This is a genomic window from Cognataquiflexum rubidum, assembly GCF_022538115.1.
Classification (GTDB): Bacteria; Bacteroidota; Bacteroidia; order Cytophagales; family Cyclobacteriaceae; genus Cognataquiflexum; species Cognataquiflexum rubidum.
Genome location: NZ_JAKZAL010000002.1, coordinates 346,028 through 403,698, shown reverse-complemented (window position 1 = coordinate 403,698; position 57,671 = coordinate 346,028). Strand labels below are relative to the sequence as shown.

General features: G+C 40.3%; 53 protein-coding genes and 1 other RNA gene (2 of these 54 running past the window's edge). 24 read left to right on the top strand and 30 right to left on the bottom strand.

The features are described 5' to 3' along the window. From MMU05_RS03970 to MMU05_RS03905, 14 genes are all read right to left on the bottom strand, one after another. Nucleotides 1–482, bottom strand: the 5' end (the start) of a protein-coding gene (locus MMU05_RS03970) for a sugar transferase (protein WP_241140371.1). Its footprint begins 565 nt before the window's first position; the window shows 482 of its 1,047 coding nt (coding positions 1–482); it begins with the start codon at nucleotides 480–482; the stop codon falls past the left edge of the window. A gap of 78 nt (nucleotides 483–560) precedes the next feature. After that, nucleotides 561–2,597, bottom strand: coding sequence for a hypothetical protein (locus MMU05_RS03965; RefSeq protein ID WP_241140370.1), 2,037 nt, complete (start codon nucleotides 2,595–2,597; stop codon nucleotides 561–563). Nucleotides 2,598–2,603: 6 nt separating this feature from the next. Continuing rightward, nucleotides 2,604–3,638 (bottom strand): non-hydrolyzing UDP-N-acetylglucosamine 2-epimerase, encoded by a 1,035-nt coding sequence (gene wecB, locus MMU05_RS03960; RefSeq protein WP_241140369.1) that lies wholly within the window; start codon nucleotides 3,636–3,638, stop codon nucleotides 2,604–2,606. Continuing rightward, entirely contained in the window at nucleotides 3,635–4,732 is a 1,098-nt protein-coding gene (locus MMU05_RS03955) for a DUF354 domain-containing protein (RefSeq protein ID WP_241140368.1), read from the bottom strand. The genes wecB and MMU05_RS03955 overlap by 4 nt, the downstream gene beginning before the upstream one ends. A gap of 63 nt (nucleotides 4,733–4,795) precedes the next feature. Further along, the gene (locus MMU05_RS03950; RefSeq protein WP_241140367.1) at nucleotides 4,796–5,788 is read right to left on the bottom strand and encodes an O-antigen ligase family protein; all 993 of its coding nucleotides are present in this window, start codon (nucleotides 5,786–5,788) and stop codon (nucleotides 4,796–4,798) included. Between the two features lie 271 nt (nucleotides 5,789–6,059). Next, nucleotides 6,060–6,854: a hypothetical protein gene (locus MMU05_RS03945; RefSeq protein WP_241140366.1), complete on the bottom strand. Its 795-nt coding sequence runs from the start codon at nucleotides 6,852–6,854 to the stop codon at nucleotides 6,060–6,062. Nucleotides 6,855–7,200: 346 nt separating this feature from the next. Beyond that, on the bottom strand, nucleotides 7,201–8,466 hold the full coding sequence (locus MMU05_RS03940) for an oligosaccharide flippase family protein (protein ID WP_241140365.1): 1,266 nt from the start codon (nucleotides 8,464–8,466) through the stop codon (nucleotides 7,201–7,203). Further along, nucleotides 8,463–9,110, bottom strand: coding sequence for an acetyltransferase (locus MMU05_RS03935; RefSeq protein WP_241140364.1), 648 nt, complete (start codon nucleotides 9,108–9,110; stop codon nucleotides 8,463–8,465). Before MMU05_RS03935 ends, MMU05_RS03940 begins: the two co-directional genes overlap by 4 nt. A gap of 599 nt (nucleotides 9,111–9,709) precedes the next feature. After that, nucleotides 9,710–10,672 (bottom strand): Gfo/Idh/MocA family oxidoreductase, encoded by a 963-nt coding sequence (locus tag MMU05_RS03930; protein ID WP_241140363.1) that lies wholly within the window; start codon nucleotides 10,670–10,672, stop codon nucleotides 9,710–9,712. Continuing rightward, nucleotides 10,669–11,253, bottom strand: a complete 585-nt coding sequence (locus MMU05_RS03925; protein ID WP_241140362.1) for an acyltransferase — start codon at nucleotides 11,251–11,253, stop codon at nucleotides 10,669–10,671. The genes MMU05_RS03930 and MMU05_RS03925 overlap by 4 nt, the downstream gene beginning before the upstream one ends. Further along, nucleotides 11,250–12,377: a DegT/DnrJ/EryC1/StrS family aminotransferase gene (locus MMU05_RS03920; RefSeq protein WP_241140361.1), complete on the bottom strand. Its 1,128-nt coding sequence runs from the start codon at nucleotides 12,375–12,377 to the stop codon at nucleotides 11,250–11,252. The genes MMU05_RS03925 and MMU05_RS03920 overlap by 4 nt, the downstream gene beginning before the upstream one ends. 675 nt (nucleotides 12,378–13,052) lie before the next feature. Then, complete coding sequence (locus tag MMU05_RS03915; protein WP_241140360.1) at nucleotides 13,053–15,482, bottom strand: GumC family protein; 2,430 nt, start codon at nucleotides 15,480–15,482, stop codon at nucleotides 13,053–13,055. After that, the gene (locus tag MMU05_RS03910; protein ID WP_418884460.1) at nucleotides 15,482–16,270 is read right to left on the bottom strand and encodes a polysaccharide biosynthesis/export family protein; all 789 of its coding nucleotides are present in this window, start codon (nucleotides 16,268–16,270) and stop codon (nucleotides 15,482–15,484) included. Before MMU05_RS03910 ends, MMU05_RS03915 begins: the two co-directional genes overlap by 1 nt. A 479-nt stretch (nucleotides 16,271–16,749) precedes the next feature. Further along, entirely contained in the window at nucleotides 16,750–17,031 is a 282-nt protein-coding gene (locus MMU05_RS03905) for a hypothetical protein (RefSeq protein ID WP_241140358.1), read from the bottom strand. 141 nt (nucleotides 17,032–17,172) lie between these two features. Between MMU05_RS03905 and ffs the strand changes: the two genes are divergently transcribed. The 10 genes from ffs (at nucleotide 17,173) to secG (ending at nucleotide 25,287) form a co-directional block, all read left to right on the top strand. Further along, nucleotides 17,173–17,259, top strand: an RNA gene (gene ffs / locus MMU05_RS03900) — signal recognition particle sRNA small type. Nucleotides 17,260–17,396: 137 nt separating this feature from the next. Continuing rightward, a complete protein-coding gene (fsa, locus tag MMU05_RS03895) occupies nucleotides 17,397–18,056 on the top strand; it encodes a fructose-6-phosphate aldolase (RefSeq protein ID WP_241140357.1) in 660 nt (219 codons plus the stop codon). A gap of 145 nt (nucleotides 18,057–18,201) precedes the next feature. Beyond that, nucleotides 18,202–18,405 (top strand): fructose-6-phosphate aldolase, encoded by a 204-nt coding sequence (locus MMU05_RS03890; RefSeq protein ID WP_241140356.1) that lies wholly within the window; start codon nucleotides 18,202–18,204, stop codon nucleotides 18,403–18,405. Further along, nucleotides 18,405–19,115, top strand: a complete 711-nt coding sequence (locus MMU05_RS03885) for a cell division ATP-binding protein FtsE (RefSeq protein ID WP_241140355.1) — start codon at nucleotides 18,405–18,407, stop codon at nucleotides 19,113–19,115. The genes MMU05_RS03890 and MMU05_RS03885 overlap by 1 nt, the downstream gene beginning before the upstream one ends. A gap of 107 nt (nucleotides 19,116–19,222) precedes the next feature. After that, nucleotides 19,223–20,632: a S41 family peptidase gene (locus MMU05_RS03880; RefSeq protein ID WP_241140354.1), complete on the top strand. Its 1,410-nt coding sequence runs from the start codon at nucleotides 19,223–19,225 to the stop codon at nucleotides 20,630–20,632. Between the two features lie 130 nt (nucleotides 20,633–20,762). Continuing rightward, a complete protein-coding gene (miaB, locus tag MMU05_RS03875; protein WP_241140353.1) occupies nucleotides 20,763–22,223 on the top strand; it encodes a tRNA (N6-isopentenyl adenosine(37)-C2)-methylthiotransferase MiaB in 1,461 nt (486 codons plus the stop codon). Nucleotides 22,224–22,239: 16 nt separating this feature from the next. Further along, nucleotides 22,240–23,526: a sigma-54 interaction domain-containing protein gene (locus MMU05_RS03870; protein WP_241140352.1), complete on the top strand. Its 1,287-nt coding sequence runs from the start codon at nucleotides 22,240–22,242 to the stop codon at nucleotides 23,524–23,526. Next, a complete protein-coding gene (gene lptE, locus MMU05_RS03865; RefSeq protein ID WP_241140351.1) occupies nucleotides 23,513–24,058 on the top strand; it encodes an LPS assembly lipoprotein LptE in 546 nt (181 codons plus the stop codon). The genes MMU05_RS03870 and lptE overlap by 14 nt, the downstream gene beginning before the upstream one ends. 37 nt (nucleotides 24,059–24,095) lie before the next feature. Beyond that, the gene (locus MMU05_RS03860) at nucleotides 24,096–24,920 is read left to right on the top strand and encodes a hypothetical protein (RefSeq protein ID WP_241140350.1); all 825 of its coding nucleotides are present in this window, start codon (nucleotides 24,096–24,098) and stop codon (nucleotides 24,918–24,920) included. Nucleotides 24,921–24,927: 7 nt separating this feature from the next. Continuing rightward, nucleotides 24,928–25,287, top strand: coding sequence for a preprotein translocase subunit SecG (secG, locus tag MMU05_RS03855; RefSeq protein ID WP_241140349.1), 360 nt, complete (start codon nucleotides 24,928–24,930; stop codon nucleotides 25,285–25,287). 37 nt (nucleotides 25,288–25,324) lie between these two features. On the opposite strand, the gene MMU05_RS03850 is transcribed toward secG, so the two are convergent. Then, nucleotides 25,325–26,032, bottom strand: coding sequence for a hypothetical protein (locus MMU05_RS03850; protein WP_241140348.1), 708 nt, complete (start codon nucleotides 26,030–26,032; stop codon nucleotides 25,325–25,327). Between the two features lie 217 nt (nucleotides 26,033–26,249). On the opposite strand from MMU05_RS03850, the gene MMU05_RS03845 reads away from it, so the two are divergent. From MMU05_RS03845 to MMU05_RS03815, 7 genes are all read left to right on the top strand, one after another. After that, complete coding sequence (locus tag MMU05_RS03845; RefSeq protein ID WP_241140347.1) at nucleotides 26,250–26,528, top strand: co-chaperone GroES; 279 nt, start codon at nucleotides 26,250–26,252, stop codon at nucleotides 26,526–26,528. A 43-nt stretch (nucleotides 26,529–26,571) separates the two neighbouring features. Continuing rightward, entirely contained in the window at nucleotides 26,572–28,200 is a 1,629-nt protein-coding gene (gene groL / locus MMU05_RS03840; RefSeq protein WP_241140346.1) for a chaperonin GroEL, read from the top strand. 177 nt (nucleotides 28,201–28,377) lie between these two features. Further along, complete coding sequence (locus MMU05_RS03835; RefSeq protein WP_241140345.1) at nucleotides 28,378–28,752, top strand: response regulator; 375 nt, start codon at nucleotides 28,378–28,380, stop codon at nucleotides 28,750–28,752. Continuing rightward, nucleotides 28,749–29,759 (top strand): magnesium/cobalt transporter CorA, encoded by a 1,011-nt coding sequence (gene corA, locus MMU05_RS03830; protein ID WP_241140344.1) that lies wholly within the window; start codon nucleotides 28,749–28,751, stop codon nucleotides 29,757–29,759. The genes MMU05_RS03835 and corA overlap by 4 nt, the downstream gene beginning before the upstream one ends. 376 nt (nucleotides 29,760–30,135) lie before the next feature. Then, on the top strand, nucleotides 30,136–35,187 hold the full coding sequence (locus MMU05_RS03825) for a T9SS type A sorting domain-containing protein (RefSeq protein WP_241140343.1): 5,052 nt from the start codon (nucleotides 30,136–30,138) through the stop codon (nucleotides 35,185–35,187). Nucleotides 35,188–35,328: 141 nt separating this feature from the next. Beyond that, nucleotides 35,329–36,414, top strand: a complete 1,086-nt coding sequence (gene proB / locus MMU05_RS03820) for a glutamate 5-kinase (protein WP_241140342.1) — start codon at nucleotides 35,329–35,331, stop codon at nucleotides 36,412–36,414. Further along, nucleotides 36,407–37,648: a glutamate-5-semialdehyde dehydrogenase gene (locus MMU05_RS03815; RefSeq protein ID WP_241140341.1), complete on the top strand. Its 1,242-nt coding sequence runs from the start codon at nucleotides 36,407–36,409 to the stop codon at nucleotides 37,646–37,648. The genes proB and MMU05_RS03815 overlap by 8 nt, the downstream gene beginning before the upstream one ends. Before the next feature lie 30 nt (nucleotides 37,649–37,678). On the opposite strand, the gene MMU05_RS03810 is transcribed toward MMU05_RS03815, so the two are convergent. The 3 genes from MMU05_RS03810 to MMU05_RS03800 form a co-directional block, all read right to left on the bottom strand. Beyond that, on the bottom strand, nucleotides 37,679–38,188 hold the full coding sequence (locus MMU05_RS03810; RefSeq protein ID WP_241140340.1) for a hypothetical protein: 510 nt from the start codon (nucleotides 38,186–38,188) through the stop codon (nucleotides 37,679–37,681). Nucleotides 38,189–38,260: 72 nt separating this feature from the next. Next, nucleotides 38,261–38,620, bottom strand: coding sequence for a DUF2237 family protein (locus tag MMU05_RS03805; protein ID WP_241140339.1), 360 nt, complete (start codon nucleotides 38,618–38,620; stop codon nucleotides 38,261–38,263). Next, entirely contained in the window at nucleotides 38,610–38,996 is a 387-nt protein-coding gene (locus MMU05_RS03800) for a DoxX family protein (protein ID WP_241140338.1), read from the bottom strand. Before MMU05_RS03800 ends, MMU05_RS03805 begins: the two co-directional genes overlap by 11 nt. 198 nt (nucleotides 38,997–39,194) lie before the next feature. Here MMU05_RS03800 and MMU05_RS03795 point away from each other — a divergent pair, with 198 nt between their 5' ends. Beyond that, nucleotides 39,195–40,598 (top strand): alkaline phosphatase, encoded by a 1,404-nt coding sequence (locus MMU05_RS03795; protein ID WP_241140337.1) that lies wholly within the window; start codon nucleotides 39,195–39,197, stop codon nucleotides 40,596–40,598. 60 nt (nucleotides 40,599–40,658) lie between these two features. Here the strand turns inward: MMU05_RS03795 and MMU05_RS03790 are convergent, their stop codons facing one another. Beyond that, nucleotides 40,659–41,045, bottom strand: a complete 387-nt coding sequence (locus MMU05_RS03790) for a DUF983 domain-containing protein (RefSeq protein ID WP_241140336.1) — start codon at nucleotides 41,043–41,045, stop codon at nucleotides 40,659–40,661. A 128-nt stretch (nucleotides 41,046–41,173) separates the two neighbouring features. Between MMU05_RS03790 and MMU05_RS03785 the strand changes: the two genes are divergently transcribed. Both MMU05_RS03785 and MMU05_RS03780 read left to right on the top strand, forming a co-directional pair. After that, nucleotides 41,174–41,557, top strand: a complete 384-nt coding sequence (locus MMU05_RS03785) for a hypothetical protein (protein WP_241140335.1) — start codon at nucleotides 41,174–41,176, stop codon at nucleotides 41,555–41,557. An 88-nt stretch (nucleotides 41,558–41,645) separates the two neighbouring features. Beyond that, a complete protein-coding gene (locus MMU05_RS03780; RefSeq protein ID WP_241140334.1) occupies nucleotides 41,646–42,539 on the top strand; it encodes an HAEPLYID family protein in 894 nt (297 codons plus the stop codon). A gap of 132 nt (nucleotides 42,540–42,671) precedes the next feature. On the opposite strand, the gene MMU05_RS03775 is transcribed toward MMU05_RS03780, so the two are convergent. The 6 genes from MMU05_RS03775 to MMU05_RS03750 all read right to left on the bottom strand — a co-directional run bounded on the left by MMU05_RS03775 (nucleotide 42,672) and on the right by MMU05_RS03750 (nucleotide 45,574). Continuing rightward, nucleotides 42,672–42,881: a hypothetical protein gene (locus MMU05_RS03775; RefSeq protein ID WP_241140333.1), complete on the bottom strand. Its 210-nt coding sequence runs from the start codon at nucleotides 42,879–42,881 to the stop codon at nucleotides 42,672–42,674. 5 nt (nucleotides 42,882–42,886) lie between these two features. Beyond that, on the bottom strand, nucleotides 42,887–43,318 hold the full coding sequence (locus tag MMU05_RS03770) for a hypothetical protein (RefSeq protein WP_241140332.1): 432 nt from the start codon (nucleotides 43,316–43,318) through the stop codon (nucleotides 42,887–42,889). Then, nucleotides 43,311–43,820 carry a DUF4920 domain-containing protein gene (locus MMU05_RS03765; protein ID WP_241140331.1) on the bottom strand — a complete coding sequence of 170 codons (510 nt, stop codon included), beginning with the start codon at nucleotides 43,818–43,820 and terminating at the stop codon, nucleotides 43,311–43,313. Before MMU05_RS03765 ends, MMU05_RS03770 begins: the two co-directional genes overlap by 8 nt. A 65-nt stretch (nucleotides 43,821–43,885) precedes the next feature. Then, complete coding sequence (gene msrA / locus MMU05_RS03760; protein WP_241140330.1) at nucleotides 43,886–44,539, bottom strand: peptide-methionine (S)-S-oxide reductase MsrA; 654 nt, start codon at nucleotides 44,537–44,539, stop codon at nucleotides 43,886–43,888. A 44-nt stretch (nucleotides 44,540–44,583) separates the two neighbouring features. Then, entirely contained in the window at nucleotides 44,584–44,850 is a 267-nt protein-coding gene (locus MMU05_RS03755; protein ID WP_241140329.1) for a DUF3253 domain-containing protein, read from the bottom strand. A 175-nt stretch (nucleotides 44,851–45,025) separates the two neighbouring features. After that, nucleotides 45,026–45,574: a class I SAM-dependent methyltransferase gene (locus MMU05_RS03750; protein WP_241140328.1), complete on the bottom strand. Its 549-nt coding sequence runs from the start codon at nucleotides 45,572–45,574 to the stop codon at nucleotides 45,026–45,028. Nucleotides 45,575–45,737: 163 nt separating this feature from the next. Between MMU05_RS03750 and MMU05_RS03745 the strand changes: the two genes are divergently transcribed. Next, nucleotides 45,738–47,690, top strand: coding sequence for an LTA synthase family protein (locus MMU05_RS03745; protein WP_241140327.1), 1,953 nt, complete (start codon nucleotides 45,738–45,740; stop codon nucleotides 47,688–47,690). Here the strand turns inward: MMU05_RS03745 and MMU05_RS03740 are convergent. Genes MMU05_RS03740 through MMU05_RS03720 form a run of 5 tightly spaced genes read right to left on the bottom strand, consistent with a single transcriptional unit; the run spans nucleotide 47,687 to nucleotide 53,567 of the window. Beyond that, nucleotides 47,687–48,901 carry a hypothetical protein gene (locus tag MMU05_RS03740; protein ID WP_241140326.1) on the bottom strand — a complete coding sequence of 405 codons (1,215 nt, stop codon included), beginning with the start codon at nucleotides 48,899–48,901 and terminating at the stop codon, nucleotides 47,687–47,689. The genes MMU05_RS03745 and MMU05_RS03740 overlap by 4 nt on opposite strands. Next, nucleotides 48,901–50,142: a YaiO family outer membrane beta-barrel protein gene (locus MMU05_RS03735; protein ID WP_241140325.1), complete on the bottom strand. Its 1,242-nt coding sequence runs from the start codon at nucleotides 50,140–50,142 to the stop codon at nucleotides 48,901–48,903. Before MMU05_RS03735 ends, MMU05_RS03740 begins: the two co-directional genes overlap by 1 nt. 7 nt (nucleotides 50,143–50,149) lie before the next feature. Beyond that, a complete protein-coding gene (locus MMU05_RS03730) occupies nucleotides 50,150–51,613 on the bottom strand; it encodes a glycosyltransferase family 2 protein (protein ID WP_241140324.1) in 1,464 nt (487 codons plus the stop codon). Further along, nucleotides 51,606–53,198: a hypothetical protein gene (locus MMU05_RS03725; protein ID WP_241140323.1), complete on the bottom strand. Its 1,593-nt coding sequence runs from the start codon at nucleotides 53,196–53,198 to the stop codon at nucleotides 51,606–51,608. Before MMU05_RS03725 ends, MMU05_RS03730 begins: the two co-directional genes overlap by 8 nt. Nucleotides 53,199–53,207: 9 nt before the next feature. Further along, nucleotides 53,208–53,567, bottom strand: coding sequence for a response regulator transcription factor (locus tag MMU05_RS03720; RefSeq protein ID WP_113922910.1), 360 nt, complete (start codon nucleotides 53,565–53,567; stop codon nucleotides 53,208–53,210). 253 nt (nucleotides 53,568–53,820) lie between these two features. Here MMU05_RS03720 and MMU05_RS03715 point away from each other — a divergent pair, with 253 nt between their 5' ends. The 3 genes in view from MMU05_RS03715 to MMU05_RS03705 are tightly spaced (at most 31 nt apart) and all read left to right on the top strand, a layout consistent with a single transcriptional unit that may run on beyond the window. Beyond that, a complete protein-coding gene (locus tag MMU05_RS03715; protein ID WP_241140322.1) occupies nucleotides 53,821–55,518 on the top strand; it encodes an amidohydrolase family protein in 1,698 nt (565 codons plus the stop codon). A 19-nt stretch (nucleotides 55,519–55,537) separates the two neighbouring features. Continuing rightward, the gene (locus MMU05_RS03710) at nucleotides 55,538–56,920 is read left to right on the top strand and encodes an amidohydrolase family protein (protein ID WP_241140321.1); all 1,383 of its coding nucleotides are present in this window, start codon (nucleotides 55,538–55,540) and stop codon (nucleotides 56,918–56,920) included. A gap of 31 nt (nucleotides 56,921–56,951) precedes the next feature. Continuing rightward, nucleotides 56,952–57,671 carry the 5' portion of an amidohydrolase family protein gene (locus MMU05_RS03705; protein ID WP_241140320.1) on the top strand. Its footprint extends 582 nt past the window's final position, so the window shows 720 of its 1,302 coding nt (coding positions 1–720); it begins with the start codon at nucleotides 56,952–56,954; its stop codon lies off the right edge, out of view.

Genomic DNA, 57,671 nt, shown 5'->3' with positions numbered 1-57,671 from the left:
TTCTCCTCAATCAACTCAAAACCGGCTGCGTAAAGCCTACCGGTTGCCTCCACACCCGACATCATTTTTCCCTTTCCGTTTGTGATTTTATGGTAGATTTTTTCGGTAAATGGTATCTTGGGGATGACTCTATAGATCAAAGAATCCCAAGCATAGCGAACCTTTCCTTGAATGCCGGAATGTTGTCGGGAAATCCTGTTCTTTCTGTTTTCATACGTTTCTACAAAACCTATCAACAAACCCCCAAAGGAAAGTTTCATGTTTGCATCTGCAAGAAAGAGGTTAGCGTTTTGGAGGTCATTTAATCTATCCTGCCTTTCTAAAAATACCTTCATCATTTGTCCGACTTCTTGTGAATCATTTTGAAAGTGCTTTTTCAAAAAAAAGTAAACCTCCGCAGGAATGCCATGCGGGATTTTTTCATCCGAATAATGCCCGGTAACCTCAAATAAATCGACTTCTGCTAAACTAACTAAACTCATACAACTTAAATAAAATTGGAATGACCAACCTCCAATTGTTTAAAAATGGAAAACAGCTTTCAATTTATCGATAATTCATTAATATAATTTTGGAATGGCATTGATTTTTTTGATGGCTTCCTGAAAATCTATGCCGATGATTTCGAGGTACCAACGGATGGTTTCAAAACGGGGGACGTTCTCGGCCTTTACTAAATTTAAGCCAATTTCCCTGCTAATCATTCCTTCTCTGATTTGGTTGCTGCGAAAAGTGTCAACCTCAGAAAACCCTGCAACCGTATAGTAGATATAATTATAAAATCCAGCCGTCCCATCTCCTATTCTCCAAGTTGAATCGGTGTCCGGGGATTTTTCCCAATTGTATTCAGATAAAATCAAATTATTGACCTCGTCTTCATTCCAAGGATAATAATCAAATAGCTGAAAATAATCTCTCTTGGGGGTTACATACCTGACTGCAAATGAACCCAAGCTATCCAACACAGATTGATTAAAGTAAGCAGGGTTTGACAGCATTTCTTTTCCTATAAACCCAAAGAGTTTTAATTGGTTAGTGACAGAAAGAGAAAAAATCCTCTCTTTTTCGAATTCAGGTTTCAATCCTGCAAAACCTGTTTTGAAATCAGTGTTTTCCAGGTGGTTGACTCCCCAAATATTCAAGTCGATGCCTGTTTGTTTTTTGAGCCTGTCGGTATAATAGAAAAAATATTTGTCCCCTGCCATAAAAAGTGGGATCATCCCTAAAGCCGGTTTTCGCAACCAAGCTTCGACATTTTTCCTGATATTTCGGCGCTTCCATTGGATATCCGCAGCGACGACCACATTCTCCACTCCGAGTTTACCGCATACTCTTGAGATATTCCTTCTAGCCAAGTCCGTGACCATTCCCCAATCGTAAGTGAAAGCAATTGGATTTAGCCCAAGCTCCTTCTTGACAAGGTGCAGTGCAAATGTACTGTCTCTTCCGCCACTAAAAGGCACAATACAATCAGATTTAGACGAGTTTTTACGATAGGGTTCAATAAGTTGCCTCAAACCATCAAGGTTCTTTTTCCGGGATTTTGGTTTGTAATTTCTACAATAGTTACATACCCCTTCATGGTCAAATGAGATAAATGGGAAGGTTTCAGGCAGGATACATTTCGTACATCTTTTCAGGTTTTCAATCCTTTCCGACTGATTTTCCAAAAGATCAAAAAGATGCTTTTCTTTATTTCGGTTAAAATTTATCTCAGGCTCAATGACGATTTCACTTCCAGGCCCAGGGTTTTTGATGGGAGAAACATGAACTGAATACGAATGGCTATTTTCTGATTTCGCTTCATTTAGCTGACTTCTCTCCACTCCAATTTCCTTTAATTCCATTGTAAAAGGATCAAACCAAAACGCTTGATTTGGATTCACTTTTGAAATCAAAACCATATCATCCAATTTTCCTTTTCGGAATATTGCCGACAATTCCTGCATGTAATGTATTTCCGACCCAAAAAATAGATAATTTCTATTGTCACTCAGGAAATATAAGGATCCGTTATTGGTGGCAAAAAGGAATTTATCAATTCCAGGAAAAAATGCCATGATGGAATAAGTCCCTTCCAATTGTGATAAGGATTCTTTTATTGCCTTTCCCAAATCAACCGGGTTTTGAGAGATGGTACTATCCAAAAGACTTAGAATGACCTCTGAGTCTATTTTGAATTCCCGTTTCATGTCTGGAAATTTTTCCCAAAGTGAATCAGCATTGACAACGATGCCATTGTGGATCAAAAGATTACCGTTTTTGATCACAGGTTGGTTGTTTTCAGTTTGCAACTGCGAGCCATTGGTTACCAGTCTCGCATGCCCAAAAACCGAAAAAGAGCATTTATTGCTCTTATACCGCTCCAAAGAATCTGAGATAGAGGATTTGACTTCGGAAGTGGTTAGCAGTTTTCTAATTCTTATGTCTCCTTTTGTCACCTCCACTTTCTTATCCAAGTGGTCCACAAAAGCCATTCCTGAAGAATCCTTTCCGCGCGACTCACTCATCAATGCAAGTTTTGAAGTCAGTTTCCTGATATCCCTATCCGCAATTCCGGATTCAGGTTTAACAAAAAGTCCAAAGATGCCGCACATATGGTATTAGAATCCTTTAATTAGCGATACCATTTTCTCTGCAACATTCTCTCCAAATAGATTTTCATATTTTAATGGGGTCTTAAAGGAAATGATTTTTTCCCAAAAGTTATCTTCTTCAGGATTGATTAGAATATTCCAACCCGAATTTACAGTTTCTTTCCACTCAGTTTCAGTGCGGAGTGTGACACAAGGTTTCTTAAGCATATATGCTTCTTTTTGAATTCCACCGGAATCCGTTATTATCATGGAGGAGGATTGCATAAGGTTAACAAAATCCAGATATCCTAGGGGATCAACAAATTCAATTTTATTTGAAAATTCATCTATTGAATCCTCCAACATTTTTCTAGTTCTTGGATGGATAGGGAAAATGATTTTAATTTCCATCTTTTCAAGGTCTTTCAATATTCCTATAATTTTGGAAGGTGTATCGACATTGGAAGGTCTGTGCAATGTCAATAAAAAAAAACCTGAAGAAGCATTTTCCTCAATTCTTCGCATTTTCATGGCATTTTTAAGCGAATCCACCATAATGTCACCTGTAAGATAACTTTTTGACCTAAGCCCTTCCCTATCTAGATTATCCATGCTTGTTTCTGTCGGAGCAAATAAATACCCCGAAATATGGTCTGTGATCTTTCTGTTAATCTCTTCAGGCATTTCATTGTTAAAACTTCTCAAACCAGCTTCAATATGGATTAAGGGCATATTTAATTTTGATGCTGCTAAAGCTCCGGCAAGCGTTGAATTAGTATCTCCAAAAACGACAACGAAATCCGGCTTTTCTTTCAATAATGATTTTTCAATCTCTACCAGCATTTTTGAAGTTTGTTCTGCGTGGGTTCCGCCTCCTATACCTAATTCATATTCAGGCTTAGGAATATTCAGTTCATCGAAAAATAGTTTTGACATATTCCGGTCAAAATGTTGTCCGGTATGGAAAATCACCTCTTTAAATTCTTTTCTAACTTCTTTAGAAAAAGGTTGAAGTTTGATGAATTGGGGTCTTGCGCCAACGATACTTACAATTTTTTTCATGTTATTTTAAATCTTTCGAAATCAAATGGTGAATTAAAATCCAATTCCGGATAATTCTCAAATAACCAGATCATAAAGGCGCTAAGATCGATTTTATCTTTTAGCATGGCGTCTCTTCTTTTTTGGAATTTGACTTTATATGTTTCATCTTCCAATATCTCTTTTACTTTTTCTATCAACTTTTCATAATCTGAAGGCAAAAAGTTAAAAGACAATCCATATTTGACTTCTTTTTCTTCCATCACGTTGATCTTTCCAACAAAATCATTACATCTAATTGTAGGTGTTCCAAGCACGGCGGCTTCCGATGTCATGGTTTGACTATCCCCGATAAAAATTTCTGCAAAAGCCAAAGCATGTAAAATATGCTTCGGATCAATTTTGATTCTGTATTTTTCAAGGTTTTTTGGCAAAGGCCGTTCAGTTGAGATGAATACTTTACCCTTTGGTTTAAGGATTGAAATCAACCCACTTACCTGAACGTCAGATATCCCTTTTTTCCCTACATCGTGGTATGATCTTAGGGAAACCAGTCTTATAATGAAGAATTTTTTGTCAGGAGAATCTAAAAAAGTAAGATGTTTTCTATCAGGATGAAAAACATTGGGATGCAGGTAGGCAAGTTCTTTATACCCAGGAAATTCGATTTTCTTTGAATTATATTTTTGTAAATCGGTAATATCAGGTGCTAATATGTTAGTGGCAGGTGAAAGTATCAAAGCAAATTGTTTGGTAATTGACAGGTCATCATCGGTAAACACGATTGTGGGAATCCCAAAAAGCCAACCCAGATAAACCAAAAGGTCATCAGTTATGAATAAGTCGAATTTCCTTTTCTTGGTGTACTTATAAAGCCTGTGGACTGTCCTGAAAGTGTTTATTCCTGAACTTATGTAAGGAGGCAAGCCATCAATTTTTCTTCCTTCAGGAAATATGTTGGAATAATCCCATCCTTCTGATTTCACCAAATCTTCTAAAACATCCTTGGAAGTGATCAATACTTCAACATGGTGACCCCTCCTTTTCAATTCATTGATGGTAATGCGAAAAACATGGAATTTTGAGGGGTGGACAAAGAAAAATAGGAATCTCATTTGATCATTTTTTATCGTCAGTCTATTTCTAAAAACACCTAAAGCTAATTTCTCATCAAACTCTTAAAAAACAACAAGTTTAGGATTTGTCCTTGTTCTATGTTTGTATTTAAAAGAATTGGTTTTGTATTTTGAAAGATTAAAAAGATATCCAATGATGAAATAGGAAAAAGCATTAAAGCCCAAATAAGTGATCCCCGAACTAAAATCACTTATAAATCTTAATAAAACCAAAATGAATCCAAAAAAAAACAGTAGTTCAATATTCCTAGATTTCTTTTTGAAAAAATTTAAAGATAAATACAGTGTTTTGATCTGGACCCAATAAAAGAATAAAAACAATCCCAATCCCAAAAATCCACCATTCCAAAAAATCCTAGCGTATGAGTTATGTAATTCTCTATCATCATATATCGTGTGTGAAATAAATTTTCTATCATTAAATACCTCTCGTGATCCAAAAATCAGTTTCTCTGGATTTTTTTTCAATATTGTATATGCATGAAAATTTTCTGTAAATCTTCCTTCTTGGGTAATATCGTATTCTTTGTTAAACCTACTTTCACGAGATTCTAGGGATTTAAGAAAATCAGAATAGAAGTAATTGAAAAATAATAAACCTGAAAAAAGGACTACTAATGCTATTCTCGATAAAAATCTCCAATTAAAATTATAAAAAATCAAGGCAATAAGTCCTAAAAATAAAATCAACAACAGCGTCCGTTTCAGAATTGCGAAAGAAATTGCGATGGTTAAAACAGCTAAAATAAAGGTGAATATCTTTACTTTTCTATTCAAAATCTTTTGATAGAAAAATAAAACAAAAATAAGGGAAAAAACAGGAACATATAATCCATTGAGAGAATAAAAACCAGTTTTCACCCCTCCAATGTACATTTCGTAGCCTATTCCAAAATAGTTGACAATCAAAAAGTAAAAAACAAAATAGGCTAGAAAAACCCATACATAGTTCACGATGAAGTAACTTAAATAAAATGAATTCAAAGAATAGCCGATAAAAAGGAAGGCAAAAGGAATTGAAAACTTCAAAAGCATATTTAGCGACAGCAACAAGTCAGAGCTAAAAATGCTCATTACCAAAAAAAGAATAATTAATAAAAAAGGTGCAAGAAAATCTTTGGTGTACCTAAGCTTGAATTTTTTAAAAAGGAGGTAAATAAAAAATCCGAAGTTTAATAACAACTGAAAAAGAATGATTGTAAACCTGTCTTCAAAATAAAGTAAAAATGACTCAATTACAGTATTGCCAAACAATACCCAAAAGGCAGCTCTGACAACTTTTTTTTCTAGACTATTTGCGAATTGGTTATTCATAAAGTTTCATCCAATCCTCGATAACGCTGTAATGGTAATCTTTCAAAACTACCTGTCTGTTGTGATTCAGTTTTTCAATAAGTTTCTCATCTGAAAGGATTTTTTCAATACATAGGTTGATTTGGTGAAATTCAGAAATCACTTCCACCTTGACTTTTTCCAAATAATATTGGTAAGGAAGCCAATCACCTGTAATGATTTGACAGTAAGCCATATTGCTCTCAAACATGGATGCAGCCATCATGTCGATCTTTCTTAAATGGAGGAAAATATCACTTGACATCCGAAGTGCTGCAATTTCCTCATGGGAAACAAAATCGGGAATCAATTTATAGTTCCTTTCTCCCAATTTTATCTTTGCGAGACTTGTTACTTTTTTTAATCTTTCTCCAGAGGTATCTAGGCGATTTGAAAAAGGAATAATAAAAAAATAATTTTCCAGATTTTTGAGGTTTTGAAGTTGATCAATCATTTTTTCGTGTTGCTCATTTTCGGTCCCATTATTCCCAACCATAATCACAATCTTGTTTTCAGGAATTCCCAACTGTTTTTTAAAGCTTACTTTATCTGAAAAATTTAATGGTTCATACAGTTTGAAATGTTCCTGAGGCAAGAAGATGACCGTCTTTTTATCATCAATCCTTTTCTTTTCAAGATACTTGTCAAGTATTTTATAGATTGATCTATTGGTTGCAATCAGCTTATCTGAAATATAAAATAGCTTTTTGAAATTGTTTTTAACAAAACTTCGATCATTCAAATCAGAGCCATAAAAGAAGATATACAATTTTTTACCTAACCCCTTGATTAACTGAGGTATTAACTGAAACTCTTCCCTGCAATAATTGATTTGGACAAAGTCGTATTTTCCTTGATTCTTCAAACAAAAGTAAATCAGAACGAAAAAGTTTAATCCCAAATAGGCTTTCCCTACAAATAACCACTTCATCCAAAAATTATAATCTGTTTCAATTTTATCATTTACAGAAATGTGGAGCTTTCTCTTAGTATCATATATATCTACGTGATTCCCCTTTGCGATCAGACTAAAAATAATATCATCGATATCCTTCCTATTGGAATAAAAGGGAGGAACTGAACGTACTAAGAACAAAATGTTTTTCATAGAAATATCAAACCAACCTTATACCAGTCTCTCTTTTTACTAAACCAAACAATAATAAAAAAGCGAAAATCCCATTCGCCACTACCGCCCAAATAGCTCCTGTAAAGCCAAAAAAGAAAGTAAATATAAATGTCGTCAATACTGTAAATAGGAGAAGGATGAGCGTCCTGAGGATATTCTCTTTTAGCTTTCCTGTCATCACCAAGATGGACCCTCCCCATGATATCAGCGCAAACGGAATAATCCCTAACATCGACAAAGCCAAATATCCCCATGAACCTGCAAACTCAGGCTTGTAGAATGCTATCAATATTTTGTAAAAAATCAAAATGGCAACAGCCTGAACCAAAACAACTGCAATGTTGACATTTCTTATGTTTTTCAGGGTTTTGTTCAATTCCTCCATGGTATTTGAAAACCAATGCTTCCCAATAAGCGGGTTGATATTTTGTTGAAGTGTTCCCGGAATAATATACATCGATTTGGCAAAGAAAATCAGGAAGCTATAAATCCCAACTTCTGTACTGCTGATCAGATAGCCGATGATGATGAGGTCTAGTTTGTCATTCAAGATGGAAAATGCCTCGGCAAAGAAGCTTTTCAAGCCGAAGGACAGATTGCTTTTGATATCCCTTATAGCAAAATTAATGGTCAGCAGGTTTGAAAATTTTGCAAAACAAAATACAAACAGGATTACTTCTGCTGCCAAAAACGAATAATAAATCCATATGGGATCCGCTGACACCAGGGTAACTGCAGCAACAAATCCTATGATAATCAGCCACCGGAACGATCGGACGTTAGAAAAGAGTTTTTGGTTTCTGGTACCTGTAGCAAACGCCATGAAATTTTTGTTCCAGTTGAAAAATGGCAATGACAAAGTTGCAATAAACAATGCCTTGGCAAGTTCCGGAGAACTGAAAACAGAAGGAAAAGAGTATGAAATAAGGAGGATTGCTGCTGAAAAAAGGATGGCGCTGACTGTGGTAATGGCGAAATTTGATGAAAAAATTCCTTTGTACTGTTGTGGCAATCCTGATGATATTTTTTGGATCAGGCAATTATTGATGCCCAAAGAAATAAAAGTGGAAAGAATAAGGTAAAATCCGAGTACCTGGTTGAATACTCCTAAAGTCGCAGCGCCAAATTGGTATCCGATAATCAGATTCACCAAAAATCCTGAAATAATCAGAATGCCTTGTGAGGAAACCAACCACAAGGTATCGACAGTAAATTTTCTGTCCTTGAGAATGCCTAAAATATTATTTCTCAACCTCCAAGATTATTCCCCCTAATCTTCCTTGCCGGATTCCCCACCCATACCTCATTGGCAGGAATGTCGGAGATGACCACCGAACCCGCCCCGACGATGCTGTTATCACCGATGCTGATTCCCTGCTTGGCTACGGCCCCCACTCCGAAAAAAACTTTGCTTCCCAAGGTGACATTTCCCGCCAAAGTGGCATTAGGAGAAACATGGGAAAAATCTCCGATGACGCATTCATGCTCGATAATCGCGCCGGTGTTGATGATGACTCCCTCGCCGATCTTTGCAAGGGAGTTGATGACTGTGTTTTTTCCTACAAAGGTGGAAAGACCAATTGTTGCCTTTGACGACACCAAGGCGGTTTTATCTATCACCGCCAATTGGTTGAAACTTTTGCTCTTAATAAAATTGACAACTTTTGCCCTAATGGCATTGTCTCCGATGCAGGGAAATATCAAATTTCCATCTATTACCAGACCCACATCATCAGCCCTTTCATCGCCAAAAAACTCCAGGTTGTAGGGATCCTCCACATTGTAATCTTTGGCAAAATATCCTCCAAGAGGCAATCCCAAATCAAGGATACTGTCCAAAACAACGTAGGCATGTCCTGAGTAGCCGATGAGGAAGACTTTATTTTGTTGTATCATTTTAATTTAAGAGGTTAATTTCTTATCTAAATTGAAGAATTGAATTTCAATGTTTTTGGGGCAAGGCTAATTTTTGACTTGGGATTATTTCGGCCAAAAACCGGATTGCTTTTCCTTTCCTTTTCTACCAAGATTTGACCCCGTCCGAATGGCTTCAGCCGGGCAGGCACTACGCGGCAAATCGTCGCTATCGGCTGTACCCTCAATTTATAAATCCCGCTTCTGGAGAAGCAGGATAGCGACGCCTCCTCTTACCTCTCACCTTTTACAATCCTTCATTCCTCTACCCTCCTCCTTCATCCTTTCTCTGCGTCCTCTGCGTGGATTCTGTGTCCCCTGTGGTGATTTATTTTATATAAATTGAAGAATTGAATTTCATTGTTTTTGGCGCAAGGCTATTTTTTGACTTGGGATTATTTCGGCCAAAAATCGGACTCATTCTCCATTTTGTTGCTACGAAGATTAGACCACTACGTGGCCTTTTCTCATCAAGTTAACAGCGGCTATTTTTCTTCTTACCTCTCACCTTTTACAATCCTTCATCCCTTTACCCTCCTCCTTCATCCTTTCTCTGTGTGGTTAAAAATTTTATTGATCTTTCAAAGAAACGGATGGTCGGCCAATGGTTTTTTGGAAAATGGATGGTAATCACCAATCAATCCTATGCCTTTTTGTTGTCTGATGTCATGGACAAGTTCGACCGAACTTCTAGCTTCCTGCAAACCAAACCCTTTTCCCAATAAAATCCCAGCATAACTCTCTGTATGCAAATCCACAAAACCCTCGCTAAACTCAATTTCCTGTCCTTCCAAAGCCAAAGACCGGTAAATAGTTTTTCCTTTTGCCAAGATGGATTCAGGCAAGGTTTCCTGATTGATACTCAAAAACCACCTGACCCGCGCCCTCTCCAATTCAAGGTATCCTGATGCCCTGTCATGGGTCTGCAGGTGGACGATATTGCTTTTTACTTTTCCAAAAATCCAGACCAACATGTCAAAAAAATGAATTCCTATATTGGTGGCAATGCCTCCTGATTTACTTTCATCCCCTTTCCAAGATGTATAGTACCAATTGCCCCGGGAGGAAATATAAGTAAGGTCTATGTCATGGGTTTTTCCAACAGGTTCGGCCAATACTTTTTCCCTAAGTTTTATTATCACAGGATGAAGGCGCAGCTGAAGGATGTTGAAAACCCTCGAACCGGTTTCTTTTTCTACCATTTCAAGTCCATCCATATTCCACGGATTGAGGACCAAAGGCTTTTCGCAGACCACATCTGCACCAAGCCGCAATCCAAACCTGATATGGGAATCATGGAGGTAATTGGGTGAGCATACACTGACGAAATCCACCCCCTTAGACTCCCTTTTCAACTTTTCGAGATGCCTGTCAAATCTTTCAAATTCATTAAAAAATGATGCTTGGGGAAAATAACCGTCCATTACGCCCACAGAATCAAACTTATCAAATGCAGCCACCAAATCGTTTCCGGTCTCTTTGATGGCTTTCATGTGTTTAGGCGCGATATATCCTGCCGCCCCGATCAGCGCAAAGTCCTTCATGGTTGACCTACAGATTTATGGATTTTCCCATTTTCCAATACATACACTTCGCCGCTTTCAGGACATATGGCTTTTCCTTCTTTGTCAAAATCAAGCTTATGGCCAAATTCCGACATCCATCCTGTCTGTCGGGAAGGATTACCGATCACTAAAGCATAATCAGGGACATCCTTTGTCACGACCGCCCCTGCGCCGATAAAGGAATAAGTCCCAATTGCATTGCCACAAATAATTGTCGCATTGGCACCTATTGTAGCACCTTTTCCAACTTTGGTGGATAAATATTCATTCTTCCTGCTGATGGCAGAACGTGGATTGAAGACATTGGTAAATACCATAGAGGGTCCCAGGAAAACATCGTCTTCGCAGGTAACTCCGGTATAGATAGAAACATTGTTTTGGACTTTGACATTATTTCCAAGGACAACTTCTGGAGACACTACCACATTTTGGCCGATGTTACAGTTTTTCCCGATTTTGCAATTGGCCATAATATGGGAAAAATGCCAGATTTTGGTCCCCTCTCCTATTTCGCAGCCTTGATCGATATAGGCTGATTCGTGTGCAAAATATGGTTTCATAGGAAATAGCTTTGGATAGAATCAATGATCAATTCTAATTGTTCAGGTTCCATTTCTGTATGCATGGGAAGTGAGATGACTTCCTGACAGAGTTTTTCAGCAATAGGAAAATCACCCTGTTGGTAGCCATAGCTTTGATAAGCTACCTGAAGGTGAACCGGAACAGGATAATAAACCATGGTAGGAATTCCGTTAAATGCCAGGGATTTGGCAAAAGCTTCCCTGTCGACTTCCTTCAATTTGATGGTATATTGGTGGAAAACATGGGAGGATGCTAGCACCCTTTTTGGAATGGAAATATGTGGATGCTTGTCAAAGGCTTTGTCATAAGCGGCTGCTACCTCTTTTCTTGCTTTGATATATCCGTCCAAATACCTGAGTTTTACCCGAAGCATGGCAGCCTGAATGGTATCCAGGCGAGAATTAACTCCAATGGTATGGTGATGGTATTTCTTTTTTTGTCCGTGTGTGGAGATCATCCGCATTTTTTCAGCCAGGTCATGGTCATTTGTAAACAATGCACCGCCATCGCCAAAACAACCCAAGTTTTTGGAAGGAAAAAATGAAGTTACCCCAATGTCTCCCATGGTACCCGATTGGGCCACAGTCCCATCCCCAAACCTATACACCGACCCGATGGATTGGGCGGCATCTTCTATCACTTTTAACCCATGTTGCTTTGCTATTTCCAAAATGGATTCCATGTCAGAACATTGTCCAAAAAGATGCACAGGAACAATTGCCACAGTTCTGTCTGAAATCATAGGCGCAATCTTTGCCATATCAATTTGAAAAGTATCGGGATCGACATCCACAAAAACAGGTTTCAGTCCCAAAAGTGCAATTACTTCCACCGCTGCGACATAGGTAAATGCCGGAACTATCACTTCATCCCCGGGTTTGAAATCAAGCGCCATCATCGCTATCTGCAAGCCGTCAGTGCCGTTGCCGCAGGGAATGACGTATTTACAATTGAGGTATTGCTTCAACTCATCAGCAAACAGCCTGACATGGGGTCCGTTGATAAAAGCAGTCTGATCAATGACTTCCTGCATGGCAGTATCGATTTCTTCTTTTATTTTTTCATATTGGGACCTTAGGTCCACCATCTGGATTTTTTTCATTTGTTCATTATGCTTTCCAAAGGCAATGGCACAGCTTCGCCACCTGGGTCACAGTAATTATCGGGATTTTGGAATTAAATCAAATTTTAAATTCTTACTTACTAATTCTTGGGAATTGACTAAGGATAAAGAAATTCTTCTCCTGTATGGCTATTGGGATTCGAAGGCTGCAGTTACCAATGACATCATCTAGCCGTGGACATCTTAATTTTGTCTTAATGTTTTGGCTAAAGCCGATTTTTTACTAGGCTTTTATTTGTGAATGGGCTAAAGCCACATTCCTATTGATCCTCACCAACATGTCAATACCCATTGTGAACATTTTTAAAATTGTTAAAAACTACCAATGACGTGAATCTCTTGGTCGTCACCCTGAGTGAAGCGAAGGGTCTCTTTCTTCTGAGATCTTTCATCCTCGTACCTCGGATTCAAGATGACGCAATACCAACCGTCATTCCTTATCTGAACATTTTAAAATGTTAAGGACTCAGAATGACGAGTAACCCAATGTTATTTTCAATTAGGGTTAGTTGGACCCCATTCTGAATTTATCATTCAATTTTCTCCTTCCCTACTCCCCTACTTCCTCTCCTTCCACCTCTTACCTTCCACTTTTCACCACCCCACTTCCAAACTTCCATTCTTCCAGCTTCCCTCCTTCCAACTTCCTCCCTTCTACCCCCTTCTCATCGCCCGCTTCCACCATGGCAACTGAACCTCATCATGGTAACCGTAGTGGCTTGAATAGCCGTAGCCATACCCGTAGCCGTAACCGAATCCATAACCTTTATCAATGTGAACATCATTGAGGATGGCGTAAATTTTGGATACACCGCCTTTTTCGATCAAATTGTTCAATATCTGGATATTGCTTTTGTTGGAAAATCCCTGCCTGAAAATGAAAAAGTTGACATCCGAATGCTTGAAGAGTTCTTTGGTCTCAGATACCAGGCCTGCGGGAGGACAATCCAACACGATCACATCGTACTCCTGCTTGATTTCCAACATGATTTTGGAGAATTTATTCTGAAGGAGCAACTCAGCAGGATTGGGAGGAATTGGGCCTGAGAGGATAATGTCCAAGTTTTCATACTTTGTTTTTTTTACCACTTCCCTCCATGGAATGTCCTTACTCAGACAACTGCTCATGCCTTGGTCATTGACCAGGCCAAACTCTTCAGCAATTTTTGGTTTTCTAAGATCCAACCCAATCAGCAAGGTCTTTTTGCCCAAAAGTGAATAAACAGAAGCCATATTGATAGAAGCAAATGTCTTTCCTTCCCCGGAAATACTGGACGTAAACAAGATGGTAAGCTGCTCTTTATTGGGACTCAGGTAGGACATGTCTGCCCGGATGTTTCTGAATGATTCGGTTACGGAAGACCTTGGATTGTGCAAAACGGGTTTGGGGTCATTGCCTTGGTTTCTCCCGATCATCCCGATCAATGGAGTTTTGATCTGCTTTTCGAGTTCCTTGGGATCTTCGATTTTGGTGTTTAGAAAATCCCTGATGGAAATGTAACCAATGGAAAAAATCAAACCAATCGCCAAACCGATGATCAGGTTGGTGATTTTCTTTGGAAAAACAGGTTCCTGTCCGGCACGGGCCAAGTCCAGAATGGAATTCTTAGGCATGTTCGACGCCCTCGTGATTTCGGATTCTGCCCTTTTTTGGAGGAGGTAGACGTAAATATTTTCGTTTACGGTAAATTTCCTTTGGATTCCCAAAAGCCTTCTTTCTGTTTCGGGGAGAGAATTGATTTCTTTTTCGACTCTTTTTATCTGAGAATTGATTTCCTGCAAGAAAGTATTGGTATTGCGGATAGAAGACTGCACATTTTCCTGAAGGGCATTCTTTGTATTTCGGATCTGACTGTTGATTTCCCTGATGGGTGGTGCTTCCTCTGAAAAGTTGTTGGAAAGCCTCATTTTTTCAGCCTGAAGCTCACTGATCTTTACTACAAGAGATTGCAAAAGCGGATCGGTGTTGCCGATAATTGCCGGCGCCACGATGTCACTGGCATTGTCTTTATTGACGTAATTTTGCAGGGTCTGAAAATACCTCAGGTTAATCTCAGCCTGAGATTTGTCTTTTTCGAGTTCTTGGAGCCTCAAAAAAATCTGCGAACCTTCTTCGCTCAAATTGAAAATCTTGTTTTCGGACCGGTATTTTTCCAGACTCCCTTCAAAAAAAGCAAGTGAATCTGTGATTCCGCTCAGTTGGTCTTCAATAAACCGGATGGTATTCTCTGCTGCTTTGTTTTTTTCATCCAATTCACGCTGAAGGTATACTTCCATCAGCTTGTTGAGGTATTGCTCCCCCATCCTTCTCACAGGCGTTTCAAAGGAAATATTCAGGATCGAAGCCTGTTTGTTGGTAGGGGTGACCGAAATTTTATCTTTTAGAAAAAGCGCCAATGAAGGCGTGTCTACCAATTGGATGAGAATTCTGTCACCGGGTTGGGCATTGTTGCTTTCAACTTTGATATTTAAATATTCCGATTCGATGGTTTCACCAAATAAATAAGTAGGATTGTGTTCAGGGATATCTTTGATTTCAGTTTTGTAGAATGGATCGGAAGGATTGAACAATTCAAAATCATCTCCTTCAGGCATGAAGCTGAATGTCTGACTATCCAATACCTCAATCAGAAATTTTCCATTGACCAGCTGCTTGTGGGTCCAATCCACGTCTACATCAACCGGAACTCCCGCATGAACCTGTGAGCTCATCAACAGGTCATCTGTAAAATAAAAGACATCCAAACCGAGTTCAGTAATTGCCTCTTCGGCAAGGGTATAGGATTTGAGGATGCCGATTTCGTTTTCGACGTTGTTTTTGATTGGCATCATGCCAACGGCATCAAAAATTTCGGAACCCAAGGCCTGTGGTTCTTCGGTCACAATCACCGAAGACTGGACCATGTATACCGGTGTTGCATACTTATTGAAAAGGAATGCTGCCAACGCACATACCAACGTACAAATGGCAATAAATGGCCAGTATTTGAGGTAATTGAATAAGATTACCTTCAACTCTATATCATCCTCATGCGGCGGCATAAAAGGATCAGGCATAAATGGGTAGGAGTTGTTAGCACTCATCAATTTTGGAGGATAATATTCAAAACCAAAGCAACAGCCGTAATGGAAGAAAGTATCAGCGCCACTGTCTGTGCGGTGTTTTCACCGGTACCGATTTCCCTTGTTTTCAGGGGTTCAGCGTAAATCTGGTCATTGGGTTGTATAAAATAAAAAGGAGTCTGTATAATCTGTCTGTCATTTAAGTTGATCCTGTGAAGCCTGGTACCATCAGGATATTGCCTTACAAGTAAGATTTGATCCCTTTTTGCCACAGTGGTCATATCTCCGGCTTGGGCAATGGCTTCAAATATGGTCAGCCTGTCCTGAAGGACGACATATTTGCCTGGTCTCCTGAATTCTCCAAGGGTCGAAAACCGGATTCCACCCAATTTGACCCTTACAAAAATCTCGGAAGTCACATATTTTTTCAACTCTTTTTCCACCAAAATCCTGATTTCATCCAAAGTCATGTCATTGACCTGAATTTCCCCTAAGAGAGGCATTCGGATAAAGCCATTTTTGTCAATGGTATAGCCAGTCATATAGTAAATGTCACCGCCGGATTGGGCAATCTGACCAAAAACAGCGTTGTTAGCCTCATTCTGGATTTTGGAGGTAAGGCCTTTTTCAAGAATCTGTTCTATGGTCTGAATCTGGATATCGATGATATCATTGTATTGAAGCCTGTACTCAGGCAATTCATAGCTGATCAATTCTCCATCCTGAATGACCTGATTTCCTTCAAGGTTTTGGTAATACATAATCTTCTTGTTGGATACACAAGAGGAAAAAGAGAGCATAAAAACCATCACCAAAAGACTCCAAACAACCTTTCTCATGGCCGGATCAAAAGAATTATTCATGGGAAATGTATTGTGTAAACTTAATCAAATAATTTAACATTGGACAAAGATCAGTCCCGGTGGAAATTTGACCGGAAGCATTTGGCTAATTACGAAAAAAAGCAAAGAACAGAAATCCTTTATTCCATTATTGGCTATAAAAATAAAGAATCCGATTTGAGATTCAGATGAGAATGTCAGATGGGATTCTTTCATGGATATACGCTTCTTTGTCAGTAACCCTATATTTTTTTCCAGCGGGGACGCCTGCCTGCGGTAGGCAGGGAAGACGGGTGTCTGAAGACCCCCGCCTGCCGTGAGGCAGGGATGAACCGTGCATTTCAGTCGGCAGACAAGAATTTAAATGGATATCAAATCTACTGTCATAACAGCGTACATCCATTAATTCTTTTATCAATTTGAAAATGAAATAATTCCCAGGGGAATTACCCGTCTGTTTTCTTTTCTTCAAATAAGGAAGGCACGTACTCTTTTTCCTCAAGTTTGACAAGATAGCCGTCTTCAAAAGTGGCCAAAACATAGAATTTATCATCCCGATTGACCCGATAGGTTTTTTGACTTCCGTCAAGGTTGCTCAAAACCGCATTTTCATTTTGCCTCAAAAATTTCTTTTCAGTCATTCCCTGATAATATTCAGGATTGGGGCCAAAAACCCCGCATGAACTCAATAGGACTATAGAAAGGATCAAAATCAGTAATTGCTTCATTTTTTTTATTGTTTTTTCAAGTATAAATATTGCAAAAACTTTGCCATGAAATTTATGGCTGATATTGAGTGACTTAGAAAAAATTGAATTTGATTTTGCTTCGAATGTTTGAAACATTGTATTTTTATCTACATTTGCGTCCTAGCGGCACGACCAGCTCCTGCTGAATCCCCCAGGTCCGGAAGGGAGCAAGGGTAGGCGGTTGTAGCGGTGCGATGCCGCTTCTTTTTTTTATTTTTTTTCCACTTTTTGAATTTTGGAATACCTTACATTTCAATTACTCATTCATCATTTTACATTCTTTTTCTCCTTCCATTTCCTGATTTATCAATTAACTTTGTACAATCAACATAAACAAACAACATATGAAATTCTTTATTGATACCGCCAACCTGAATGATATCAAGGAAGCCTACGATCTTGGCGTATTGGACGGCGTCACCACCAATCCATCCTTGATGGCAAAAGAAGGAATCAGCGGGGAAGAAAGAGTGCGTGCCCATTACAAAGCCATCTGCGACATCGTGGACGATAATGTAAGCGCCGAAGTCATTGCCACGGATTTTGAAGGAATGATTAGGGAAGGCAAGGAACTTGCAAAAATCGATAACAAAATCGTCGTAAAAATCCCCATGATCAAAGACGGTATCAAAGCCATCAAGTATTTTTCAAATGAAGGCATCAGAACCAACTGTACTTTGATTTTTTCAGCAGGACAGGCACTTCTTGCAGCAAAAGCCGGCGCAACCTACGTTTCACCATTTATCGGAAGACTGGATGACATCTCCTACGATGGCCTCGAGCTGATCGATCAGATTGTCAATATTTATGAAAATTATGGCTATGCGACCCAAGTTTTGGCGGCATCAGTAAGACATACCATGCACCTGATCAAATGTGCCGAACTCGGTGCAGATGTGGTGACATGTCCTTTGAAAGTTATTTTGGGATTGTTAAACCACCCACTTACAGACTCGGGATTGGCAACTTTCCTTGCTGACCACGCTAAGGCTGCAGGAAAATAATTGAATTGATTTGAAGGACCGGAACCATGAATTTCTATTCCGGTCCTTTCATTTCCCATATTGTCTATTTGTTTTTCTGAATGACAGTGAAACCCAATCAAAAAAACCGATGTTTAGATTTTAGACAACGGAACCTCCAAAAGCCATGTATATCTTAAAAGTAAAAGGAAAAGCTAAAATCCCTGATTATGTCCAAATCAGAGATGATAATTTTGTTTTGGTGGCTTATTTCAGGGCAGATAGACCCTTGAAGAATATCGAGAAATTTGGTTTGGAAGGTAAGGAAGTTGAATTGGAAACATTGATCCGTGAACTTCCTTTTGGAAAAACCCAAAAAATAGAACTTTGATGGAATTTGGGAAAGAATCGATTATTGAAGTAAAAGACGCCTGTATTTTTCAAGGATTGGATGCAGTCCTACAGGATGTGAATTTCACCATCGGCAAAGATGAATTCGTTTTTCTGATCGGTAGAACAGGAAGCGGCAAAAGCTCCCTGCTGAAAACGCTTTATGCAGATCTGAATCTTAAAATGGGCCAAGCGGAAATCGTAGGCTTCCAACTTGCCAAGATCAAAAAAAATGAAGTGCCTTACCTCAGAAGGAAACTTGGGATAGTATTTCAGGACTTCCAGCTTTTTCCGGATAGGTCTATTGCAGAAAATCTCTTTTTTGTCATGCGCGCCACAGGTTGGAAGGATAAGGAGAAAATGAAAAACAGGATGATCGAAGTTCTTCTGAAAGTTGGACTTGCAGATGCAGCCACAAAAATGCCACATCAGCTATCAGGCGGAGAACAGCAACGGGTGGTAATCGCCCGGGCACTGATCAACCAACCTTCTATACTCTTGGCAGACGAACCCACAGGAAACCTTGACCCCGATGTGGCTGATGGGATTTTCAAATTGTTTCAGGAAATCAACAATGAAGGAACTGCGATCCTGATGGCAACCCACAACCATGATTTATTGAGAAAATATCCCTATCGTGTATTGAAATGCGAAAAAGGCAAACTGCTTGACAGTAAGACTTCCGACATTACGATCAATACCTCTTATTGAGTCCCGGTTAATTGAAAAAACCGATTTTTTTTCAAATCAATTTCATGGATATTTGCGTTTAGTTCTTTGTTAGAACCTAGGGATCAATCCATTAAAGTTAAATGCTTATGAAATACCTATCCCATAATAAAGCCAGTCTTGCCCTGTTGTTTGGGGCGTTGATATTCTTGAATGCCTGCAAAGAAAAAACCGATGATCCTATACCGGAATTGTCTGCCAATGCCAAAGTAAATACTTGGATCCAGGAAATGATGGACACCTATTATTTATGGTTAGGTGATATGAAAAACCCGATTGCATTAGATTCCGATCCTGAAGATTATTTTGAATCGTTACTTTTTAGACCTACTGATCGGTTTTCAGCTATTTATCCTGATTATGAGGAATTGATGCGTCTCCTTACAGGAGTATCCAAAGAGGCAGGTTATGAAATTATCCTGGCGCGAGAAAGCAATATCAACAACAATGTTATTGCATTTGTTACCTATACCAAAAAAGGAAGTCCTGCAGAAAACAAGGGTATGAAACGAGGGGACCTTATCACCCAGATCAATGGCGTAAGAATGAATTTGGATAACTACCAAGAATTATTAGGATTAAGGTCTGAGGCTCATACGGTCTCTTTATTTAGGTATAATGAGGAAACCAATAATTATGTTGCGCTTCCTCCTGTTGATTTGACCACTGAAGTTTTATCTGAGAATCCTAATTATATTGATACCATATATACAATTGGAAATCAAAAAATAGGATATTTTGTCTATAACTTTTTCGCTCCGGGGATTGAAGGTCAGCCTTCCAAATATGATAATGAAATGGATGCTATTTTCTCTAAATTCAAAGCTGGAGGCATCAACCACCTAATTTTGGATTTAAGGTATAATGGGGGGGGATTAGTGGAAAGTACTTTAAACTTGGGAAGTTTGATTGCTCCAGGAGTTACAAACACTGATGTATTTTTCAAAAGAAAGTACAACAGTTTTCTAATGAGTTTCGACCAATTCAAAAATATTCAGTATGAATTTGAATCCAAACCAGAAAATCTTGGCCCAATATTGACAGGAAATAGGGTATATGTTATTACATCTTCCCGGACTGCTTCTGCCAGTGAATTAACTATCAATGGATTAAAACCTTATATGGACGTATTTATGGTAGGAGGCTTGACACTTGGGAAAAATGTAGGTTCAATAGTAATCGAGGATGAAGAAAATCCTGAAAATAAGTATGGGCTGATACCGATTGTGCACAAATCGTACAATAAAAACGACCAATCTGATTATTCTAACGGCTTTCAGCCTAATATCCAAGGAAATGAGCTTTCCCAGCCAAACTTGTTACCACTTGGAGATACCAATGAGTTTCTGCTGAAACTGACTTTGGAACAGATCACAGGTATTCCTTCTTCAGATAGGGTGAAGCTTATCGACAGAATTGATCTAGGAAGTTCAATTGAAAATCATCCGAGGTTTGGTAAAATGATTGACAACAAAACAAAATTTAACCTGAAGCAATAACAAAATCAAGCTCCTTCCCCACCGGAAGGAGTTTTTTTTTTGACTTACCCGTTCCATAATTAGAAATGATAGAATAAAACCTGTCAAATTGTCGGTATTTTTTTAATTTCGCAGTCCAAAGTAATTATCCATGGAAAATATCATCAGAGATATAGATATCCTCAGCCCCGAGGAAGCACAGGCAACTGATTACAAAACAACCGAGGAAGTCAATACAGGCAAGCAAAAAAAGCTCTACATCGAGTCATATGGCTGCCAGATGAATTTCTCAGATTCAGAAATCGTCGCTTCCATCATGAAGGATAATGGCTACGACACCACGTCGGATTTTGAGCAGGCGGATGTGATTTTTTTGAATACTTGCTCTATCAGAGACAAAGCAGAACAAACGGTCCGAAAAAGACTTAGCCAGTTTAATACGCTTAAAAGAAACAAACCGGAACTGATGGTCGGTGTTCTTGGCTGCATGGCTGAGCGGTTGAAAGAAAAACTTCTAGACGAAGAAAAAATCGTGGATGTAGTCGTCGGACCGGATGCATACAGGGATCTTCCCAATCTGGTGACCGGCGCAGAATTCGGTAACAAAGGCGTCAACACTTTCCTCTCCAGGGAAGAAACCTACGCGGACATCTCCCCTGTCCGACTCAATTCTAATGGAGTCAATGCCATGATCTCGATCATGAGAGGCTGTGACAACATGTGTTCTTTTTGTGTAGTACCCTTTACAAGGGGACGGGAAAGAAGCCGTGATCCACATTCCATTACCAATGAAGCGAGGGAGCTTTTCAATCAGGGATATAGGGAGGTAATGCTTTTGGGCCAAAATGTAGACAGCTACAAATGGTCTCCCGAGGAAAACAACAAAGCAAGACTGAGCAAAAAGGAAGATGAAGTATCAGAAGTGGTACATTTCCATCATTTGTTGGAGATGATCGCGGAGATCAGTCCCTTGTTGAGGGTTCGCTTCTCAACTTCCCACCCAAAAGACATCACCGATGAGGTGCTGTACACGATCAAAAAATACGACAACATCTGCAAATACATCCACCTTCCTGTCCAAAGCGGAAATTCCAGAATTCTCGAATTGATGAATAGGACATACGACCGGGATTGGTACTTGGAAAGGGTAAGCAAAATCAGGGAAATTCTAGGAGAGGAATGTGGCATTTCTTCCGATATGATCACGGGATTTTGCAGTGAGACGGAAGAAGAGCATCAGGAAACTTTGACATTGATGGATATCGTGAAGTATGATTTTTCATATATGTTTTTCTATTCCGAGCGACCGGGAACCTTGGCTGCCAAAAAATTTGCAGATGATATTCCTTTGGAAGTAAAAAAAAGAAGGTTGGCCGAAATCATCGAAAAGCAAAGCCAACTTTCATTTGAAAGAAATAAACTTGACTTGGGGAAAATCCAAGAAATCTTGATAGAAGGAACTTCAAAAAGGTCTAATTCGCAGCTCAAGGGAAAAAACTCGGCCAATAAAGTAGTCATCGTTCCTGATGGTCCTTACCAAAAAGGAGATTATGTGATGGTAAAAATTACCGATTGCTCCCCTGCAACATTGTTTGGAGAAGTTGTTTCCTGATATTCAAAACGCTATAATGATCACAAACTCAGAGATTCAAAGTATAAAGCAGCGGTTTGGCATAATCGGAAACAGCCCATTATTAAACCATGCCATTCAGGTGGCGATGCAGGCTTCCCCGACCGACATGACCGTTTTGATTACCGGAGAAAGCGGCAGCGGCAAGGAATCATTTTCAAAAATCATACACTCGCTTAGCCTCCGCAAACATGGCAAATTCATCGCCATCAACTGCGGGGCAATTCCGGAAGGAACGATTGATTCCGAGCTTTTTGGCCATGAAAAGGGATCCTTCACCGGCGCACATGAAGCAAGAAAAGGTTATTTTGAAGTGACCGATGGCGGTTCGATTTTTCTAGATGAAATCGGAGAAATGCCATTAGGAACGCAGGCAAGGCTATTGAGGGTTTTGGAAAATGGAGAATTTATCAAAGTCGGTTCTTCCAAAGTGCTCAAAACCAACGTCCGAGTCATCGCAGCCACCAATGTCAACCTGATCAAAGCCGTGGACAAAGGGGAATTCAGGGAAGACCTTTATTACAGGTTGAATACAGTTCCGATCTATGTGCCGCCACTGCGGGAAAGAGGCGAAGATGTCGTCATGTTGTTCCGAAAATTCACAACTGATTTTTCCGAACGGTATAAAGTAAAGCCTATTTCCCTTGACGATGCTGCCAAGAAGTTATTGATAAAATTCCCTTTTCCCGGAAATATCCGTCAGCTTAAAAACATAGCGGAGCAGATTTCATTGTTGGAAGAAAACAGAGAGGTCGAAGCAGCAACCTTAGCCAAATACTTACCTACGGATCAAAGCAGGCTTCCGGCCTTGACAGGAAAATCGGGAGGATCGAATGAATTCTCTGATTTTTCAGAAAGAGAAATACTATACAAAGTCCTTTTTGATATGAAAAAGGACGTAAACGAGCTTAAAAAAATGGTTTTGGAGGCTTTCCAGTCAGGTGGATTGAATCCCAACATCATGAGCAAGCACCAAAACCTCTTCGATGATTTGGAACCTGCTTCTTCATTCGAAGAGAAAAAGCCTTCAACCGCTCCCTCCAATTTGCCTTTGGTCATTGACCATCAAAACCAAAATGAGGAAACGGAAGATTATGACGACGATACTATCGAAGACATCATCCATGAGGAAGACGACAATTCACTTTCTTTGGAGAAAAAAGAAAAAGAAATGATCCTCAAAGCGCTTCGGAAACACAACAACAAAAGAAAATACGCTGCAGGTGACCTTGGGATATCCGAAAGGACGTTATATAGAAAAATCAAACAATATGACATTGAATAGGAAAACCAGACGATATTTCTTGACATTGCTGCTTCCGATATTGCTGCTTCAGGGATGTGCGATCAAATACAGCTTTACCGGAACGAATATTAATTATGAATTGACCAAGTCCTTTTCGGTGGAAAATTTCTTCAATGATTCCGGCGGTGGTCCTGCCAATATGGAGCAGCTATTTACAGAATCGCTCAAGGAATTTTATCAGAGAAATACACAGTTGGAATTGGTCAGGACAAATGGTGATTTACAGTTTCTCGGAGCAATCAAACGATATGCAATCACTCCACAGGCAACAGTAACGAGCACAGACCCCAATCTTCCTGACAGAGCGGGGCAAATGCGATTGACGATTTCTATTGAAGTGGAGTACCTGAATACGGTCAATGAGGATGAAAATCTCAAACAAACTTTTTCGTTTTTTCAAGATTATGACCCAAGGACAACTTCTATTCTTCAGGTTGAGAGCCAATTGATCGAAGAAATATTTGAGAATATTATTCAGGACATTTTCACTGCCACCGTTGCCAATTGGTAAAAATGAGTAAATTGGAATCTATTCAACAATCAAATCCGTGAACAGCCATCAACTAATCTCAATTCTGAAAGTAGGCAACAACCTTCAAAAAGAAGATATCACCCACCTGATCAAATTGCATGAGAGTTTTCCGTTTTTTCAAGTTCCCAAAGTTTTACTCTCCAAGTATGAATTTGAAAAATCAGCGGGGAAATCCAAGGAGCTTTTGAATTGGGCAGCCATTACAAGTCCGGATCGGGCTTGGCTCAAATTAATGGTCGAATCTGATGTCCCATTCCGGTTTTTGGAAAACAAGATTGTCGAAAACATGGAAACTTTTTCCAATTTCAAACCAAACAATCAAAAAAACATTGTTTTAGAGGGATTTGAAAAATCCTTGGTTCCTGAACCCACCAAAGAAACAGATCCGGAACTCAGGGCAAAAATCCTCAAAAAACTCGAAGAAAATCTCAATAGCCGGAAAGACCAACAGGTAACCCAAAGTATTGAAGAACCCGTAACACCGCCAAAACCCAAAAAAAGAAGGGTAAATGATGATCTGATTGAAAACATCAGGAAAAGAGAGAAGAAGGAAATTGTAGATGAGAAGAAAAAAGAACAGATAGACCTGATCAAAGCTTTCAGCAAAAGGGAATTCAAGTTGGCGACGCTCAAGGAAATGGAAGATTTCCAAAAACAGGCTGATCTCTCCGAAAACAGCACCCATCTCCATCCCACCTTGCTTTCGGAATCGTATGCCAAACTGTTGGTCAAGCAAGGCAAAAAACAAAAAGCGAAAGAAATTTATCAAAAATTAATGGTGAAATTTCCAGATAAAAGCATTTACTTTGCGGACTTAATTAAAGGCTTTGATTTACAATAGCAATCATATGTTCACATTTCTCATTACGTTAACAATCATTTTGGCGGTTTTATTGGTTCTTGTCATCCTTGCACAGGATTCAAAAGGAGGCGTTGGAGCCGCTTTTGGTGCGGGTGCATCCCAGATAATGGGTGTAACCAAGACCGGAAATATTCTTGAAAAATCTACCTGGGTTTTGGCAATTGCCATCTTGGCCCTTGCTCTTTCATCTTCGGCTTTCTTTTCAACCATTCAGCCGGGGCAAACCACTTCTCCGAATATTGAAAATGCAAGGAAACAAGTTGTAAGCCCTTCTTTTGGTGATACGGAAAGCATATTGCCTACCGAAGGAACAGAAACGGTTCCGGTCGATACCACGGAAAACTAAAATTAAAAAAATAACAGCCCGCACCAAGCGGGCTTTTTTATTCCACCATTTTTAGGATCAGTCTTTTGCTGATTGGAACAAAACTCTCTTCCAATGGAATCTGCTGCCGGCTGCAAATACTGTATGTCGCAGGGTTTGGAAGTTCTCTATTGGTTTTTATCAGGTCAAGTTTGATATTTTCATAGGTATTGAGAATGGATCTTCTTGCTTTTTGGACCAATTGCATCATGATTCCTTTGAAGGTATCGACGCTGTTTTGGAACAGATTCACTTTGTACCTGTATACAAATACATCTTTGGACTTGTCAAAGGAAAGAAAAACGTACCCCTCCTTCTGATATAAAGGGGAAATTCCGATTGGTTCTATCATCATTTCTCCTTCCAGAAAATCATAGATGTTTTTTCCGTCTTCGATATGGTTTTTGAGTTGGGGAAGAGAAAATGCCACAATCTCTTCCAACTGTTTCATCATATCATCATCAATGACCAAAGGCTTGTATATAAACTTCAGCTCTTTGGTGTCAGGACCCTGTAGCATTTTTGGGAATGCAGATTTGATTTGGTCTCTGTTCTGCTCAAAATTCTTCAGCCGGGTGTAGTGCTGAATCAAGTCGGCCAAAGGTGGATATAATTTCACCTCTTTGAACTGTCCGCCGACATGTTGCAAATAGGCCAAAAGAAGGTATTTTTTGTATTCAAAATCTATCCAACCTTCCGTAATCCAATTTTCAGATAAGCTTTTCATAACATTCTGTTTGTGAAAATTTAAAAAAATCTGACATCAATTAAAAATACATGGGAAAAATTGACAGGAAATTTTATTGGAACCTCGAACTTCTGACAGCCTTAAAGCCAAATTGACGGACTATATGTCAGTTGGCCGTTTAATATATTCTTTGGCACAAGAAGTGATAATTGAGGTTTACAAGATTTTGTTACTAACCTTTAAAAATCCAATAATTATGTCAAAAGTAAACATCAAACCTCTTGCAGACAGAGTTCTGGTGGAGCCTGCTGCAGCTGAAGAAAAAACCGCATCTGGACTTTACATCCCTGATACTGCCAAGGAAAAACCTCAGAAAGGCACAGTGATCGCAGTAGGAAGCGGTAAAAAAGACGAGCCGATGACTGTAAAAGTAGGTGACCAAGTGCTTTATGGCAAATACGCAGGTACAGAACTTGCAGTTGAGGGACATGATTACCTTATCATGAGAGAATCAGACATTTTTGCGATTCTTTAATCATCTTATCCAAACATTTAAAAGAACCTAAAACAACAAAAAAATGGCTAAAGAACTATTTTTCAATACCAACGCTAGAGACAGATTGAAAAAAGGCGTGGACGCTCTTGCTGATGCAGTAAAAGTTACACTCGGACCAAAAGGAAGAAATGTCATCATTGACAAAAAATTTGGTGCACCAGCGATCACCAAAGATGGTGTGACAGTAGCCAAAGAAATAGAATTGTCTGAGCCAATTGAAAACATGGGTGCTCAGTTAGTGAAAGAAGTAGCTTCCAAAACTGCCGACAACGCAGGTGACGGAACTACCACTGCCACTGTATTGACCCAAGCGATTTTTGGCCTTGGAATCAAAAACGTAGCTGCAGGTGCCAACCCGATGGACCTCAAAAGAGGTATCGACAAGGCTGTAGCTGCTATCATTGCTGATTTGAAAGCAAATTCAAAAACAATCTCTACCAGCAAAGAAATCCAACAAGTAGCTACTGTATCTGCTAACAATGACGAGGAAATCGGCAAGATGATAGCAAATGCAATGGACAAAGTCGGTAAAGACGGTGTCATCACTGTAGAAGAAGCAAAAGGAACAGAAACTGAAGTCCGCACCGTAGAAGGTATGCAATTTGACAGAGGATATCTTTCTCCATACTTTGTGACCAACACAGAAAAAATGGAAGTCGAATTGGACAGACCATTTATTTTGATCTATGACAAGAAGATCTCTTCTATGAAGGAATTGCTTCCTGTTCTAGAGCCGGTTGCACAATCAGGCAGACCTTTATTGATCATTTCTGAAGATGTTGACGGTGAAGCATTAGCTACATTGGTAGTAAACAAAATCAGAGGTGCCTTGAAAGTAGCAGCTGTAAAAGCTCCTGGATTCGGTGACAGAAGAAAGGCAATGTTGGAAGATATTGCTGTGCTTACTGGAGGAACTGTAATTTCTGAAGAAAGAGGTTACAAGTTGGAGAATGCTACCATCGATTACCTTGGAACTGCCGAAAAAATCAACATCGACAAAGACAATACTACTATTGTCAACGGTGCAGGCGAAAAGTCAGGCATCGAAGCAAGAATCAACGAAATCAAAGCTCAGATAGAAAAAACAACTTCTGACTATGATAGAGAAAAACTTCAGGAGAGATTGGCAAAATTGTCAGGTGGGGTTGCTATCCTGTACATCGGAGCTGCTACTGAAGTAGAAATGAAAGAAAAGAAAGACAGAGTTGACGATGCATTGCATGCGACCAGAGCTGCTGTTCAAGAAGGAGTAGTAGTAGGTGGTGGTGTTGCTTTGGTTAGAGCTGCTGCAGCTTTGGATCAATTGAAAGGTGCCAATGAAGATGAAGATACAGGTATCAATATCATCAGATTTGCTATCGAATCTCCGTTGAGAACCATCGTGGCGAATGCCGGTGGTGAAGGTTCAGTTGTCATCAACAAAATCAAAGAAAATAAAGGTAATTTCGGTTACAATGCAAGAACAGATGTCTATGAAGACCTTTTCGAAGCAGGTGTCATCGATCCTACCAAAGTGACAAGATTGGCTTTGGAAAATGCCGCTTCTATCGCAGCATTGTTGCTCACTACCGAATGTGTGGTAGCCGATGTGAAAGAAGATTCTCCTGCCATGCCTCCAATGGGCGGCGGTGGAATGGGCGGTATGATGTAATCAAATCTCCAATCAAAATAGGAAGAGGAACTCAAAAGGTTCCTCTTTTTTTTTCTTATCCATGGTATGTATATTAAAATTATCAGAAATCAATTTCAAATAAATCCGGTTTAATTTAATTTAGAGAAGTATATTTGAAATTACTTAAACGACTTTTCGAAATTCCTATTAGCATCTATGCAAAGATTCCATTCCATAATTTTAGTAGATGATGATCCTATCAACAACTTGATAAACAGAAGGTTGATTTCGAAATTAAAACTTACCCCCCACATTGAAGAATTTTTAGAGGCCGAACAGGCGATTGAAAGGATCGGGAAGATGGATGTAGCGGAGAATATTCTCATTTTCTTGGATATCAACATGCCGGTCATGAACGGTTGGGATTTTCTTAACCAATACATGAAGGAATTTAAACTGAGGAAAGACAGGATTATCGTCCTTTCAAGTTCCATTGATTTTCAGGACCGCCAAAAAGCCAAAGAGTATGCCTGCGTGGAAGGATTCATTGAAAAGCCTCTTTCTCCCGAAAAAATCAAATATATTTTATGATCAGTACGGTCAAATCCCGATCAAATGAATCCAGTATGGAGATTTATGAATTTGGAGATGGTATTTTAAAGAAGCACCATATTACCACTTCAGAGGAGATAAAACCGTTTTTGGAAATCAACCATAAATTTTGGCTTAACCTCTATGGCCTCGAAAATGAATCTTTGCTTAAAGAAATAAGCGAAATTTTTGATATTCATCACTTGACACTTGAGGATATCAAAAACACCTCCCAAAGACCAAAGTTTGAAGAATTTGAAGAAAATATCTTTGTGGTGTGCAAAATGATTTATTCCAAAAACAAATCGCGTGAACCCATCACGGAACAGGTAAGTATACTTTTTGGAAAAAACTACATCATCTCTATACAGGAAAATCCTTTTGATATTTTTGACCCTATCAGGTCACGATTGGAAAACCCAACCGGCAAAATGCGGAAAATGGGTACTGATTATTTTGCCTATACCTTGCTTGATGCCATCGTGGACAAGTACTTTGATTGCTTGGAACTGGCTGTTGAGAGAATCGAAGATATGGAAGACAGCATCATCAGTCAGTCGAAGAAAACCAAACTGCCTGAAATCTTTCTCCAAAGAAAAACTATCCAACAGATCAAAAGAACTGTATGGCCGACCAGAGAACTATTGTCTGCCTGGAAAAAATCAGAAAATCCTTTGGTCAAAAAGAAAACAACTCCATTTATCAATGATGTCTATGAACATGTCATAGAAATAATTGAAAACCTGGAAATCCAGAGGGAGTCTATTTCTGCCTTGGTAGAATTGTTCATGTCGAATTTGAGCCTCAAGCAAAATGAGGTCATGAAAACCCTGACCATTATTGCAACGATTTTTATTCCCCTGACTTTCATCGCCGGAGTATACGGCATGAACTTCGAGTTTATGCCGGAATTAGGCTGGAAATATGGCTATCTTTTGATTTGGATTTTCTTTTTGGGATCGACTTTGGCGATGGTGTACTATTTTAAAAGAAAAAAGTGGTTTTGATTTTTTACCTCCCGTACATCTGATTTTTTATAAAAACCTTTTAGAAAATTTGGCTTAAAATTCAAATTTAAGAACGCCGATCCGTCTCCATTTCCATTCCTTCATGCATGATTTCTGTGAAAAAGGAAATCTGATCTCAACCTACGTTCTGACCTAAAGGAATTTCACACAAAATCTTGAAGCCGTTTATTTACATAAATATTCCTTTTATTTTAATATTTTTTATTTATTTTTCAGTAGGAATCACCCGAAAAACACAAAAAACATTCCTCAATTAATGAAGTACGAATATAAGGCCATGAAATTTCGCCCAAAATTTCCCGCCTGATAATCGATTTGCCAAACACCCGTTTTTGATTATCTCAATTGAAATAAAATGAAAAAAATTTTACTGTTTTCAATTCTTTTTGTGGCAACCTTTTCCTCGGGTTTTGCCCAAATCACTTGGAATGGAAGCGTAAGTTCTGATTGGAACACCGCTGCCAACTGGACTCCGGCGAATGTTCCGAATACCAATGCTGAAGATGCCATTATCAACGGTGCGGGGACATTCCAGCCAACGCTTTCCGGCAACATTACCATGAGGGATTTGACCATGAGTGGTGGTACCCTAACCTTGGACGGAAATGTATTGACAGTCAGGAACAGTGCTATTACAGGCGGGACAATTGCAAACGGAGGACTTAGCGCCACTAATTTCAATTCAATTGCGAATGTGGTATTCAATGGGAATATAACTATAACCAAAACGGGAGGAGTAAATAATGACCTACCAGGCAACAACACTTTCAATGGTCCGACAATAATTACCAATACTGATAATGATAGGCTTCGCTTTGCAAATACGAATGGGGATACATTTAATGGTTCATTGATAGTAAATAAAAATGGGACAGGGAATATTGAAATGTCATTTAATGGGACCAACTCCATCAACAGCATCATTATTAACAATACCAGTGCCACTGGCCAAATAAATTTTGGTGCCGGCGGGGGTACATCAACGCTTGTTACCGGCGGATTGGCCACATCGGGATTTATCGGAACTTTGGTAGTCAATAACTTGACTCAAGCGATGAACGTCGCACACCCTCCTTTCACTTTAACATCATTTTCTGCTGCCAACAGTACCTTTTTGGGTGATTTTCAAGTCACTACAACGGGAGCTATCAATTTCAATGGCAACAATACCTTTGCCGGAAACAATACATTTATTGCAGGAAATGGAATGAACATGCTGACCGGCAATAACTCATTCAGCAATCCCGGGGGAACCACCAACTTTACACGAAATGCCGGCGGGAACTCTACTTGGGCTGGAGGAAATACTTTCGGCAATCTTAACTTTACAGATAATGCCCCTGGATTTTTCTACTGGAATGGTGGTAATACTTTTAATGGTGATTTGTTCATTACCAACAATACCAACTCCAACTTTAGAATGGCATCAGTGACAGGAGACACCTATAATGGATTTGCCACCTTTCAGAACAATGGAACAGCATTTATGGATATTTCCTACAATGGTACCAATACTTTTGCTCAACAGGTTACTATAAACAATTCTTCTCCAGGGGGAGAGGTAAGAATTGGTGAAGTAGGAGGAACTTCGGTGCTGCAAACAGGAGGTTTGGTTACCACAGGGTTTGCAGTTTGCAATATTCTTGAAATCAATAATTTTACTCAATTGACGAATGCTCCAAACGGAAATTTCAATACGGTAACTTTTACTTCGGCAAACAATAACTTTTTGGGCGACTTTTCTGTGACTACCTCAGGTAACATGACTTTTACCAATGCCAATATTTTTGAGGGGAATAATTCTTTTATTTCAGCGGGTCAAATTACCATGACTGCTGGCGGAAATACTTTTAGCTCACCCATCAATGCCACCACCATGATCAGAAATGGTGGCGGAGGGATAACCTGGGGTCCGGGTAATACTTTCGGAAACCTTTCTTTAACTGACAATTCCGCGAATGCCCTTACCATGCAAGGCGGAAATACCTTTAATGGAAATACTTTGATTACCAATAATTCAAATACCAATTTAAGGTTTGCGAATACCATAGGAGACACTTTTAATGGACCGGTAACTTTCCAAAACAATGGAACCGCCTACATGGACATCGCATACAGGGGAGCAAATACTTTTGCCCAAGAAATAACAATAAATAATTCGGCTCCCGGTGGGGAGGTAAGATTCGGAGAATTAGGAGGTACTTCGGTACTTCAAACAGGAGGATTGGTAACCGCAGATTTCGCAGCTTCAAACGTACTAGAAATCAATAATTTCACCCAATTGACCAATGCTCCAAACGGCCCTGTATTCAATACCGTAACATTTACCTCAGCCAACAGCTCGTTTTTAGGGGATTTTGCGGTCAATACAACCGGAACTGGAACTATGACCTTTACCGGCTCCAACCGGTATGACGGAACGAATATTTTCAATGCCAATGCCCGGATTGTAATGAGTGGTTCAAATTTTTTCAGCACTGTTCCCGGCAATAATTCAACTTTTGTAAAAGGTCCGGCATCAAACACAGATGATGCATGGTTTGGCGGAAACACTTTCGGCCCTGTGCATATTACCAATAACTCCGCAGGCGGGCTTTTAAGATTGGCAAATACAAACGGCGATACTTTCCTAGGTACAAGTACTTTTATAAATAATGGACCGGATATTTTTGATATCGCATACAATGGCAATTCCACTTTTGCAGATCAGATAACGATTGACAACAATGCAGCAGGAACAATGAGGTTTGGTGGGACCACAGCCCAAAACGGAACTTCAGTCCAGACCAATGGCGCCCTGACCACCACCAACTTCAATTCGGGGACCTTAAACGTCAGGAGGTTTACACAAGCCACTCCGGTTCCAAACAGCGTCTTTAACCCGGTGACTTTTGAATCACAAAACAGTAGCTTTCAGGGAGATTTCACAGTCAATGCGACTACCATCACTTTCCTAGGGGCAAATACATTTGCAAGAAACAACTCTTTCATTTCCGCAGGTCAGATGAATATGGCTACAGGAGGCAACCTATTTAGCAATCCGGGCAACACTACTATTTTGACAAGGAATGGAGGAGCAAATGTGACTTGGGGTCCAGGAAATACATTTGGAACTTTATTTTTGACTGACAATTCACCTAACAATCTTGTCCTTCAGGGAGGAAACACCTTTGGACCTGCGACCATAGTCAATAACTCCAACAATTTATTGAGACTAGCAAATACTCTTGGAGACACCTTTGCAGGTACCAGTACATTTATAAACAATGGAACAAATACCTTCGAAATCGCAAGAGCAGGCACCAATTTGTTTGGAGACAATGTCACGATCAATAACCTCAATGCAGGAGGTACAATGAATTTTGGCATCAACGGAGGAACAAGCACGTTGGTCTCAGGCGGATTGTTGACGACAGATTATACTGTAGGAAATACTTTGACCGTAAATAATTTTTCGCAACTTTCCTCTGCTCCGAATGGGGATTTTTCGATGAATACCTTTTCTGCTTCAGCTAGTACCTTCAATGGAGATATTGGGATAACAACCCTTTCAGGTGCCATTACATTACAAAATGGAAGCGTATTTGCAGGAGATGATACTTTCAACTCCGCAGGTTTGATTTCAATTTTGAACAACAGCTCATTTCCCGGAAATGATACTTTTACCGCAGCCACCTCCATCGCCATTTCTAACACCAATGCCTTTTCAGGAACAAATACCTTCACCGCAGGCACCACTATGCTGATTGCCGGTAACAATACGGTAGCCGGAAATAACACCTTCTCAACAGGAACCGGTGGAATCACCATTGATAATGGCAATGCATTCCCGGATAACAACACCTTTACTGCATTCACCGGTATTCAACTCAACAACGGTGGAAACAGCTTCAGTACCAATCCGGGAACATTGACTACCATGATCAAAAATGGAACTACAACCAATGATTGGATGGGTGGAAATACCTTTGGGGATTTCACTTTGGTCAATAATGGAACAGGAAGAATAAGGACTGCAAGTCCAGCTGTGGGAGTGGGAGACACATTTCTTGGCGATGTGACTTTTGCCAAAAATTCAACGGGAGCCATCGAACCTGCCTTTAACAACGTCAGTACTTTTGCCGGGGATATTTCAACAGCGCTTTCCAATACTGTATTGACATTTGGTCTCGGTACAGGAACGGTGGAAATCAATGGAAGCACTGCACAAAATCTTCTGACAGATGGAACCTTAATCCCAGTTTTAAGAAGGGTAAGGATGAATGGAACAGGAACTCTTGAATTATCTGACCCCATATCCATACCAATATCACTTGAACTCATCGGTGGAATCATCAATAACGATGAAAACCTTCTGACTTTTCCTTCCGGTTCTATTGTAACAGGAGGATCAAATGCCTCTCATGTCAACGGAAGAATACGTAAAGTGGGTAATACTGCCTTCACATACCCTTTTGGAAATGATGGGTTTTATGCTCCTCTCACAACCTCTGCATTGGGTGGAGCTGCCACCCAGCATTTTACGGGAAGATATTTCCATGTCAATCCAGATGACATTCCCTATGACAGGGAAAGCAAAGAACCCACTATCGGAATTGTCAACGAATGTGAATATTGGGAACTTGATAACACAAACTCCACTGCCATTCCTGTGCTGACCATGACTTGGTCATCGGATAGAACCTGCCCGATAGATGATTACAATGAATTTATGGTAACCCAATGGGATGGATCCCAATGGATAGATTTAGGTCAGGATGCGCTTTCAGGAAATGCCAGCACCGGAAGTGTCCGCAACCAAACGGCAGTTCCTGGTTTTTCCCCTGGTATATTTACTTTGTCCCAGTCGTTCAGAATCCTACCAATCGAGCTTCTCTCCTTTACTGCCGTGATAACTGAAGATGAAAAAATCAAAGTATCCTGGTCTACGGCGATGGAAAAAAACAATGCGTTTTTCACCTTGGAGAAGTCTCTGGATGGAAGCACTTGGTCCCCGATCGGTATTATTCCAGGCGCGGGAGATTCTGATATTATTTTGTTCTATGACTTTATCGACGAAAGTCCGGTTTTTGGTAGACAATTTTACAGATTGACACAGACGGATTATGACGGAACCAGTGAGACCTTCAAAGTCGTGGGTGTCACCTTGCAGACAAACAAGGAAACTATTGAATACAAAGTATATCCAAACCCTTCTACCGGCATTGTGAAAGTCCTTTCCCAAAACACAAACATGGAGGAAGCCGAAATCATGGTGCTGGATAATCAGGGTCAAATAGTAAGAACAGTAAAAGGCATTTCCGGAAGGCTTGTGGAAATGGATTTATCTTCACTTCCAAAAGGATTGTACCTAATCAAAATCAAGAATAACTACCATTGGGAAACCAAAAAGGTGGTGATTAATTAAAAAATCTTTTTTTCATGTTTATTGACTAAATCCTGCCTATTAGGGCAGGATTTTTTGTTTTGACGACATTCGCATACTTTCTTTTGAAAACAGTCAACATAAAGGCTAATATTGTAACATAATGGCAACAGCACATAGGTTATGTTACAAAAACCCAAAATCCTTGTAATCAAAATCGGATCCAACGTCCTGACAAAAGATGGCGGTCATCCTGATAGGGAAAGGATGGATGCCTTGGTGACGCAGATTGCCTCCTTAAAATCTGAAGGCATCAAAGTGCTGTTGGTTTCATCGGGCGCTGTGGCTTTTGGAAGAGGGGAAATCGCCCTGCCTGAAAAAACAGACCCCATATTGAAAAAACAGATATGGGCATCAAACGGGCAGATTGAACTGATCAATACCTACAAAGGACTATTTAAAAAGCATGATATTACCATTTCCCAGATCTTGGTAACCAAGGAGGATTTTAGGGATCGGAAGCATTATCTGAACATGAGAAATTGCCTCCTCGGCCTGATTTCACAAGGAATAGTTCCGGTGATCAATGAAAATGATACAGTGGCCATCACCGAGTTGATGTTTACCGACAATGATGAATTGGCCTCCCTGACCGCTGCCATGGTGAATGCCGACAGCATGGTTTTACTTACCAATGTAGACGGAATATTTGATGGAAACCCATCCCTTCCGGAGTCCAAACTGATCCATTTAATTGGAAACAAATTACCAGACCTTGGTGAGGTTATAAGCCCTGTCAAATCCTCTTTTGGGCGCGGAGGAATGCTCACCAAGACCAGTATGGCCAAAAAAGCAGCAGAATTGGGGATTCAGGTTTGGATTGCAAATGGAAAGAAAGAAAACATCCTGTTGGATATTTTCAACCAAAAAGCACCCTCCACCTTCTTCGAACCCAATCCGAGAAAACATAGCCCTAAAAAATGGCTGGCACATGGAGACCAATATTTCAAAGGCGAGGTGGTGATCAATGAAGGCGCAAGCATTGCCTTGACTTCGAATAAGATCAGCAGCCTTTTGCCGATAGGGGTTATTTCCGTCAAAGGGGATTTCTCTAAGGGAGATATCATCCGGATTACCGATGAAAAAGGCGCAAAAATCGGACTTGGCAAAGCAGAATACCCCTCCCCTCTTGTTCAGGAAAAAATCGGTCAGAAAAACCAAAAACCTTTTATCCATTACGATTACCTCTATCTGTTTCAAAATGGCTGATTATAACCTCATTTTCAAAAAAGTCAAATCGGCATCCAGAAAACTGATGGCTGTAGATGAAACTGCCATTCAAAATGCATTGTCTTCTTTGGTTCGGATTAGCCTAGCTCAAATACCATTCATTTTGGCAGAGAACGCCAAAGACTTGGCACTGATGGACACCAATGATCCCAAATACGACAGATTAAAACTCACGGAAGAAAGGATTAAAGCCATTTGTGAAGAATTGACCCAGATCAAAAATCTTCCGTCCCCTCTTGACAAAATTATTGAAGAAAAAATCCTTCCCAACAGGTTGAGCCTCAAAAAAATCACCGTCCCGCTTGGGGTGTTGGGGGTGATTTATGAAGCAAGGCCAAATGTGACTTTCGATGTTTTTGCCCTAGCGCTCAAATCGGGAAACGGCCTAATCCTCAAAGGGGGCTCAGATGCTGACCATTCCAATCGGGCAATTATGTCCCTTATCCATCGCGCCTTGGAAGAAAACGGATTGCCAACAGAGGCTTTTCAACTCCTTCCTCCGGATCGGGGGGCCACCAAAGCATTACTTGAAGCGGTAGATTTTGTGGATGTGATTATCCCGAGAGGTAGTCAGGGATTGATTGATTTTGTGAGACAAAATTCAAAAGTTCCAGTCATCGAGACCGGGGCAGGGATTGTACATACTTATTTTGATGAATCGGCAGATCTAGAAAAAGGAAAGGCTATCATCTTCAATTCCAAAACCCGACGTCCCAGTGTCTGCAACAGTTTGGATTGTCTGATTATCCACCGGGACAGGCTAACTGATTTGCCTGAATTGGTTGAAAAACTTCTATCTGCAGGAGTGACCATTTTTGCAGATCAAGCTTCATTTCCTTGGATATCCAACCATCCTTTGGTAGAAAAAGCGCGTGAAGAACATTTTGGAACAGAGTTTTTATCCCTGAAAATGTCCATCAAAACAGTCTCAAATCTGGAAGAAGCCATGGACCACATCGCACAATACAGCTCCAAACATAGTGAAGCCATTATTTCCGAAAACCCAACCAACATCGATCTATTTCTCAAATCCGTCGATGCAGCGGCTGTCTATGCCAATGCCTCTACCGCATTTACAGATGGTAACCAGTTTGGACTCGGGGCGGAGATTGGGATCAGCACACAAAAACTTCACGCCAGAGGACCAATGGCCCTCAATGAACTGTGCAGCTACAAGTGGGTAATCAAAGGTGATGGACAAATACGCGAATAATACGCTGATTGTATCTTCAAAAGCCAACTTTCAAAAAGCATAACCGACCGAAATCTGAGGCCAAAAGGGTCTGAATTCCCCTTTTCTAAACATCGGCGTGATCCCGGCTCTGAATAAAAGCCCACCATCGACAGGCTGATACCGATATCCCAAACTCATGTTACCGGACCATCCCTCCCATTTGGCTATTTCGGGGCTGCCAATAACGCCACTCCCATTTTTGTAATCAGCAACCAAATAATTTGCCCCCACTCCCATTTCAAAATAATGCCCTTCTTTTCCGCGTAAATAATTGACCAAAAAAGGGAAAGTAGAATAATGGTCCCCATCTATTCCTATGTATCCGAATCCCACTTTTCCTCCCAATCCATCGACTTTCTTTGAAAACCGGGTGTCATAATTTACAGAGTAGAAGAGACCGTTTCCGAAAAACTCCACAAAAACACCATGATTACTTCCATCCTTTTCTTCCTGTCCAAAAGAAATCCGGGAAAAAAACATAGATAAAGAAATCATTGCGATGGTCAGGGATATTTTCATGTCAGTAAAATCTAAAGTAAAACAGGATTAAGGCCAATGACTATCTCAAAGTTACCAATTTATTGGCGCGGATTAAACCAAAGCAAACTTTACCAACTCCTCCAAAGGAATATAATCCAATGTTTTTTCGTGGGTTGCCTCCAAAATCACGAACGGTGCGGCTCCAGCCTTGTACGCCTCCATCCATCTGCTGGCACATAGACACCACTTGTCACCGGGCTTGAGGCCGGGAAAAGCATATTCAGGTCTTGGGGTTATGAGGTCATTTCCTCTTTTATAGCTGAAAACCAAAAATTCTTCCGTCATCACCGCACAAACTGTATGCGTACCAAGGTCATCAGGCCCGGTTTCACAGCAGCCATTTCGATAATACCCGGTCTTGGGTTCATTGCTACAAACAGCCAAAACCTCTCCAAAAACGTTATTTGCCATAACTCTTATTTTTTGTGAAAATATAAGCCCAAAAAACCAATATCGGGTGAATAACCAAGAGTCTTATCCAGGCAATCCATTCCGGGACACAAAGCCCACCATCCACACAACTGCCGATTTGAATAAAATAGATATGGGAGGGGATAAATAAAATCAACAAGACCACAATTCCCCATGCGGCTACTTTGGAGAATTTTTCCCCAAAAACTCCCAGGCCCAGAAGTATTTCCATTATCCCTGAAATCGTATTGATCCATATTGGATACGGCAAATAGTCCGGAATCAAAGGAAGATAAAACTCAGGATTCAAAAAATGGTTGAAACCGGCGATTACAAAGAATAACCCCAACAAGTATCTTAACAATATTTTTACCATGATTTTAAAATTGAAATATCCATTGAAATCAAAATACTGTTTTATGCAATTCCCAGACTAATCAAAAATAAAGCCTTTGGTTAAAAAGTTGGTTGATAACAAAAAGCTAATTCTTAATTTACTTTTTGGAATTTAAATCGGTTTAATTTTACACGGTTAAAAATTAAGCTAATCATTTATCAAAACCCATATATCAACATGAAAAGACGCGATTTCTTCAAAAACGGCATTTTGACCACCATCGGTCTGGGTGCACTCACCTCATTCCCTACTTTAGCGTCTTCTCCAAAACCCAAATTGGGACAGGCCAAAAATATCATTTTTTTGGTCAGTGACGGCATGAGTTCAGGCACACTCAATATGGCAGACATCCTTTTGAAAAACAAAGAAGGAAGATCTTCCAATTGGATAGACCTTTACGAGAAAAACATGGTCAAAAGAGCCTTGATGGATACAGCGTCTGCCAATTCATTCATCACCGATTCTGCTGCTGCCGGCTCTGCTTGGGGTGGCGGCATGCGTGTCAAAAACGGCGCACTCAATGTCGGCCCAAATGGAGAAAGACCCATTCCAATCCTTCAGAAATTCAAATCTATGGGAAAATCAGTTGGCTGTGTGACGACTGTTCAGATTACCCATGCGACTCCGGCATCTTTTTGTGTCAATAATGGCAGCAGAAATGCCATGCCTGAAATAGCCGAAGAATACCTCAAGCTAAGGTTTGACGTGATGATGGGAGGCGGTGCTGAGTTTTTTTCTGCTGAAGGAAGACAGGACAAAAGGGACCTGTTCGATGCTTACAAACAGACGGGCTTTGAAGTAGCAAGAAACAAAAGAGAGATGATGCAGGCTGATGGAAGTAAACCGATCATGGCGGTTTTTACCGATGACGGATTGCCTTACGCAGTGGATAGAGAAAACAATGAAAAGCTAAAAAATGAAATCCCCTCCCTTGCCGAAATGACCAAAAAAGCCATTGAGGTTATGAGCAAAAACCAAAAAGGCTTTGTCATGCAAGTGGAAGGCGGAAAAGTCGATTGGGCTGCCCACGGCAATGACGCTGCCGCACTACTCTACGATCAGGTGGATTTTGACAATGCTGTGGCCGTCGCTATGGACTTTGCGACAAAAGACAAAGAAACGCTCGTGGTCATCACCACCGACCATGGCAACAGCAATCCGGGACTATTTTACAGCAATCAGGCCAATAAAAACTTCGAAAGGTTATTTGACACCAAAGCCTCTAACCAATGGATTTTGAATCAGATCACGCCGGAGTACACTTCCGCACAGGTAATCGACCTGATCGTCAGCCATCAGAAAATCACCTTAAAAACGGAGGAAGCCGAAACTATCTTAAAAAGTTACCAAAGAAGTGCGGACGGTATGTACAATCCACGAAATCTTCCTTTTATGCCCTTGGCGTCCATGCAGGCTCCACACACTTCGATACAGTGGGCCGGCAGCAACCACTCCGCTGACCATGTCGAATTGGCCATGTTTGGTCCGGGATCGGAGAATTTGGTAGGATTTGTCAAAAACTATGAACTCCACAACTTCATGTTACAGGCCTGCGGAGCTGACAAATCACTTTTTGTATAAAAAAACGTAGCCATCCCGATTCGACAAAATCGGGATGGCTACGTTTTATAAAATCTTTGATTATACTTTAGAATACTTTGGGTCAAATTTCAGCTTCCCGACTCCGTATAAATACAAAATCTTGGAATACCTCAACATCACAGGTAGCAGAAGTAAATTAGTAACCACAACTGTAACTCCATAAACCCACATTTCAGGATCGTTGAAAACAAAATTCAGTACGATGAGAACGTTTATGACCAAGGCGACCGAGAAAGCATAACTGATGTACATAGCGCCATAAAAAAAATCAGGCTCCGGTGTCAAAACCGCATCACAATGAGGACATTTGTGGTACACGTCGGTTAATTTGTGGTAACTGAAAATAGACGTCGGAAAAATATTCCCTTCCCTGCATCTTGGACACTTTCCCTGAAGAATAGCTGTACCGAGACTTTTTTCTTTCATAATTTATTTGAATTAACAAATACAAATATAGCCAAAATAGGGCTATAAAGGGTGATCAAAATCACTTTGTGGATTTAGAAAAGTCAATTAAACATGAATAAATACGCCATTTCTTTTAAATTTGCGACATGTTTGGAAGATTAAGAAAAAAAGCGATCATAAAATATATCACTTATATTTTGTTGGTGAACTTTATCAACCTGACAGCCAATTTTTATCAGGTTTCTTCTCTTGACAATACGCTATTGAAGAATGAAGATCCTTACGATTCTCTTTCAGAATTGGTACTGGAATATTTTTTGGAAATGGATGAAGACACTGTACCCGATACAGAATTGCCTGAGGACAAAAGAAAAATGCCGGATATCAAAAACTTTATCGGGCTAGATACTTTTCAATTTGTAAGACAAGAGTCGTTTTGCATTGTTTCAGTCAGCAGATTTTATCATAACATTTATGAAAACATATCTTTAGGAAAAATATCCCCTCCGCCCAAATTCCATTTTTTTTAATTCAGCCCTTCATTTAATTCCCTTTTAAATACCACTTACAGGTTTTTAAAAGGTCACTATCCATTACAATCAATCATTGAATTCTAAAATGAAAAAAATATATTTCATTGCGATACTCCTATTATGGAGTGTCCAATACTCCTATTCGCAAGAAGTAAAATCTGATAGTGTAAAACTGGAAAGATCAATCCTAGACAGTTTGTATTTGGCAGAAACAGAGGAAGCAAAACCTACCGAAAAAGCAAAAGTCCTCCATGCCGAACCTTTGTATATAGACTTGATCCGTGATCTTGGAGCGAGAAAAGGTGAAAAAGAATGGAACATCGGGATGGGAATGACGGACAAAAGAGGCTTTGACGAATTTGAGGCTTTGATAGAATACGAATGGGCACCGATAGACAGACTTGGGCTTGAAGTGGAACTACCCATCACAATATATTCAGGAAGGGGTCAGCTTCCAACCACATTAGAGCGCCCTTCAAATAGGTTGGAATCTCTGAAAGTGGCCGGGCAGTGGTCTTTCCTTGTATCGGAAAAAGCCAAAACCTCTCTTGCCTTGGGTTATATCCATGAATTTGAATTGGCCGATCTCAATCAATGGGGTAATGAAAGGCTATACAGAGGGAATGTTTTCAATCCATTTTTGGTGGCTGCCAAAAGATGGGGAAGAAACTTCCATACCTTGATCTATACCGGGCCAAAAATCATCAGAGAATTTGACCAAGCTACAGAAACAGTTTTCGATATCAATACCAGTATCCACTATATGATCTCAGGGACAAGAAATTTTCTTGGTATTGAAGTCAATAAAGAAATTCAGGATGGTAAATTTTCTGCTGTACTCCGCCCTCAAATGCGCATTGGAGTTGCAGATAATTTATTGATAGGAATAGTATCAGGAATTCCCATCAATAGAGAAACGCAAGGCTTGAGCTCATTTTTGAGAATCATCTATGAACCGGGACACAAACCTCACCGATGAAAAAAGCCTTTGGGATATCCCAAAGGCTTTTTTTTGATTTTTGTATGTACCCTTTGTTACCACTCACCATTTAAAATCTTGAATGAGGTACAATTGTAGAGGCTCTGGACTGTCGACTGTGGTCAGATTTTCTTATCCCTCCCACCATTCGTCAAGCTCATAATCTTTGCCCTTACCCCATCTCAGCAATTCCTCGATGGTATAAACCTCTGTGGTATCCATATCCTTGACTTTGAAATTATCCCCTGACAAACGGGCCAAAATCTCCAATTTTCTTTTTTCGCCCATATTCGAAAAAGAATAAACCCTTCCTACCCTGAGATTATCCAATGCAATGGCCATGACGCTTACTCTATTTGAAGGTTAGTGATTTTTTTGATCGGGCCTGGACAGTATTTTTCGTGGCAGGCTATACAATAATTGTAAACGATTTTGTACTTGGAGACTTTCAGTTCATACGGCCCAAGACCCAATTGCCTAAGTGATTCAAGGTATCCGATTGCCATTTGGTCAAATGTGGCATCCTTTACTTTTGGGTCGGTCGGCTTTGCTGTGAGTAACGCCTGATGTTTTTCAAGGTAAGATTTGATATTTTCCTTTTTCTCCAAAGATACCTTCATCTCCTCCATATCAAGATACATTTCCCGCATCAATAACGCCAAAGGTGCATCTTGTTTGGGTTGTGTAACAGGAACAGGTTTTACTTGTTCTTTCTCCTTTTCCTTGCAGGAAAAAAGAGAAACCGCCAAAAGAATGAATAAAAAATACTTTTTAAGCATTCTCCCTGATAATGACTCCCACAGCCTCAAAAGCATATTCTTGTTTTGACTCAGTAATCTTTTCGATTTCCTCTTTGGGTTTGCCTGCATCCTGTGCATAGTGTCTCAAAGTCTCCACATCAGTCACTTTCTTGGTGGCGACACCTTCGATGACCACAGGATATCCGCTCGAATTCAAAGGGACAAAAAACCCATAATCCTTGAAAGTCACGCGCATGCTTTGTCCGTTAGGTAAATCGATGGTCATCCAACATCCTTTTTTGGAGCAGACTTCTTTGATTTGACCGACAACTTTGCCTTGGAATTCGTCCTTAGATTCAAGTTCGGTTACCAATTCGGCCAAAGTCACCACACCTGAGTCATTGATATCTGCACCGAATTTTCCCGCGGCAGTTTCTGACTTTGCTTCCTCAGTGGCGGGCGCGGAAACTTCTGTTGCTTTTTGCTGACAAGAAAACCCTGCCAACACGATCATCAAAGTATAAATGAATGTCTTTTTCATAGTGAGTATTGTTTTCCCAAAACTAAATAGGAGGAAAATCTAATCCAATATTTAATTACAATCAATTACTTCAATTTTTCAGCGAACGCTTTTTTGAACTTCTCCATTTTTGGACGGATGACAAACTGGCAATAAGGTTGGCCTCCATTCTCTTTAAAATAATTCTGGTGGTAATCCTCCGCCACGTAGAAGTTGCTGAACGCGGTGATTTCTGTCACTATCGGCCTGCTGAAAGCGCCGGATTCATCCAATTTCTTTTTGAAAAACTCTGCTTTTTGCTTTTGATCTTCGGACTGATAAAATACGGCAGAGCGGTACTGTGGTCCGACATCAGCACCTTGTCTGTTGAGAGTGGTCGGATCGTGTGTGGCCCAAAAGATCTCCAAAACTTCCTCAAAGGAAATCTCCTTTGGATCAAAAACCACCTGGATGACTTCAGCATGACCGGTCGTACCGGAAGTTACCTGTCTGTAAGTAGGATTGTCCACATGGCCTCCACTGTATCCTGAAAGTACTTTTTTGACACCTATCAGGTCCTGATAAATTGCCTCTGTACACCAAAAGCAACCACCACCCAAAATGGCTACTTCAAGTCCTTCTTCTATTTTTATGGTTGTCTTTGGTAAATTTTGCATGGATTTTTCGTTTTTGTTAGGCGCTTGGGCACAGGCCATCGTCGCCAGAATGCTGAAGCAGAAAATAAAGGATAAGAATTTCATTTTTTTCGATTTTGATTCTTTAACACCATCCGGGCCGGTGAAGTTTAAAATTTGGCTTTGATTCTCACTTCTCCTTTTGGAATTCCTTCCATGGGAATAGGGAGGTGGTTTTGGGTCACCTCAATTTTGCCTGATTGGTAAAGCTTCATCATCTCAGTGGTAACCTCCTCCATGAAGTGGTACCAAGATTCAGGATAGATCCACTTGACCACTTCCGATGGACAAAAGCTCTCCCCCTTTTTCACTCTGCACATTTCCATGATGGCATCAGCCAAAATATGGGGGTGGTCAGAAGGGATGGAAATGCTCATAGTTACAAGATCCGGATTTTGGTTTTAAAAGTGCTTAAAAATCTGTCAGGATTAAATATTGATCAATCCGGCTAAAAAAACAACCTTTTCAATGTTGGAATTGATAGAAAAAGCCTATTCCTTATTCGCCATTGAAAAAGAAACAGGCTTTAAAATCAATTCCCAAAAATCAGACCTATTGCTCGCAGACCAAAATAAAGGTCGGCGGAAAGTTCTTGAACATCAGGTGGCTTTTGATTTCCTCAAAGTATCTCCCAAACTGAAATTTGAGCAGATAGGAATAGCAGATTTGGATCACCTTTCCGTTTTCCACGATGTTTTCCTTACACTTTTTGTATATCTGTTCGCGGGAAGGCTTTGGTATCAATGTCAAAGGCAGTGAGGAAAGGATCAAATCCGCCTTTTTTCCACCCAGGTATTGGTCTATATTTTCTGCTGAATCACAGATAATTTTTACATTTTTTTTCGGGAAAATTTTTTTAAGATTGTCGCAAAAAGGTTTGTTGATTTCAAAGACCAACAATACTGCATCGGGATCCATCCTGTCTACAATTCCGTGTGTGATACTTCCATCTCCACCGCCCAACTCCACGATCAGTTTCGCTCCTTTGAAGTCGGCGTAGGATAACATTTTATTTACCAATGATTTAGAACTAAAAGTAACAGCACCCGTAGTTGAAAGATTTGTAAAAAGCTCTTTGAGCAAGGCTCCTTTATTGTTCATAGATTTTATTTAATTGCGCAAGATATGAATTTTAGAAAATTTATATTTGCAATTGCACCCTAATAAATAAGTTCCCGCAAAAGAAAGTATGTCTTCCCCGCAGACCCAGATCAGATCGACCTTTATATTAAATCTCAAACTAAATTTTATCAATTTTTGGAAGTTGGCAATTCCATTTTTGATTGTCTTTTTGATTTTAAGGCTGATAGAAGTATGGGCAGTTTTCAATATCCACAGTTTGGAGTATTCCAAAGCTCAGATTACACTCATGGGATGGGCTTACGATCTCCAATGGGTATTTTATATTTTAGGTTTTCTATTGATTTTAAATATTCTTTTGGGGATGATTTTTCCTCAAGCTGTCAGAGTTTTGGTCAAAATAACGCTGACTTTACTTATTGTGCTCCAGGGAGGACTTCTTTTCTATTTTACCAAAATGCTGATTCCCCTTGGGACCGATTTGTATGCTTATTCCCTCAATGATGTTTTCCTGACTGTCAAGGCTTCCGGCGAATTGAATCTATTCAATATTTTGGCCATCCTGTTTGTATTGGTTTTTGTTTACGTTTTGCTTGGATTGGGCAAATGGATTCCCTTGAAATATCAAACAGCCGTCGTATTGACAGTAGTATGTTACGGTTACCTGATCGGAATAGGCATTGCCAAAAATGCTCAAAAAGAGCAGCCTGCTGAACTTGAAAGAAATCTGATGGCCAATAAGTCTTCTTATTTCTATGACCAATCTTACAATTACTTCACTTCCAATGAATACCTGTATTTTGACTTTTTCCTCGCTTCTGCCAATTCAGGAGATAGACTTGTCAGCAAAGATCTGACCGAAACCAATTATCCTTTTTTGCATTCCAATGATTATCCGGATGTATTGGGTCCTTATTTTGATGAATTTGACACTTTGCCTGATATCGTATTTGTGATTGTGGAAGGTCTTGGCAAAGCCTATTCCGGCGAAGATGCCTATTTGGGAAGTTTTACGCCGTTTTTGGATTCTTTGAGCGGGCATTCGCTGTATTGGAAAAACGGTCTTTCGACGACAGGAAGGACATTTGGAGTACTTACTGGGATGTTTGGTTCTTTGCCTTTTGCACAAAAAGGTTTTATGGACCAGGCACCCATTCTCCCTTTGCACCATACTTTACTTTCTTTGCTCAAAACCAACGGGTACTTTACCAATTTCCATATCGGTGCGGACAAAAACTTTGACAACGTCAATTACTTCCTTCAGTACCAGCAGGTGGACAGGATTTTGGACTTGACTTCCTTCGATGCAGATTTTGAGGAAACACCTTCCAAATCAGGCTTTTCTTGGGGTTACCCGGACAAAGCCATGTTTGAAAATGCAATGAGAAAACTACCTGTCAGTTCCCAACCTCAGGTAAGTATTTTTCAGACACAGACTTCGCACGATCCCTTCCTTATTCCTGATGAGGAAAAATACCTGGCGATGTTTGAAAAATACATCCAAAATGACCTTATATCTCTGCCTTTGACTACGGGAGAATATAGAAAATATAAAAACATGTACGCCAGTATCCTCTATGTGGACGAGGCGATCAAGGAGTTTTTCCAAGCCTATCAAAAACTGCCAAAATATGAAAACACAATTTTCATCATTACGGGAGACCACAGGCTTCCTGAAATCCCCTTGGCCACCACCATTGACAGGTTCCATGTGCCGATCATGATTTTTTCTCCCAAACTCAACCGTTCCAAAAGAATGCATGGCGTCACCAGCCATTTTGAAATCACCCCGACTATCCTGAGTCTGTTGGAGAACAGATTTGACTTGGACTTGCCATCCAAAGTGGCTTGGAAAGGATATGTAATGGATACTTCTTCGACTTTTCAATCCAAAATCTCCAATCCTTTGATGAGGAATAAAAATCAGTTGGTAGATTACATCAGCGGGGAATATGTATTGGCAGACAACCAGCTTTACCAGCTTTATGACAATATGGGAATGGAACCTGTCACAGACGTGGCAATGAAAGAAAAACTGCTGACTGAGTTTGCTACTTATAAAAATTCCAACCGTTTCGCAACCGAAAACAACAGAATCCTACCAGATACATTGGCAGTCTATATTCCCAAAAATTAATTTTCTCCTTTACGGATTTCATTTCTTTGATAGGTATCCTTCAAGATCGACTCCATCAAGGGAAAATAGAAATTCCAAAAAAAACTGTTCCGCTGCGAATAATCCTCAGAGTGCAAAAACAACCTCCAGAGTTTTTCTATTCCATAAAAGTCATAAGAACTTCCTGAGACAGGATTGTCGGCAAAATCCCCACAAAAGTAATAGAACTTTCCCTGGCCGTTTTTCTTTACCACTACCGCCGGAAAATACCTGGGAAGTCCCATTTCGCCCAATTTTTTGATCCCGTCTTCGGTTGGTGCAAGATCATAATAAGAGACCACTTCATAATCCCTGCTTACAAAAATGATATCAATCCAATAGGGATATTTCACAATCTCGGGAACTCCGTAGGTTTGTTGGCTTTTGAGACTGGAGACGATTTCAGGAACAACTTTCTTTATTTCGATTTCTTCTTTTAGGATTTCGATCTGACCATTTTCATGCAAAAAAACCATCGCAGGACCTGAAAAATCCCATGCTTGCTGATGTTGACGCTTATAGCCGGATACCAGCCATGGAGGTAAATCATTATTCAGCATGGTATCCAATTCGTCAAAATACCGCGCAATCCAACCGGTCCATTTGATCCCTGCCAGATTCTCAAAATCCTTTCGGACTTCTTTTTTTGTAGGGCTGGCTATGGTGTTGAATTCGCTGATGATATCAATTTCCTTCTTGTAGGCTTTTTCCAAAAACGCAATGTCGTCCTTGTCCATGCCACCATAAATCTTCTTGGAATGGGTTTGGACAGGTTTTTCTTTCAGGTCATTTTCATAAACGCCATAGGTATCTGAAAAATAAACCAATTGGGACTCATCTAGGGTCTTTTGGGTTTGAATTTCTGATTGGCCAGACAAATCGTTGATCTGGTAGTCCTCTATTCTCTTGCCGGGAAAAAACCCGAAGTAATCTTTCGATGCATCATAAATTGACCCTTCATTTTTGGTAAACTTAAAATGGTTGAGCAGCCAATGGATGGATTGGTGTTCCTGGTAATTTGGGGTAGGGACAGTTTTGTCAATCACCACCACTCCCATAGAAGCTGCAGGCAACAAATACCATATCAACATACTCATCAAAGGAATGACAACAAAAATAAAGGCAACCACCAAAAATCCACGGAAGAAAATCCGGAATTCGATTGGAAGATATTTACCTGGAAAATTTGCCATTAGAATCTGAATTCAGTGCCGATAGAAATGTTGAGGTTGTTTCGGAATTGTTGTTCGGAGATTTCATCCCTTGAGTATCCCACAAAACCAAAACCCATCCACCGTGATGTCCAGAGATGCTGATAGCCGATCCTTGCCCTGTAGGAATTGAGCAGTTGGGATTGGAAATCCCGGGTTTCTTCATCAGGGGAAACTCCTGTAGAAAGCTGGATACTGAAAAAGTCTTCAGGTCCATTGAAATAATATCTGGTCTGAAAATTAGCACTTGTAGAAGAACCGTCTTTTCCCGGGATAAAGTTGAGCCGGAGGTTGAGCCACCAGTTGCTAATGTACTTTCCGGCAGAACCGGTGATGATGTGTGTGACGTCAGAAAATTGCAAAAATCTATATCCGGCCTCCAATTCATAGGCTTTGGGCAAGTTCCAAAAAACACTGGTTCCAAACCTGAACTTTGGAAAAAATGAAGCTTGGGAATAACCCACATTGAAATAGCCATATTTGTTCTTGCCCAATGAAGGAAAAGCATCCAGTTCCGCTTGGGTTCCTCTTCCGTCAAATCTCTCAGAATGGGTGACCCGAGCAATCAACGATCCGGTTAAATCGGTATGCGTCCGGCCATAGACCGAATAAGTATTCCACGGACTGAGGTCGCCGTAAAAGTAATCGTAATCATAAGTAGCGCCTACAGCATTGATGCGCGTCTTTCTTCGGAGGGTTTCGATGTATCCCAATAATCCTTCTGTTTTGGGCGCTTTCGCAAAAACCTCATTGGCGATTTTGATCGCTGTTTTATAATCTTCCTTGTAATAATGAAGTCTGGATGACCGGTATTTCAATGGCATGGATTGGGGTCCGATTTTTTCAAGTCCCATATTGATCACAGCTTCTGCCCTTTCGTAATTTTCACTCCAAAACAAATCATCGATATAAGCAATATAGGCATCTTCATAAGTAGGACTGGCTATCAAAGCCTTTTCAAAATAGATAGCGGCAGAATCGTATTTTCCATCCCAGGCATAGGACCTTCCCATCAAAATCAAAACATCCCCATAGTCCGGATATTTTCCCAAAACTTTGGAAAGGATAACCCTTCCTTCTTGTCTTTTACCTTCCAAAATCAGCTTTCGGGCATCTTGATAAAGCACGTCCGGGTCAAAAGTTTCCTGCGCCCAACCACTTTTGGGCAGGGCTATTGCCAAAAACAAAAAACCATAAAAAAACAGTATTGCATATGTCCTCATATCCGGGTCAATTAAGCGGAATAGGTGATTCAATTTTTTTCTTATCCTCGGCTTTTTTGAATCCTGTGCGGATCATTTCTCCCCATCCTCCTTTGCCTTTGATAAAGTGCCAATGTCCTTTCAAACCCCAGAGTACGATTTTAGGATGGATCAGAAATGGCTCCAACAAGACCGTTTTCATCAGTTTGTTGAGGTCAGACCTGTCTTTGTAATTATTGTAAGCCACGCCTTCAAACAAAATACTGAAAGATGAAATCATGACAGAAAAAACGTACATCAACCCAAAAAGTCCCACAAAATATAAAGCACTGATATCACCTGTGATAATCATCAAAAGTGTATACAGGAATCCCATCATCTCTATGATTGGGCCACCTTTTTCAAACACGGACCAATAGGGATAAGAAACCAAACCCAAAACCCCATATTTGGGATTCAATTTAACTTTTTGGTGGAGCTGAAGCGTTTCGATCGTTCCGCGCATCCACCTGTTGCGCTGCTTGGAAAGGATGTTTTCAGACTCCGGCACTTCTGTCCAGCATAATGGATCAGGCACAAAGCCAACTTTGTACTTTTGACCTGTTTCTTCCATATACCTTCGCATCCTGACGACAAGTTCCATGTCCTCACCCACGGTCTTTGGGAAATATCCCCCCACTTTCAATACCAATTCTTTGTTGAAAAAACCAAAAGCGCCCGAAATAAGCATCAATCCATTGATCCTGGTCCAAGCCATTCTGCCCATCAAAAAAGCACGAAAATATTCAATCACCTGAAACCTCCCCAAGAGGGTTTCGGGAACCCTGTATTCTGTCACTGTCCCGTCTTTTACCTGACAATTATTGGCCACACCGATTACACCCCCGACCGCGATTACTTTGCGGTTTGTTTCTTCCATAAATGGCCTCACCATTCTCGTCAAAGAATCACTGGACAGGATACAATCCACATCGATACAGGCCAAAATTTCATTGGCTGCCAGATTGATACCTGCGTTGAGAGCATCGGCTTTGCCTCCGTTTTCTTTGTCCACCAAAGTCAGCTTGGCATAAGAAGGGTTTGTTGATTTGTATACCCCGCGGATTTTTCCGGTCTCTACATATTTATGGTAAGCATAATTGGTCTTGACCAAACCAAAACTTTCAATCATCTTTTCAAGGGTATCGTCTTTGGAACCATCATTGACAATAATCACTTCGAATTTTCCGTAATGGAGGGTCAGGAGACTTTTGGCGTTTTGCACTATATTCTGTCCTTCATTGTATGCCGGCGCAATGACCGATATACTTGGCGTAACCGGGCTTGTAATGACATCTTTGTAATCAGCAAACTTGTTTTTTTTCAGGTGGTCACGCATTTCCAATGTGGAAAGGACAGTCATGATCAGGTAAAAAGAAATGATTGAAAAACTGTAGACCAAGAACAGTATCCCAAAAATCTCAATCAATATGTCTAAAAGTAAATTATACATGGCTCAAAACAGGATCCGTAAGGTGGTTGAAAATCTGATATGCCTCCATGTCATCGGCCTGACGTGTCCACTCTCCCAACACATCGGGATTGAGGATATTCAATGCCTGCATCACGGCTTTTTTGGATTCAAAGTCCAACCCGTTTTTTAATTTTTCCAACAAAATCACTTCTGAGATAGGGTTTCCGATATTCTGCAATACTGCTATAATTCCGAGGAACAAACCCTTGTCGGCAGTAGACAAATCGCGGTGGAGATGGTTGAGGGAATCTTGGTAGCTGAAAACATCAAAGCATTTGATCATCTCCAATTTTTCCGGGATGGTAGCATTTTTGTATTTATTTATCAATATTTCAAGCAGTTCAAAAAGCCCAAGATACCTGACGAGTTTGTATCCAAAAACCCTCACAGATTCATTTTTGGATTCAAACAATAAATCTACCCTCACTTTTTCCTGGCTGTTGTTGATAAATTTGATGATTCTGAAATAGACCATTTGTTGCCATCTTGACAAAGGAAAATCCTGGTCGACAAGGACTTTCAGTTCGGGATCGTTGGAAATATTCAAAAGGGTAGCGACGGCATTAGACCGCACATAAAAGTTTTCTGATTTGGCAAATTTCTCCACCTTTTCTGCTGCTTCCACGACATCCATTTCATTGATTTCGACAATACCGGAGGTGATCACGTCCCATTTTTTTGAGGAAAGCTTTTGGATGGAATGTGCGTCCAAACCGAGTTTTCGGTAGATAGTCTTGAGCTTGGTTTTGAATTCCCCCTTCATGTTTTTGTTGAGACTGATGATTTCCATGATCATCACGTCCTTGAAAAGGTTGTTTTTAAGATGGTCAACTGGAAAAAAGCTTTCAAATTTTTCTCGGTCAAAGGATTGCAATTCCTCTAAAGAATGCTCAAAAAGTAAATTGGAAACAGGTTCTAAACTCAGTTCCTTAAATTTCACGGTGAGGGAGTCTCTTTTCTTTTTTCGTTTTTTGACCACATACATGATGGTGACCAAGATGATAGAAGCCACCAAAAACAAAACCAAGGTGGAGACAAGTAGCAACATCTTGGTGTCACTCAGTATTTTGGTTTGTAATTCATAATAAGGAGAAAAATTAACATTGGAAGCCAAGATATGAAGCTCTCCTTCCTCAAAACCGTTGGATTTGGAGGAAACGTCGGAAGGCAACAGTTCATTACGGCTGAGGTTATCCAAAAATTCATCGATGGCCTCCTTCTCGGACTTTTGGTCGAAAAGCAAAAATGCAAGTTCCGCTTTCTTTCCCGAAGCTGAAAAAATGGTGTCCCTAAGGTGGGCAGCACTTCTAAAATCCACAAGCGTATCCGAAACCCACAAACCGTTATGATCCGGCTGGGTTAAAGAAAAAATGCTGAGATCCTTCTCATTTTCTTTGACTTCCAATATAAAGGAAAGACCGGGGATTTCTCCGGAGACCTCAAAAAGTTTGGACTCGACCTGCAAACTCAGGGAATCCTGAGCGCGAAGGTTGCCAAGCTGAAAAATCAGAAACAAAAATAATGAACCGACCTTAAAAAAACGCCTTCTATGTGATTCATGCATCCATTTGAATTATTGAATTAATCTCCGAACACGCACTGCGAGCTCATTTGGATTAAATGGTTTTGGGACAAAATCAGATACGCCGAGATTAAAAGCTTCCATGACAGTAGCTTCTTCTTCTCCAAGAGAACTCAAAACAATGATGGGCACTTTAGGATAAACCTTCTTTGCGTGGTTGATGATTTCGATGCCAGTTTTGAAAGGAATCATGACATCTGTGATGATCAGGTCGGGCTCAGAGGCATCGATCGCATCCATTCCGGTCAAGCCATCTTCGGCAGTGGTGACATGGTAGCCATCCTTTTTAAGTCTAAAGTTCAACAGACTGGATATCAGTCTATCGTCCTCGATGATTAGGATATTCTTCATTTTTTTCAATCTTTTGGGTGATAAGAGATTTAAATATAGAAGTAAAAAAAACAAAAAAACAAGGCTCCAAACCCCAGAAAAATTGAAATTATTTTAGGAAAAAATACAATAGGATTAAAATGTATTACACAAAAAAATATTTGCCGTTCCTAACCGTTTATGGGTTTCAAAAAAAATAATTTTTTTTTGAAAAAATTTCTTTTGTTAGCTTACAAACTGATTAAATCCACCAATTCAAGCAAACCATATGATTATGAGCCCTAAGATTCAGGTATTCAAAAGTATATTGGTATTGGTTCTTTTTCTTTCTTTTCAATATACAAAGGCGCAAAGCGATCCAAGTGGAGAAAAGAGGGTGACAGGTACGATAGCCATAAAGAATGCCACCATCACCACAGCACCCGGAAAAACCATCCAAAACGGTACAATTCTAATTAAAAACGGCCTGATAGAAGCGGTCGGGACCAATATCACCATTCCCAAAGAGGCCCAAGTTATCTCAGCTGACTCCTTATTTATCTATCCGGGATTTATTGACGGCGCAAGTACTGCAGGGGTAGGCAAAGCTCCTGAACCTGAAAAGCCCTCTGATTACAACCCCGCCAACCCACCGGACGATATTGCAGGGATTACGCCTTGGAGGAATGTAATCGATACCTATGATAATAAAAACAACCAAATCCAAGATTGGAGAAAAAGTGGATTTACCATCGCCCAGTTGATCCCTGAAGGTGGAATGATGCCGGGAAAAACCGCAATAGTCCTTTTTGGAAATCCTTCCTCCACCAATATTTTATCCCAAAACTCAGCCCTAGTTGTAAAATTCCAAGGTGCAAGAGGAGGAGGAAGAGTCTATCCAGGAACTCCGCTCGGAATCATGGCGAAATTCAGGGATGTATATAAAAATGCCGAATTGGCCTCCCGCCACGGTAAACTTTTTGCCTCCAACAACGGTCTCAACAGACCTGAAATAAACAAGACTTACGAAGCGATGTATCCCGTGGTGGATAAGAATATCCCGGTATTGTTTGAGGCAAACGATGACATCGAAATCAGGAGGGCACTTTCACTTCAAAAAGAAAATGGGTTCAGATTGATTTTATCAGGTGTCTCCAATGTGGAGAAGGTTACTAACGAAATCAAGGCTGCAAATGCCCAAGTATTGCTTTCCATGAAATTGCCTGATGATAAAGTCACCAAAGCCAAAATGGAAGAATTGTCTGAAGAAATGCAGGCAAGAACCAAAAGGGTTCAGGAAGCCTATCAAAGCACATTAAAGCAAGCTGCATTTTTGGAAGCAGCAGGTATTCCTTTCGGCTTTACCTCTATGGGTGCCAAAAGCGGGGACACTTTCAAGAATCTTCGCCTCATGGTTGAAAATGGACTAACAGAAAATGCAGCTTTGGCTGCGCTTACCATAAACAACGCCAATATACTAGGCATTCAAAAGTTTGCCGGCACATTGGAAAAAGGGAAATCTGCCAATATGGTCATATTAACCGCTCCATTGTTGGATGAAGAGACCCAGGTTAAACATGTAGTGGCTGACGGGTTTATGTTTGATTACGAAGTCAAAGCAAAGAAAAACGGTAACGGTGAGAAGAACGGCACCAATGGGGCAGTTGCAATTGATGGTTTTTGGGAATATACATCTGATACGCCGGCCGGAAGTTCGTCCGGAACCCTAGAAATCAAAAAAGAAGGGGATTCCTATAAAGGGACCATCACCTATGACAATCCTGCAGGAGTAGGGCAAGCAAGCTCTGAAATGAAAAACATCAGCCTTTCAGGTTCTAATTTGACTTTTTCATTTGATGTGGCTGCAGGAGGAATGTCTTTGGTAGTGAATGTGAGCGGAGAAGTAAGCGGAGATCAAATTTCCGGAAACCTCTCGCTGTCTGAATACGGAAGCTTTCCGATGAATGCTACCAAGAAACCAAAATCATTTTAATCGCTAATCACCGAAAATCATGAAAAAGATAATCTATATAATAGCAGCTATATTGGTGATGGGCTGGAATCCAGCAAATTCCCAAACCCAAAAAGGGTCTGTTTTAATAAAAAATGCTACTGTTTTGACAGTTACTAAAGGCATCTTGGAAGACACCGATGTCCTTGTGGAAAACGGCATCATCAAAAAAATAGGAAAAGGACTTACAGCTTCGAATGTCACTACCATTGACGCAAAAGGAAAATACGTCATGCCCGGCATCATTGATGCCCATTCTCATGTAGCCTTAGATGCTGTCAATGAAGGTACTGCACCGATTACCTCAGAGGTAAGGATGGCGGATGTGATTGACCCTTACGATATCGGTTTGTACCGGGCACTCGCCGGCGGGGTGACTGTTTCCCATGCCATGCATGGTTCGGCTAATGCCATTGGAGGACAAAACATCACACTCAAACACCGGTATGGCTCAGGCAATCCCGATGATTTGATCATGAAAGATGCGGCAAGGACAATCAAATTCGCCTTAGGTGAAAATCCAACAAGAGTTCATGGAAGAGGGAATGGGATTCAACCAAGGTCAAGAATGGGTGTCGAGGCTGTAATCAGAAACGGTTTCAATGATGCGATTCAATACAAAAAAACCTGGGAAACCTACAACAATGCCCTGAAAGTAAAAGGAGCAACGCCTGTTCCCCCAAAATACAGTGAACGTCTCCAAACCCTAGTGGATATTTTGGATGGTAAAATCATCATCCATTGTCATTCCTACCGGGCAGACGAAATCTACATGCTCATCAATGTCTGTAGAGAATTTGATATCACCAACATTGTGTTTTCCCATGTCAATGAAGGATTTAAAGTAGCCCCTGAATTGGCGGCTTATACGATGGGTGCTTCGGTTTTTGCTGATTGGTGGGCGTACAAATTTGAGGTGTATTATTCCACAGCCTACAATGCCGCTATATTGACCCAAAACGGAGTCATCACTTCTATCAATTCAGATTCAGGAGAATTGATCCGTCACTTGTACCACGAAGCCGGAAAAGCACAACGCTACGGCGAATTGACCGACGAGCAAACCTTGGCCCTAATCACCATCAATCCTGCCAAACAACTTGGAATTGCGGACAAGGTAGGTTCCATAGAAGAAGGCAAACAGGCTGATTTGGTCATTTTCAACGATCATCCACTTTCAGTTTATGCTATCCCTCAGATGACTTTTGTGGATGGTGTCAAATATTTTGACATCAATGAGGATCCTAATGACATGAGATTGAGGGTAGCAGCAACAGAATCCATTGAACCCATATTCCTTAAAGAACATGATCACAAGTGTATGCATGGGGTAGATTTCTTCTTTACCAATTTTGGTAGAAGCTTATTTGACCACGAACACTAAAATCTAAATGGAAGCTCAAAACATACTGAAGATGAAGAAGATAAATCAAATCATATTTACAGTCGCTTTATTGGTTCTCCCCTTTTTGGCTAATGCCCAATTTGATGGAGAATTTATCAAGCCGAGAAACGGCAGATTTTTGCTGCAAAACGCAACCATTGTCACTGTTACCAAAGGCAATATCGAAAATGGAAGCGTGCTCATATCCAATGGAAAAATCGAAGCGGTAGGAAAAAACATTCCTGCGGGAGATGCCGAGGTGATAGATTGTACCGGACATTTTATCTATCCGGGAATGTTTGATGGAGGAACCAGACTTGGATTGGTCGAAGTCAATTCTGTACCGGAAACCCAGGATTATGCTGAAATCGGTCAAGTGACTCCCAACATGCAGGCGCTTGTCGCTGTCAATCCCAACTCTGTAGCGATTCCGGTAACACGAGTGAGTGGTGTCACGACTACTTTGGCAACTCCTTCGGGAGGTTTGTTTCCCGGAACGGCAGCCCTAATCAACCTCAACGGCTATACTGCGGACCAAATGTATGCAGGTTTTAAAGGGGTTGTCCTGAATTTCCCTTCTTCCGCCCGTCGCAGTACTTGGGATAGAAGAAGTGATGAGGACATCAAAAAAGAAGCTGAAAAAGCCGAAAAAACCCTCAATGAAATTTGGGAGAGGGCGGTTACTTTTAATCAATTGAAAAAAGCCGATGCCGCCTTGGATTATTATCCTGAGATGGAACAATTAGCAAAA

Excerpts from the sequence above, each read along its gene's own strand:
- MMU05_RS03965 (WP_241140370.1), bottom strand. The coding sequence starts at position 2,597 with ATGTGCGGCATCTTTGGACTTTTTGTTAAACCTGAATCCGGAATTGCG.
- wecB (WP_241140369.1), bottom strand. The coding sequence starts at position 3,638 with ATGAAAAAAATTGTAAGTATCGTTGGCGCAAGACCCCAATTCATCAAA.
- MMU05_RS03955 (WP_241140368.1), bottom strand. The coding sequence starts at position 4,732 with ATGAGATTCCTATTTTTCTTTGTCCACCCCTCAAAATTCCATGTTTTT.
- MMU05_RS03950 (WP_241140367.1), bottom strand. The coding sequence starts at position 5,788 with ATGCTTTTGAAGTTTTCAATTCCTTTTGCCTTCCTTTTTATCGGCTAT.
- MMU05_RS03935 (WP_241140364.1), bottom strand. The coding sequence starts at position 9,110 with ATGATACAACAAAATAAAGTCTTCCTCATCGGCTACTCAGGACATGCC.
- MMU05_RS03930 (WP_241140363.1), bottom strand. The coding sequence starts at position 10,672 with ATGAAGGACTTTGCGCTGATCGGGGCGGCAGGATATATCGCGCCTAAA.
- MMU05_RS03925 (WP_241140362.1), bottom strand. The coding sequence starts at position 11,253 with ATGAAACCATATTTTGCACACGAATCAGCCTATATCGATCAAGGCTGC.
- MMU05_RS03920 (WP_241140361.1), bottom strand. The coding sequence starts at position 12,377 with ATGAAAAAAATCCAGATGGTGGACCTAAGGTCCCAATATGAAAAAATA.
- MMU05_RS03915 (WP_241140360.1), bottom strand. The coding sequence starts at position 15,482 with ATGAGTGCTAACAACTCCTACCCATTTATGCCTGATCCTTTTATGCCG.
- MMU05_RS03910 (WP_418884460.1), bottom strand. The coding sequence starts at position 16,270 with ATGGTTTTTATGCTCTCTTTTTCCTCTTGTGTATCCAACAAGAAGATT.
- MMU05_RS03905 (WP_241140358.1), bottom strand. The coding sequence starts at position 17,031 with ATGAAGCAATTACTGATTTTGATCCTTTCTATAGTCCTATTGAGTTCA.
- fsa (WP_241140357.1), top strand. The coding sequence starts at position 17,397 with ATGAAATTCTTTATTGATACCGCCAACCTGAATGATATCAAGGAAGCC.
- MMU05_RS03890 (WP_241140356.1), top strand. The coding sequence starts at position 18,202 with ATGTATATCTTAAAAGTAAAAGGAAAAGCTAAAATCCCTGATTATGTC.
- MMU05_RS03885 (WP_241140355.1), top strand. The coding sequence starts at position 18,405 with ATGGAATTTGGGAAAGAATCGATTATTGAAGTAAAAGACGCCTGTATT.
- MMU05_RS03880 (WP_241140354.1), top strand. The coding sequence starts at position 19,223 with ATGAAATACCTATCCCATAATAAAGCCAGTCTTGCCCTGTTGTTTGGG.
- miaB (WP_241140353.1), top strand. The coding sequence starts at position 20,763 with ATGGAAAATATCATCAGAGATATAGATATCCTCAGCCCCGAGGAAGCA.
- MMU05_RS03870 (WP_241140352.1), top strand. The coding sequence starts at position 22,240 with ATGATCACAAACTCAGAGATTCAAAGTATAAAGCAGCGGTTTGGCATA.
- lptE (WP_241140351.1), top strand. The coding sequence starts at position 23,513 with ATGACATTGAATAGGAAAACCAGACGATATTTCTTGACATTGCTGCTT.
- secG (WP_241140349.1), top strand. The coding sequence starts at position 24,928 with ATGTTCACATTTCTCATTACGTTAACAATCATTTTGGCGGTTTTATTG.
- MMU05_RS03850 (WP_241140348.1), bottom strand. The coding sequence starts at position 26,032 with ATGAAAAGCTTATCTGAAAATTGGATTACGGAAGGTTGGATAGATTTT.
- MMU05_RS03845 (WP_241140347.1), top strand. The coding sequence starts at position 26,250 with ATGTCAAAAGTAAACATCAAACCTCTTGCAGACAGAGTTCTGGTGGAG.
- groL (WP_241140346.1), top strand. The coding sequence starts at position 26,572 with ATGGCTAAAGAACTATTTTTCAATACCAACGCTAGAGACAGATTGAAA.
- MMU05_RS03835 (WP_241140345.1), top strand. The coding sequence starts at position 28,378 with ATGCAAAGATTCCATTCCATAATTTTAGTAGATGATGATCCTATCAAC.
- corA (WP_241140344.1), top strand. The coding sequence starts at position 28,749 with ATGATCAGTACGGTCAAATCCCGATCAAATGAATCCAGTATGGAGATT.
- MMU05_RS03825 (WP_241140343.1), top strand. The coding sequence starts at position 30,136 with ATGAAAAAAATTTTACTGTTTTCAATTCTTTTTGTGGCAACCTTTTCC.
- proB (WP_241140342.1), top strand. The coding sequence starts at position 35,329 with ATGTTACAAAAACCCAAAATCCTTGTAATCAAAATCGGATCCAACGTC.
- MMU05_RS03815 (WP_241140341.1), top strand. The coding sequence starts at position 36,407 with ATGGCTGATTATAACCTCATTTTCAAAAAAGTCAAATCGGCATCCAGA.
- MMU05_RS03810 (WP_241140340.1), bottom strand. The coding sequence starts at position 38,188 with ATGAAAATATCCCTGACCATCGCAATGATTTCTTTATCTATGTTTTTT.
- MMU05_RS03805 (WP_241140339.1), bottom strand. The coding sequence starts at position 38,620 with ATGGCAAATAACGTTTTTGGAGAGGTTTTGGCTGTTTGTAGCAATGAA.
- MMU05_RS03800 (WP_241140338.1), bottom strand. The coding sequence starts at position 38,996 with ATGGTAAAAATATTGTTAAGATACTTGTTGGGGTTATTCTTTGTAATC.
- MMU05_RS03795 (WP_241140337.1), top strand. The coding sequence starts at position 39,195 with ATGAAAAGACGCGATTTCTTCAAAAACGGCATTTTGACCACCATCGGT.
- MMU05_RS03790 (WP_241140336.1), bottom strand. The coding sequence starts at position 41,045 with ATGAAAGAAAAAAGTCTCGGTACAGCTATTCTTCAGGGAAAGTGTCCA.
- MMU05_RS03785 (WP_241140335.1), top strand. The coding sequence starts at position 41,174 with ATGTTTGGAAGATTAAGAAAAAAAGCGATCATAAAATATATCACTTAT.
- MMU05_RS03780 (WP_241140334.1), top strand. The coding sequence starts at position 41,646 with ATGAAAAAAATATATTTCATTGCGATACTCCTATTATGGAGTGTCCAA.
- MMU05_RS03775 (WP_241140333.1), bottom strand. The coding sequence starts at position 42,881 with ATGGCCATTGCATTGGATAATCTCAGGGTAGGAAGGGTTTATTCTTTT.
- MMU05_RS03770 (WP_241140332.1), bottom strand. The coding sequence starts at position 43,318 with ATGCTTAAAAAGTATTTTTTATTCATTCTTTTGGCGGTTTCTCTTTTT.
- MMU05_RS03765 (WP_241140331.1), bottom strand. The coding sequence starts at position 43,820 with ATGAAAAAGACATTCATTTATACTTTGATGATCGTGTTGGCAGGGTTT.
- msrA (WP_241140330.1), bottom strand. The coding sequence starts at position 44,539 with ATGAAATTCTTATCCTTTATTTTCTGCTTCAGCATTCTGGCGACGATG.
- MMU05_RS03755 (WP_241140329.1), bottom strand. The coding sequence starts at position 44,850 with ATGAGCATTTCCATCCCTTCTGACCACCCCCATATTTTGGCTGATGCC.
- MMU05_RS03750 (WP_241140328.1), bottom strand. The coding sequence starts at position 45,574 with ATGAACAATAAAGGAGCCTTGCTCAAAGAGCTTTTTACAAATCTTTCA.
- MMU05_RS03740 (WP_241140326.1), bottom strand. The coding sequence starts at position 48,901 with ATGGCAAATTTTCCAGGTAAATATCTTCCAATCGAATTCCGGATTTTC.
- MMU05_RS03735 (WP_241140325.1), bottom strand. The coding sequence starts at position 50,142 with ATGAGGACATATGCAATACTGTTTTTTTATGGTTTTTTGTTTTTGGCA.
- MMU05_RS03730 (WP_241140324.1), bottom strand. The coding sequence starts at position 51,613 with ATGTATAATTTACTTTTAGACATATTGATTGAGATTTTTGGGATACTG.
- MMU05_RS03725 (WP_241140323.1), bottom strand. The coding sequence starts at position 53,198 with ATGCATGAATCACATAGAAGGCGTTTTTTTAAGGTCGGTTCATTATTT.
- MMU05_RS03720 (WP_113922910.1), bottom strand. The coding sequence starts at position 53,567 with ATGAAGAATATCCTAATCATCGAGGACGATAGACTGATATCCAGTCTG.
- MMU05_RS03715 (WP_241140322.1), top strand. The coding sequence starts at position 53,821 with ATGAGCCCTAAGATTCAGGTATTCAAAAGTATATTGGTATTGGTTCTT.
- MMU05_RS03710 (WP_241140321.1), top strand. The coding sequence starts at position 55,538 with ATGAAAAAGATAATCTATATAATAGCAGCTATATTGGTGATGGGCTGG.